We start from the raw sequence: 42,708 nt of genomic DNA on the forward strand, positions 1-42,708 counted from the left end.
TTTTAAAGAACAAAAAATGGTCGGCGAGATAGGATTTGAACCTACGACCCACTGGTCCCAAACCAGTTGCGCTACCAAACTGCGCTACTCGCCGATTTATATTAATGGGGTGGCTAATGAGACTCGAACTCACGACAACCGGAATCACAATCCGGGGCTCTACCAACTGAGCTATAGCCACCATAGATTTTAGATATTGCATTTACCTAATCCAACCGAGCTGGCGCGCTCGACAGGATTCGAACCTGAGACCTTTGGCTCCGGAGGCCAACGCTCTATCCAACTGAGCTACGAGCGCTCATCGCGTCGTTGCGGGGCGTATATTAATGGCTTTCAGATAGCCTGTCTAGCTTTTTTTTTAATTTTTTTTTGTTTGATGATATTTTACTCTTTATTGATATTTTTTAGTCATTTCCTTAATAATAAATGCTCAGAACATTCTTATTTTTATCATTTTAATGAATTAAATCGAACATAACGGCACAAACAGAAAAGAAAGTTTTCTATTTTTCTGGATGAATAAGGGAAATATTAGATAAGAAAAAGGTGATGTTTTCTGTTTTTCATACTCACATCACCTTAGCTCTTCTATTTTTTACTTACCAAACCTTTCGCTTTTCTCCATCTACGCTGTATTCTTCTGATAAAACGTGTAACTCGCCAAGCTCGAGTAATTGAATAGCCGTATAAAAATATTAATACAATAAATCCGAAAAACATTAGCCATTCATTAATATAGTAAATTTCCCCTAAAATACCAAATCCTGCACACACTGCCGCCATCAATGTAATAACGGCAAATGCTTGTCGAGAAGTTAAACCCGCTCTTACCATTAAATGGTGTACATGCAAACGATCAGGACGGAAAGGGCTTTTCTTTTTCTTTAATCTTCTGATGACCACACAAATCATATCAATCAGAGGAATTGCAATCAGCCAAAGTGCAGTAATTGGTTTAATTGGATGCCCATGTCCTTGTGTACTCAATAACAAAATCCAAATCATAGTAAAACCGATTAGAGTACTTCCCGAGTCTCCCATAAACACTTTATTTTTGATACCAAACACTGACATATTAAATAAAATATAAGGGATTAAGCATAAAATAAGTGCAAAACACCACGCTGCCAAATCCATCTGTCCATCCAATACCAATAAAATACCAATTGCTGCAAATGAAACGCTGGATAAGCCCCCAAGCAGACCATCTATGCCATCAATCATATTAAAGGCATTCACAATGGCAATAGTTGCAAACACGGTAATTACAACCCCAGCAGTTCCTAATGTGATCTGAAACGGGCCGATAATTTCTCCAAGGTTATTTAACGACAGATCTCCGATATAGATCATCGACAAAGCTAATATTGCTTGCACAATAGCTCGCAAAAAAGGACTTAAATCAAAACGATCATCAAGTACGCCAACAATTAATAACACAGTGACACAACTCAAATAGAGATAAGGCAAACGCATTTCGTTCCACTCGAGGAGATAGTAGCAAGTGTTACTGATGAATAAGGCTATTCCTCCGATAAGAGGAATTAATCCTTGATGACGTTTTCGATAATTCGGTTTATCTACTAACCCAATTTTCACTGCTAATGGACGCATAATAATTAATGCTAGAAATGAGCTTAAGAACGTTAACACAAAACTCAGCCACATATTTTAAAGACCCCTTAACATACGAGTTGTAATGCTGAATGATGGTTGAAAATGGTTGATGAGAATAGCATAAAGTCACTTTTTAATACATTTGTTTTTTTCATTATCTTTTGATTTCAAGTACAATATTGCTCACATTTAACTACAATGAGAAAAACAATGACATCTTCAGTAACTTTATTTGAAAAAGCACAACAATTTATTCCTGGTGGAGTCAATTCGCCTGTTCGTGCATTCAATGGTGTATCAGGTACACCTGTCTTTATCCAACGCGCTCAAGGCGCTTATCTTTATGATAGTGAAGGTAAACAGTATATTGATTATGTTGGTTCTTGGGGACCAATGGTCTTGGGGCATAATCATCCTTCAATCCTTAATGCAGTCATTGAAACAGCTAAAAACGGTTTAAGTTTCGGTGCGCCAACCGAATTAGAAATTGAATTGGCTGAATTAGTGTGCCGCTTAGTACCCTCAATCGAAATGGTTCGTATGGTAAACTCTGGTACTGAAGCAACAATGTCCGCTATTCGCCTGGCCAGAGGCTACACTAAACGGGATAAAATTATCAAATTTGAAGGATGCTATCATGGACACGCAGATTCTTTATTAGTTAAAGCTGGTTCTGGTGCGTTAACCCTAGGTCAACCAAGCTCGCCAGGTGTACCCTCTGATTTTGCAAAACATACTTTAACTTGCACATATAATGATCTTAGCTCCGTCGAGGAAATGTTTAAACAATATCCAAATGAAATCGCCTGTATTATTGTTGAGCCAGTAGCTGGAAATATGAATTGTGTTCCTCCGAAACCAGGTTTTTTGCAAGGATTACGCCAACTTTGCGATCAATACGGCGCATTATTAATTATTGATGAAGTAATGACCGGATTCCGAGTTTCGCTTGCCGGCGCACAATCTTACTATGATGTAAAACCTGATTTAACAACACTTGGTAAGATCATCGGTGGAGGAATGCCGGTGGGTGCATTCGGTGGTAAAAAAGAAATTATGCAGTATATCGCTCCAACCGGACCTGTTTACCAAGCTGGTACATTATCAGGGAATCCAATCGCGATGGCGGCAGGTATTGCCTGTTTAACAGAATTAGCAAAACCAGAAAATGAGAAATTGCTTGCAGAAAAAACAAAAACATTAGCCGAAGGTTTAAGAACACTCGCCAAAAAACATCAAATTCCTTTCGTTGTCAATTATGTTGGTGGAATGTTTGGGCTATTTTTTACTGATCAAGACAAAGTAGAATGTTATCAAGAAGTAATGAAATGTGATGTAGAACGATTCAAAAAATTCTTTCACTTAATGTTAGAACAGGGAATTTATTTGGCTCCTTCTGCCTTTGAAGCCGGATTTATGTCACTTGCTCATAGCACACAAGATATTCAAGCAACTTTAGCTGCTACAGATAAGGCGTTCTCAATCTTAAAAGATTAACATTCTTTTCTTAACGGTATAATAGTTAATCATTATACCGTTTCTTTACCTCTAAACAGTTATTTTATCTATTTTTGATTAATTTTTCAGCTTTTGGGGAACATTTCCTTTTAATGATTGTCTTAATGGCGCGAATAACAATTCGTATAAAGTTATTTTTTAAGGAGATATTTTTAAATGAAAATTAATAAGAAAAAATTCGTTTTAACCAGTATTGCATTAGGATTAAGCATCTTCTGTGCTTCATTGCCAACACAGGCTAATATTCCAACTTCTGTGTTAGAAAATACCTCAACACCAAGTTTAGCTCCGGTATTGGAGCAGGTTCTTCCGGCTGTTGTCACTATTTCGGTGGAAGGAACCGCTGGAAACAGTCCAAGTAATAATCTCTTACCTGAATTGCCACCAGAATTTCAATTTTTCTTTGGAGATCAATTCAAGAATCGCTCACCTCGTCAATTTAAAGGGCTTGGATCAGGTGTGATTATTAATGCCGATAAAGGCTATGTTTTGACTAACAATCACGTTGTTGATGGTGCTGATAAAATTACTGTTACGCTCAGCGACGGTAGAGAATATAAAGCAAAATTACTTGGTAATGACTCTATGTCAGATGTAGCTTTAATTCAATTAGAAAATGCCAAAGATCTCACCCAAATAAAAATGGCTGATTCAGATAAAGCAAAAGTCGGCGACTTTGTAATTGCCGTTGGTAATCCTTTCGGTTTAGGTCAAACCGTCACTTCAGGTATTATTTCTGCTTTAGGGCGTGTAGCTGATGATGATACCAACAGCTATCAGAATTACATTCAAACTGATGCTGCGGTCAATCGTGGTAATTCCGGCGGACCGTTACTTAACTTAAAAGGTGAATTGGTCGGTATTAATACTGCTATTATCGCCCCAAGTGGTGGTAATGTTGGTATTGCATTTGCGATTCCAAGCAATATGGCAAACAGTTTGGCTCAACAGATTATCGAATTCGGTCAAGTCAAACGCGGTGTTTTAGGCATTAAAGGTGGTGAATTGAATGCAGATCTTGCCAAAGCATTCGATGTTAAAGCACAAAAAGGTGCTTTTATTAGTGAAGTGCTTCCGGATTCTGCTGCTGCAAAAGCTGGATTAAAAGCAGGTGATATTATCACTGGATTAAATGGACAAAATATCAATAGTTTCTCTGAATTACGCGCTAAAATTGCAACGACCGGTGCCGGCAAAGAGATGGAAATCACCTATCTACGTGACGGTAAATCCAATACTGTCAAAGTGAAATTGCAAGCGGATAATGAATCTTTAGCCAGTGGTAACAGCGTCATTTCTAATTTAGATGGTGCTGACTTAAAGAATTACCACGAGAAAGATCAAAAAGGTGTGGTAATTGCTGAAGTGAAACCTAATTCAAAAGCGGATCAATTAGGATTGAAGAAGGGAGATATTATTATTGGAATAAACCGTCATCAAATTAATAATATTGGAGAATTACGCAAAATTTTAGATGGCAAACCAGCCGCTATTGCACTCAATATTATTCGTGGCAACAATAATTTCTACCTCTTTATTCGCTAAATTCTCCTTAATCCAAGCTCACCGTTACGGTGAGCTTTTTTATTAAAGAGTTCCAATATTATGGTTTTAAATCAATCTGATAGATTGCAAAACCATTTTCATCCTGACCAACATTTTTCATCGGATATTGCACTTGTTTTTGAATAAACTCCGCTGCTTTTTCTGATGGAGATGTTTCAAATACAATTTCCGCTTTATTATTTGGAATAGATTTTAATCGCCAATTATTGTCTGCTGTTGATTTAACTTCTCCCTGTTCTTTGCTGACACGACGAATATAATCCGCCAAAATTGAACGGTTTTCATCAGGAGATGCGAACGCTGTTTGGCTGCCGTCAGTACCAGGGAATTTATTACCAAATGCACGATAATTATTGGTCGCTAACAAGAATTGCTGTTGCGGATCAATCGGTTTGCCGTTAAAAGTAAGATCAGTAATACGATGTGCTTGTGGATTAATCAATTTACAATCACCATCATAACGAGCCGGTTGGGTTACATCAATTTGATAATTAACACCATCAATTACATCAAAATTATATGTACGGAAACCATCCCAATTTAATAATGGCTGTTTTTCTGCTTTATTCGGATCGATCTGATTAAACTGCCCCGCAGAACATTCCAACCATTCACGCACCTGCTCACCATTCACTTTTACGGCTACCAAAGTATTCGGATACAAATAAAGATCCGCCGCATTGCGGAAACTTAACTGTCCTGCTTCCACTTCAGTAAAGTTTGTCGGATCGTTTTTACGTCCACCCACTTTAAACGGTGCTGCAGCAGATAAAACCGGTAATTTTGCTAAATCAGGATCACCTTGCACAAAACGTTTGACATAGTCCTGTTGCGCCTGATTAACAATCTGAATTGTCGGATCATCCTGTACTAAGGCGAGATAACTATACATTTTACCATCCGCTTTACCGATCGGTTGATTCACATAATCACGCGTATTTCTATGATCTGTTGCCAACGCTTTTACAATCGGTTGATACTCTTCAGCCAATGCTTTCTTATTTTTTCCATCATAAATCGGTCTTGCTTCCGCTTTTGCTTGTTGCACAACCCATTTACCACTATTGTTACTTAACGTTAAATCAATCACACCAACGTGACTGCCCCAACGACCTGGCATTACTGCCGGAATGCCATTGATAGTTCCGGTAACAATATCCGCACCCGGAATACCAGCAAATTCTTTACTTGGGAAGACTGCGTGAGAATGACCAAAAGCAATCGCATCAATACCTTTCACTTGAGATAAATAATAAACAGAATTTTCTGCTAACGCTTGATAAGGTTCACTAGAAACACCAGAATGTGCTACTGCAACAATAACATCCGCACCTTTTGATTTCATTTCCGGCACAAGCATTTTTGCTGTTTCGGTAATATCCTTGACAATAACTTTACCTTCAAGATTCTTTTTATCCCAAGTCATAATTTGCGGCGGTACAAATCCAATATAACCGATTTTAACTTTTTGTTGCTTACCATCCGAATCAGTGAATTGATAATCCTTAATCACATACTGCTTAAAATATGGTTTGCCGGTTTTCGCATCAAATACATTGGCATTAACATAAGGATATTTAGCGCCTGCCAACGCTTTTTTCAAGAAATCTAAACCATAATTAAACTCGTGATTTCCAATATTACCGACATCATATTTCAATAAATTCATTGCTTTAAAAACTGGATGAATATCACCTTTTTTTAAGCCTTCTGCCGCAGCATAATCCCCCATCGGACTACCTTGAATAAGATCTCCGTTATCCACCAATACACTATTTTTCACCTGTTGGCGAGCTTTCATCACTAAATCGGCAGCTCTAACCAATCCTAATGCACTGGAAGGCGCATCTTTATAATAATCATAGTCCATCATATTGGCGTGCAAATCTGTGGTTTCAATCACACGCAAATTTAATTCTGCAGCTGTTGCATAAGCACTCATCAATGCGCTGCCAAACATTGCCCAAAAAACGGGTTTCAATGAAAATTTCATCCTTTTTCTCTCTAAAAAAACAAATTAAAAAGCGTGTTGATTTTATGCCAAAGGCAACGCAGAATAAACAAAGTTCAATAATTAAAATGACTTAGCACAAGGAAACTGTATGACAAAATATAAATTACTAGCAACAGATATGGATGGCACACTGCTCGATAAACAAAAGAAAATCAGTGAGCGTAACCAACAAGCTATTCAATCCGCAAAAAAAGCGGGCGTAAAAATTGTGTTGGCTTCCGGTCGTCCTTTAGAAGGCTTACAACCTTATCTGCAACAACTTGGCTTATTAGATGAAGAAGATTATGTTCTCTGTTTCAATGGAGCTTTAGTGCAACGTAGCGATGGCAAAATTATTACCCGTCAGGAAATGAGCGGAAAAGATTGCAAAATGCTAACCAATTATGCACAAAAATTTGGTGTTTTCTGTCACACCTTTTCTGAATCACGTGGTCTTATCACGCCTCAAGAAAATCAATACAGCCGACACGATGCGGAAATTAATCATATCCCCTTACATATTATTGATTTTTCAAAAATTCCTGATGAAGAACCGATCATTAAAACGATGTGGGTAGATACACCGGAAAAGTTAGACGCTGCATTAGCCAAACTTCCTGAAAATATTGCCGAACAATATACCATTGTTCGCAGTACGCCATTTTTCTTAGAGTTCTTACCTTTAACTGCCAATAAAGGAAGTGGCATTGAAAAATTAGCGCAACATCTTGGATTTACTGCCGATGAAATTATTTGTATCGGTGATGCCGGCAATGATTTTCATATGATCGAATATGCAGGTTTAGGGGTGGCAATGGGTAACGCAACCGATGAGATAAAGGCAATTGCTGATTATATTACTGCCGACAACCTTAATTCCGGCGTTGCTGAAGTTATTGAAAAATTTATTTTAAATCAAAAAGGTGAATAAAATGAAACCAATTTGTGCCGTATTAAGCGGAGCTGGAATCAGTGCTGAAAGTGGATTACCTACTTTCCGAGCTGAAGACGGTTTATGGGCAGGTCACAGAGTGGAAGAAGTTTGTACTCCTGAAGCGCTGGAACGAAACCCACAAAAAGTACTCGACTTTTACAACGAACGCCGTCGCAATGCTGCGGCAGCACAGCCCAATGCCGCACATCTCGCCCTGGTGGAATTAGAACAGAAATATGATGTCAGAATTATTACGCAAAACGTTGACGATCTGCACGAACGTGCTGGCAGCAAAAATGTGCTTCATTTACACGGTGAGTTAAATAAAGCGCAAAGTAGTTTTGATCCAGACTATATTGTTCCGTGTTATAAAGATCAATTGATTACCGACAAAGATCCTAATGGACACTTAATGCGCCCATTCATTGTCTTTTTTGGCGAAAGTGTACCAATGTTAGAACCGGCGATAGATACTGTTGCCAATGCAGATATTCTGTTGGTGATCGGCACTTCATTACAAGTTTACCCTGCCAATGGGTTAGTACACGAAGCGAAACGAAGTGCAAAGATCTATCTTATCGACCCAAATCCAAACATCGGCTTTCTCCAACGTCCAGTAAATATCATTACCCAAAAAGCAACCGAAGGTGTCGTTCAGGTTGTAAGAGAATTGTTAATGACTAAATTATAATCCATTTTCTGTAAACAAATCCGCTGATTGTCTACAACACTGAATGAGTGAGTCCAATAATAAATCCGGCTGGACTTGCTCATTTTAATAATTGAGATAGTGAGGTGAAAATCAGTACTATTTCAAAAATAGACAGTTATATTGCAATCAATCTACTGCTGTACAAATGCAAAATTCCAAAATCAATACAGTATTTCATTAAAAATAGAAGTACAAATCTAACTAGTAGCAGGATCAGTTAATGCAAACGCCACTGATACTATAAATGGAACTCAACTACACGCTACTGACATATGTATGGCAGAAAACAGCAATCATATTCAGAATATCCAATAATAAATTTGATAATGTAGATAAAGGTTCTCATCGTTATATCGCAGTTGCAAGAGCAATAGAAATATATCTTAGGAAAAAAGATATAATGGTTGGTGCTGCCTACGGCTTTGAATGGTAATTATTTCTTTAATTAGGGAAAGTTCGCAAAAAGCGGAACTCTTTAGAAATTCCGCTTTTTGTTATTTAACTGATGCGTTTATTTCTTCTGCGCTTGGACTGCTGCAACTGCCACCATATTGATAATACGGCGTACTGAAGACACCGGAGTAAGGATATGAGCAGATTTCTTCAATCCCATCAACATTGGCCCAACAGTGATTGCAGTAGTAGTAGCACGAAGCAGATTATAACTAATACGTGCTGATTCCATACTTGGCATAATTAACAAGTTGGCTGCACCTTTTAACGGACTATCCGGCATAATATCTTTGCGAAGCTGCTCTGATAAAGCAATATCGCCGTGCATTTCACCATCAATAATAATATCCGGGCGGCGTTCTTGAACCAATTCAAGCACTTTACGCATTTTAATAGCATTCGGGCTACTAGATGAGCCGTAATTTGAATTAGATAATAACGCCACTTGTGGTTCAATACCGAAAGATTTCACTTCTTCCGCCGCCATAATAGTGATTTCCGCCAATTCTTCCGCAGTAGGATTTTCGTTTACAAAAGTATCTGCAATGAAAACGTTACCTGTCGGCAATACTAAACTGCTTACCGCTCCAAGGGTATGCACGCCATCCGCCACGCCAAGCACATCACGTAACGTATGAAGATGTTCACGATAAGAGCCAACTAGCCCACAAATCATCGCATCTGCTTCACCAAGTTGCAATAAGGTTGCTGCAATCGCAGTACGGTCAGAAATCAAACGTTGACGAGCCAAGGCAGGTGTAACGCCTTTGCGTTTCATAATGTCATAATAGGTTTGCCAACCTTGTGTATAGCGGTGATCCTGATCATTATTGACAATATCAAAGTCTCTACCGGCAACAATTTTCAAGCCTAAACGCTTAATTCTTTGCTCAATCACCGCCGGTCTACCAATTAGGATTGGATAAGCAATTTCTGAACTACTTATTTCTTGCACAGCGTGCAACACTCTAGGCTCTTCACCATCAGCTAAAATAACACGTTTTTTATTGTTTTTAGCCTGAGCAAATACCGGCTTCATAAATAAATTGGTTTTGTAAACAAATTGAGTAAGCTCATCAACATAAGCATCAAAATCAGTAATCGGTTTTTGTGCTACTCCACTATCCATTGCTGCTTTTGCAACAGCCGGAGCTATCTTAACAATCAAACGTGGATCGAATGGTTTTGGAATTAAGTATTCAGGCCCGAATGAGACTTCATTTTCTGCATAAGCAGAAGAAACAACATCACTCTGTTCCGCCAATGCTAGGTCTGCAATTGCTCGAACTGCCGCCAATTTCATCTCTTCATTGATGGTGGTGGCGTGTACATCTAATGCACCACGGAAAATAAATGGAAAACAGAGAACATTATTCACTTGATTAGGAAAATCAGAACGACCGGTACAGATAATCGCATCTGCACGAGCTGCTTTAGCAACTGGTGGAAGAATTTCCGGAACAGGATTTGCTAAAGCTAAAATCAATGGATTAGACGCCATAGTTTTCAACATTTCCGGAGTCAATACACCCGCTTTTGAACAGCCTAAGAAAATATCCGCATTTGGCAACGCATCCGCCAATGTACGCGCACCGTTATCTTCAACTGCATAAGCCTGTTTGGTTTCATCCATATGGTCTCCACGACCTTTATAAACTACACCTTTTGAATCGCAAATTGTAATATTTTTTCTCTCAATGCCTAAAGCAACCATTAAATTCAAACAAGCAATTGCCGATGCCCCAGCACCGGAAGCCACTACTTTTACCTGTTTAATATCTTTATTCACTACACGTAGCCCATTAAGCACAGCAGCTGCACAAATAATAGCTGTACCGTGCTGATCATCGTGGAAGACCGGAATTTTCATTCTTTCGCGTAATTTCTTTTCAATATAGAAACATTCCGGTGCTTTAATATCTTCAAGATTAATACCGCCAAAAGTAGGTTCTAATGCTGCAATAATGTCAATTAATTTATCTGGATCAGTTTCATTAACCTCAATATCAAACACATCAATTCCAGCAAACTTTTTGAAGAGTACTCCTTTGCCCTCCATTACTGGTTTACCTGCCAACGCTCCGATATTACCTAATCCTAATACTGCAGTTCCGTTGGAAATCACTGCAACTAGGTTACCCCTTGCGGTATATTTATACGCATTTGCCGGATCTTTCTCAATTTCTAAACAAGGCTCAGCAACACCAGGCGAATAAGCTAATGCAAGATCTTGCTGCGTCGCTAATGATTTAGTTGGTGTCACTTCTATTTTTCCCGGAATTGGAAATTGGTGAAAGTCTAATGCCGCCTGGCGTAGTTTTTCGTCCATAATCTATCCTTATTAATATGTTATTTTTCGCAAGAGATTTACCACTTTACTTACTGCGAATGGCAATTTGAAGTTGAGAGGCAATCCACTGTGCTGTCATAATGACAGGCTTTAATAGAACATCAAAGTCTATCGCTATACCTTTATCTATTTTGTTGATTGTTGACCGCCTTTGGAGATTACAGCGGAGATTGGATTATTATTGGTTACCCTAAAAATAGAACTCACTCACTAAAAAATCCATTTGTTATTATAAATCTATTTCTTAAGAATGCTGTGAGCTATGCCACATTTTTAACAAACAGTGTTAAAATACCGCTTTCTTTGTATGTATAAAATGAGCGATTTTGCTTTTGAAATCCATTACAACCTAAATAAGATCACAAAGTCATATTTAAAACAAACTTTTCTAACTCATTTTATTCCTATTAAAGGGGTAATACCAATCAATAAGGTTAATTAAATGAAACAACGTTTAGATAAATTTCTCTCTGAATACACAGGATTATCCCGTTCACAGGCGACAAAAGCATTACGCCAAAATTTAGTTAAAGTAAATCAACAGGTTATTAAAGACGGTGCATTAAAAATTTCACCAGAAGATCAAGTAGAATTTGATGGAACCTTACTGGAGTGGACAATTGGTAATCAATACTTTTTATTGTTTAAACCTGAAGGTTATATTTGCTCTCACGATGATGGTGAGTACCCTACTGTTTATCAATTTTTTGATTATCCTCTTTCAACTCGACTACACACTGCCGGACGTCTGGATGTTGATACCACAGGATTAGTACTACTCACAGATGATGGACAGTGGTCTCATCGTATTACATCTCCTAAATATCATTGTGAAAAAACTTATTTGGTAACATTATCAGACCCTATTGAAGATTTTTATGTTGAACAATGTATGCAAGGTATTCTTTTACGAGGAGAAAAACAACCAACTAAGCCGGCACAAATTGAAATAATTGATGATTACAATTTGAATTTAACTATTATTGAAGGTAAATACCACCAAGTAAAACGAATGTTCGCTGCTCTTGGAAATAAAGTAATCAAATTACATCGTTGGAAAATTGGTCAAATCATCTTGGATTCGCAATTAGAAGAAGGTCAATATCGTGCATTGACTGATGCGGAGGTTCAATTTTTCTTAAAATAAAAAACAAGATAAATAAAAGGAGGTTTATGTGAGAAATAAAAAAGTAAAAATTAATTTTGCATTTGTTTTAATTTTGGGGCTATTATCAATGATGCCTCCGCTGGGGATTGATATGTATCTTCCAGCATTTCTTAATATTTCACGCGACTTAAATGTTCCCTCCAGTCAAGTACAATATACATTAACTATGTTTACCTTAGGAATGGGAATTGGACAGTTAATTTGGGGACCGATCGCAGATAGCATCGGACGTAAGCCAGTTATTTTATTTGGTTTAAGTATTACTACCATTGCTGCATTCGGGCTCACACAAATTAATAATATTCATCATTTTATTGGTTTACGCTTAATACAAGGATTTTTTGGTGCTGCACCGGTTGTTGTACTGGGAGCATTACTACGAGATCTATTCAGTAAAAATGATTTTTCCAAAATGATGTCATTAATCACTTTAGTATTAATGATAGCCCCGTTACTTGCGCCAATTCTAGGTGGTTATTTAGTGCAATATTTCCATTGGCACTCCATTTTCTATCTTTTAGTTATTGTAGGCATCATCAGTGGTTTACTGTTTTGGTGGAGAATTCCAGAAACATTGCAAGTTGAAAAACGACAACATTTCTCTTTACGCAATATCCTACGCCAATTCTGGAGTGTATTAAGACACAAAGAAGTACTAGGTTATTTGATCGTTTCCACTTTCTCATTCGGCGGTTTATTTGCCTTTTTAACATCAGGTTCTCTTGTCTATATCGATATTTATGGCGTAAAAGTCGAAAATTTCGGTTATTTCTTTATGCTAAATATTGCAATTATGGCTTGTTTCACTGTTATTAACGGTAAAATTGTTAGCAAAGTAGGTGCAGAAAAAATGTTACAATTCGGTTTAGCAATGCAAGCTGCTGCCGGTTTGTGGTTATTTATTGTGGCAATTTTTGATCTCGGTTTTTGGTCTATGGCACTTGGTATTGCTTGGTTTATTGGAATGAACTCGACTATCGGTGCTAATGCTGCCGCTTTAATTCTGGAACATTTTGGACGTATTGCCGGCACAGCAAATTCTGTATTAGGCACACTCCGTTTCGGTGGCGGTGCAATAATCGGTTCTGTATTGGCTCTAGTTCCTGTAACCAGCGCCACTCCGATGTTGGCAACAATGATCGTATGTATTACTATTGCAGTTCTCGGTTATTGGCTATTAACCTATCGAAACTTACAGAAATGACAAGACTCACTATCAAAGATATTGCACGTTTGAGCGGTGTAGGAAAATCCACCGTTTCACGTGTATTGAATCAAGATCCGAAAGTCAGCGATAAAACTCGAGCTAAAGTGGAAAAGATAATTGCTGAACAAGGATTTTTGCCATCCAATTCCGCACGTGCAATGCGAGGACAAGGCAATAGGATTATTGGCATTATTGTTTCTCGCCTGACATCAAGCGCAGAAAATCAGGTGTTATCCGCAATACTGCCACTACTTTATGCTGCACATTGTGAGCCTATCATCGTTGAGAGTCGTTTTGATGAAAAATTAGTGCTGGATCATTTAACGCTTTTTCGACAAAAAGCAGTTGACGGCGTTATCTTATTCAGCTTTTCCAGTATTGAACAACTCGATCTAAGCAGCTGGCAACAAAATTTGGTGATTATCGCTCGTAATCATCCGGGAATCACCTCCATTTATTATGATGATCACAGTGCAGTGCAACAATTAATGCAGACATTATTACAAAAAAATCATCAGGCTATCGCTTATATTGGTGTTGACGACAATGACACTACCACTGGTTTTCTGCGTCATCACGCTTATTTATCGTTTTGTCATCAACATCAATTTCCAATTCTTGATTTGCAAGGAGATCTAAGTTTTGAAAGCGGTTATCAACTTGCACAACAAATCGATTTTCACAAATATAGCGCCTTAGTCTGTGCCACTAATAACCTTGCATTAGGTGCAATCAAATATTTACAACAACAACAGCTAACACATATTTATGTTGCCAGTGTCGGCAATAATCCACTCTTGAGCTTTCTATTTCCACAAACTTTAATGATCGATTTAGGTTTTCAACAAGCAGGTGAAAAAGCAGTTTCTCAGCTTCTTTATTTGTTAGATGGCGGTAAAGAGATAAAATCCTTCTGCTTACCCTGTCATTTACTTGAAAATTAACCTGTTCTTTCAACTTTATCGGAATCATTTTCTATCCACACAACCTGTAGATAACTTTGTGGAATACTTTTAGAAAAAAACGCTTAACCCTTAGTTTATAAGGAGTTTTATTAACTGAAACAAATTTGATTGCAAAATAACATTTATTTATAAATCAATAAGTTAATAAAAATCCAGAAAAGATTATATTTTTTAGAAAAAAATAAAACAAAAAAAACTTGACAAAAATAAGTCTGTGCAAAACTTATTATTTTTTAGTTATATTCCTGAAAAAAAAGCTAAAAAGAATAGAGCGTTTCCGCTCCATTCCTGTTCACTAAAACTTAACTTAATTAAAAATACTTTCACTGACAAGGTTAACTACAAAACCGCCGATACATAACCAGAAAAATATAATTAAACCTAAAATAAGCGGTTTTGCGCCCGCTTTTTTAATCGCATCAATATGTGTTGTTAATCCTAATGCTGACATTGCCATCATCAACAATAAAGTATCCAATTCAACCAACCAATGTGTAATCACTTCGGGAATAATTGGGAATGAATTTAAAACGGCAACTAAAACAAACCAAACCGCAAACCAAGGAATATTAATTTTTCTTGATTCACTTGATACTTGATTACGACTTAATGAAAATGATAATGCTAATAAGAATGGCGCTAACATCATTACACGAATCATTTTGGTAATCACAGCACTATCCGCCACTTGGTTACTGATATTCTGTCCTGCAGCATAAACCTGTGCTACTTCGTGTACGGTCGAACCAATATAAATCCCAAATTGATATTCACTGATATAGTGGCTTAACAACGGATATAACATTGGGTAGGCAAACATTGCCAACGTACCGAAAATCACAACTGTAGCGATAGCTACCGATACTTTATGCGATTGTGCTTTGACCACAGGTTCCGCCGCCATCACCGCAGCAGCCCCACAAATACTGGCGCCAGTCGCACATAAATAAGTGATTTCTTTATCAATTTTTAGCCACTTTCGCCCCAACCAGCAAGTAATAAAGAAAGTAGAAATCAACATAATTGCGTCTGTTACAATGGCATTAATCCCCACTGAACCAATTTGTTGAAATGTGATGCGGAAACCATACAGAATAATACCCGCTCTCAGTAAAATACCTTTAGAAAAATTAACGCCTTCGTGTGATACTTGGGCAATATTAGGGTAAATCGTATTTCCAACAAGCATCCCTATCAAAATGGCAAAAGTTAATGCACTAATACCAATTGAACTACCGATGCCGAAATAATTAAGAGTAAATGCTACTGCGGTCACTGCTCCAGAAAGCAATAAACCAGGAATTAAAGACATAATTTTCATATTATGAATCCAAAAGGAAAATGTAATAAATACACTAAATTAAGGGGGTTGTTATTTTAGCAAGCTACTCCCCAAAAGGGATCTACTTTTTTGAAAAAATGTGGTGATTACGTATTAATTCAGCTCAATCGTGATATATGTTAAAATCCGCTCACAACTTTTATTGTTAAATTGATTATGAAAAAGAACAGTAAGCCTTTTATTTTACATTCAGACTTCAAACCTTCCGGCGATCAACCCACAGCCATCGCTAAACTGGTGGAAAATTTAAATGACGGTCTAGCACACCAAACACTGCTTGGTGTAACTGGTTCTGGTAAAACCTTTACTATTGCTAATGTCATTGCACAATTAAATCGTCCAGCAATGATTTTTGCTCCAAATAAAACATTAGCCGCCCAGCTCTATGCTGAAATGAAAGCTTTCTTCCCAGAAAATGCAGTTGAATATTTCGTTTCCTACTATGATTACTATCAACCGGAAGCCTATGTACCTGCAAGCGACACTTTTATTGAAAAAGATGCCTCGATTAATGATCAAATTGAACAAATGCGACTTTCTGCAACAAAATCTTTTTTGGAAAGACGGGATACCATCGTGGTAACCTCTGTTTCTGCTATTTACGGTTTGGGTGATCCAGACTCTTATCTAAAAATGATGTTACATCTACAAACTGGCGCAATTATTGATCAACGAGAAATCCTCTCTCATCTTGCCTCCTTACAATATACTCGCAATGATCACGCCTTTCAGCGCGGTACATTCCGCGTTCACGGTGAAGTGATTGATATATTCCCAGCGGAATCAGATGATATAGCCTTACGCGTAGAACTTTTTGATGATGAAATTGAACGATTAAGTCTATTCGATCCACTGACCAATCGCTCTTTCGGTGCTGTGCCACGTTATACTGTTTATCCAAAAACACACTATGTCACACCTAGAGAACGTATTTTAGAGGCTATTGAACAAATCAAACTGGAGTTGGCTCAACGCAGAGAATATTTCATCAAAGAGAATAAATTGCTTGAAGAACAACGCATTACTCAACGAACACAATTCGATATTGAAATGATGAACGAATTAGGTTACTGCTCCGGAATAGAAAACTACTCACGTTACCTTTCTGGGCGTAAAGAGGGTGAGCCACCACCGACACTGTTCGATTACATTCCGAATGATGGCTTATTAATTATCGATGAATCACACGTTACTGTTCCACAAATCGGTGGTATGTATAGAGGTGATCGCTCAAGAAAAGAAACTTTAGTTGAATACGGTTTTCGTCTGCCTTCAGCATTAGACAACCGCCCATTACGTTTTGAAGAGTTTGAACGCCTCGCCCCACAAACCATCTATGTTTCAGCAACCCCCGGACCTTATGAGCTAGAAAAATCCGGTGATGAAATTATAGATCAAGTCGTTCGTCCAACCGGCTTATTAGATCCTGAAATTGAAGTTCGTCCGGTAGGAACTCAAGTTGACGATTTACTTTCTGAAATTCGCTTACGCGTTGAAAAAAATGAACGTGTACTAGTAACGACTTTAACGAAAAAAATGGCGGAAGACTTAACCGATTATCTGGCAGAACACGGAGTATTAGTTCGCTATTTACATTCAGATATTGATACAGTTGAACGAGTTGAAATTATCCGAGATCTTCGTGCCGGTGAGTTTGATGTCTTAGTAGGAATCAACTTGTTACGGGAGGGCTTAGATATGCCGGAAGTTTCTTTGGTTGCTATTTTGGATGCAGATAAAGAGGGCTTTTTACGTTCCGAACGCTCGTTGATTCAGACAATCGGTCGTGCAGCGCGTAACTTAAACGGTAAAGCCATTCTTTATGCCGATCGCATCACACCATCAATGCAAAAAGCCATTGATGAAACCGAGCGCCGCCGTCAAAAACAGCAGGCTTATAATGAGCAACACGGTATCGTACCGAAAGCACTGAATAAAAAAATCGGTGAAATTTTGGATATTGGTCAAAGTGCCAATCAGAAAGCCAAAAAGCAACGTTTACCAAAAGCTGCTGAACCGGTGGCAAGTTATGAAATGCTTGATAATGCTAAAGATCTACAAAAACAGATTAAACACCTTGAACAACAGATGTATAAATTTGCTCAGGATTTAGAATTTGAAAAAGCTGCTCAAACAAGAGATCAACTTCACGCTCTGCGTGATCGTTTTATAACGCTACAAGGCGATTAATTAATAAAAAACCCGTAAGTTTTCCAACCTACGGGTTTCAATTTCTAATAATAAAATTATTTACCTAAATTATCGAAGAAACGTTTTACACCATCTAAAAAGCCTTTTTCCTTGGGGCGATGCTGATTGCGTCCTTCTAAACTCTTCTCAAATTTTTGTAGCAATTCCTTCTGTTCTTTATTTAACTTAACCGGTGTTTCTACAATCACACGACAAATTAAATCACCTTGATAGTGAGAACGTGTCGAAGTGACACCTTTACCACGTAAACGGAATAATTTACCTGTTTGAGTTTCTTCCGGAATTTTTAATTTTACTTTGCCATCTAATGTCGGAACTTCAATTTCACCACCTAATGCAGCTAAAGTAAAACTGATCGGCACTTCACAATAAAGATTATTACCGTCACGTTGAAAAATATCGTGTTCTTTTACGTGAATTACCACATAAAGATCACCTGCCGGTGCGCCATTCTCACCTGCTGCACCTTCACCGCTTAAGCGAAGCTGACTTCCAGTATCCACTCCTGCCGGCACTTTAACAGAAAGATTTTTATATTTATGCACTCGTCCGTCACCATGACAAGTATCACAAGGTTGTTCAATTATTTTACCTGTACCGTGACAATGAGGGCAGGTCTGTTCCTGCACGAAGAAACCACTTTGACGGCGAATACGACCGGAACCGTGACAATAACTACAGGTATCCACTTTTGAACCGGCTTTAGCACCAGAACCGTGACAACTATCACAAGTTGCCAAAGTTGCAATTCTAATATCTTTAGTAACACCTTTTACAGCTTCTTCAAGCGTAAGTTCCAAGTCGTAACGTAAATCCTCACCTCTCACGACTCGTTGACGGCTTCTACCACCACCGAACATATCACTGAAAATATCACCAAAAATATCCCCGAAATCCGCACCTCCAAATCCGCCAGCACCAGCACCACCTTGTTCAAAAGCGGCGTGTCCATATTGATCATAGGCAGCACGTTTTTCTTTGTCGCCTAATACTTCATAAGCTTCTTGAACTTCTTTAAATTTCGCTTCTGCTTCTTTATCGCCGGGATTACGGTCTGGGTGAAATTTCATTGCCAAGCGTTTATAAGCTTTCTTAATTGCTTTTTCATCATCCGATTTTGAAACGCCTAACACTTCATAATAATCACGCTTTGCCATTCGTTATCCTACTTTTAGTTGATTATTAACCTTTGAATACAGTAAAAGGGCGAGGTGTTTAGCCGTCGCCCATGGGGTAAATTGTAGCAGCTCAAAAAACTCAAACCGCTACATCAGGAGGATAGATTATTTATTATCCTTAACCTCTTCAAACTCAGCATCTACGACATCATCGCCGTTATTTTTCGCACCGCTTTGTGCTTGTTGTTGCTGAGCCTGACCGGCTTGTGCTTGCTGTTGAGCAGCTTGCATTAATTTTTCTGCTGCTTGAATCAAAGCTTGAGTTTTTGCTTCAATTTCTGCTTTATCTTCGCCTTTCGCCGCAGTTTCAAGTTCATTTACTGCTTTTTCAATCGCTGCTTTATCGTCTGCTGCAAGATTTGCACCTACTTCACCCAACTGTTTACGAGTAGTGTGAACCAAGTGATCTGCTTGGTTACGAGCTTGAACTAACTCTTCAAATTTACGGTCAGCTTCAGCATTTGCTTCTGCATCACGCACCATTTGTTGAATTTCTTCATCACTTAAACCGGAAGAGGCTTTAATAGTGATTTGTTGTTCTTTACCTGTACCTTTATCTTTCGCAGAAACGTGGATAATACCGTCCGCATCAATGTCAAAAGTCACTTCGATCTGTGGCATACCACGAGGTGCCGGGTTAATACCTTCCAAATTAAACTGACCAAGTGATTTGTTGTCTGCCGCACGTTTACGTTCACCTTGCAACACATGAATAGTTACTGCACTTTGGTTATCTTCAGCGGTTGAGAACACTTGTGATTTCTTAGTTGGAATTGTTGTATTTTTCTCAATTAAGGTAGTCATCACACCACCCATTGTTTCGATACCTAATGAAAGCGGGGTTACATCTAATAACAACACATCTTTCACATCACCTGCCAAAACACCACCTTGTACTGCTGCACCAATAGCCACCGCTTCATCTGGGTTCACATCTTTACGAGGTTCTTTACCGAAGAATTCAGCCACTTTTTGTTGAACTAATGGCATACGAGTTTGCCCACCGACTAAGATCACGTCATCAATGTCTGATACGCTTAAACCAGCATCTTTCAAAGCAACACGGATTGGATCCATTGATTTTGCAACTAGGTCTTCAACTAAAGATTCCAATTTTGCACGTGTTAATTTGATATTTAAATGTTTTGGTCCTGTCGCATCCGCTGTGATATACGGTAAATTCACGTCTGTTTGTTGTGCTGAAGAAAGTTCGATCTTCGCTTTTTCACCAGCCTCTTTCAAACGTTGCATTGCTAACGGATCATTGCGTAAATCAATACCCTGTTCTTTTTTGAACTCATCAACTAAGTAATTAATTACTCGGTTATCAAAGTCTTCACCACCCAAGTGAGTATCACCATTGGTTGCTAATACTTCAAACGTTTTTTCACCATCTACTTCATCAATTTCGATAATAGATAAGTCAAATGTACCACCACCTAAGTCATATACTGCAATAGTATGGTTACCTTTACCTTTATCTAAGCCATAAGCTAATGCTGCTGCTGTTGGTTCGTTAATAATACGTTTAACATCTAAGCCTGCAATTCGACCTGCATCTTTAGTTGCTTGACGTTGAGCATCATTAAAGTAAGCAGGTACAGTAATTACTGCTTCAGTAACCGGTTCGCCTAAAAAATCTTCTGCTGTTTTCTTCATTTTTTTCAATACTTCAGCAGAAATTTGAGGAGGCGCCATTTTTTCACCTTTCACTTCTACCCACGCATCACCATTATCTGCTTTAACAATATCAAACGGCATAATGCTGACATCACGTTGGACTTCATCATCAGTAAAACGACGACCAATCAAACGTTTAATTGCGAATAGTGTATTTTTCGGATTAGTTACCGCTTGGCGTTTAGCTGGTTGACCAACTAATGTTTCGCCGTCTTGAGTATAAGCAATGATAGAAGGAGTTGTACGATCGCCTTCCGCATTTTCAATAACACGCGGTTTATCGCCATCCATCACTGCCACACATGAATTTGTTGTACCTAAGTCAATACCAATAATTTTTCCCATAATCTTTATTCTCCTGATTTTAAATTCGTTTTTAACATCGACTAAATAGGGTTCATTCTAAAATTTACAAGGGATAATTTTTTATTAATCCTCAGTCTTTCATAGAACCCACATCATTCGTGCCACAATAAATTGAACTTAAAATCCAATTTTCAAGGGCAACTTTAAAAATTTTTTTAATTTTTTTTCATCAATACCATTTTTCTTGATGTTAAATTGTAGTTAGGGCTTAGCAGCTGCTTGATTAACGTGTATATTTATCAACGAAATTATCTGATCGACAATAACACCATCACATTTAATGAGGATTTTATGGATTCACACTTACAACCGTTTGAACACACTCTTATTCAAATCGTTAAGCAAGATGTTGTACCAGCACTTGGTTGTACCGAACCGATCTCATTGGCGTTAGCATCCGCTACTGCAGCAAAATATCTAGGACACAACAACATTGAAAGAATCGAAGCAAAAGTATCGCCGAACTTAATGAAAAATGGATTAGGGGTTTCTGTTCCCGGCACCGGAATGGTGGGCTTACCAATTGCTGCCGCTATTGGTGCCATTGGAGGCAATGCTGATAGCGGTTTAGAAGTGCTAAAAAATATTACATCTCAACAGGTTGAAAAGGCAAAACAGTTGCTACAAACCGGTGTCGTTGCTGTTACCATTAAGCAAACTGATCATATTTTATATGCAGAATCAACACTTTATAGCGGAAACGACTGGGTTCGCGTCATCATTGAAGAACAACACACTCGCATTACTTCCATTGAAAAAAATGGTCAGATATTGTATCAAAACCCAATTCAAACAATAGATGACGCTTCGCAGCATCACATTTTTAATCAACTTAATGCAAAAGATATTTTCGACTTCTCAATGCAGGTCGACTTAGAAAAAATCACTTTTATTAATCAGGCAGAAATACTTAACGCCGCCTTATCTCAAGAAGGTTTACGACAAGATTACGGTTTACATATTGGTCGTACCTTACAAAAACATATCGGCGATGGCTTGCTTTCTGATGATCTGCTCTCCCGTATAATGATTCAAACAACCGCTGCATCTGATGCACGTATGGGTGGTGCAACGTTACCGGCAATGAGCAATTCAGGTTCCGGGAATCAAGGAATAACCGCCACTATGCCGGTTGTTGTTGTCGCCAATCATCTCAATATTGACGGTGAACAGCGTACGCGCGCACTGTTTTTATCACATTTAATCGCGATTTTTATTCACAGCAAATTACCTAAGCTATCCGCTCTTTGTGCGGTAACGACTGCGGCAATGGGAAGCTGTGCCGGCATATCTTATCTACTCACCAATAAATTTGATACTGCCGCAATGGCAATTAGCAGTATGATTGGAGATATCAGCGGAATGTTGTGTGATGGTGCTGCCAACAGCTGTGCGATGAAAGTATCAACTAGTGTCACCTCTGCCTATAAAGCAGTTCTAATGGCAATTAATAGAACTGGCGTAACAGGTGATGAAGGGATTGTTGAACATACTATTGATCGCAGCATTGATAATTTATGCGCTATTGCTTGTAAAAGTATGCAGCATACTGATTTTCAAATCATTGAAATTATGGCGAATAAACCGCAAAATCAATGCAAATAAACCACTCGTTTACAAGGAAAAATTATGCAAAAAAAATCACTCACTATTACTGTTGTCGCCTTAGCTGCGATAAGTGCCGTCTGGCTTGGCGGCACTTGGTATACGGGCTCAAAAATTGAAGAACAATATCTCAAACAAATTGACGACATCAACCAACAAGGTTGGATCAAAATTGATGATGTACAGCTAGAACGCCACTTTTTTTTCAGTGATCTTCAATATCAACTTAATATTGATGAATATAGTTATCCGATTCAAACTAAAATTTATCACGGCCCATTGCCGCTTAATAAATTAAGTCAGTTCAAACTGCTGCCAGTGATGGCTTCCAGTGAATCAACGTTGCAAACCGATAATCAAAACAAAAACTTGCCTTTCTACTTGAAAAACGGCGAAAAAAATTACGTCGCTGCCAACCCTTTTACATTAAAAATTGATATAGATTATCAACAAGCTATGGATCTGAATTTTCATTTTTCACCGGGTGAATACCAATCCGATGAAAATAAAATTGTTTGGTCCGGCGGTGAATACAAACTTAAATTGGATCAGGCGAAAAATATTCACTATTCAATTAACTTAGATGATTTCCGTTTTATTTTACAATCGGAACAAAAAAATATTGATAGCAACATTTTAATACAAGGCTTAACTTCCGAAGGAAAATTAAAATTAACCAATTTACGCTATTTGCCGATCGGTGACATCAAAACCACAATAAAACGTGCCGAGTTTAACTTTAGATCTCAGGCAAACTCCGCCTATGTCAGCAATATCTCAAAAGATCAAAGCAGCACCGTGAAATTAACACAAGATGGAAACTTTTATGCTATTGATATAGACGGTGATATTGCAGATGTATTAATGAATGAACAATCACTTTATTCACAAACCCTAAAATTACAATTCAAACATTTAAGCGGTGCCGATTTAGATAATTTGTTCGATGCCAGTTTAAAGGAAGATCAAACTCGACTTCATAATTCACTCACTAATTTATTTAATCAACAACCACAATTAGTGATTGCACCATTATCATTGAAAAATAGTGATGGAGAAGCAACATTGAAGGCTAATATTCAGACAGCACCACAAGCCGTGGCCAATCTAACACAAGGCTTACCGGATCAATTTTTTGATTCATTGAATATTCATTTAAATCTCGAAAAACCGTTCTTAAATGGGGTTATTAATAATTATGCGACCGCAATGAACAAAATATTTGAGAACAATAAACAAGTTGAACCAATTAATCCGGAAAGACTGCAACAGATCCTGCAAACAAAACTGCAACAACAGGTGACACAAGGCATTTTGCTTGAAACAAAAAATGCATATCAGCTCAATTTAGAACAAAAAGAGGGAGAACTTTATCTTAACCAACAGCAAATACCAAAAGAAGCTTTAGCATTTTTATTAATCTCATTATTTTGATATAACACTGTCTTCCTTTTAAAAAAGGAAGACATACATCATTTATATTTTCAACCGAGCTACTATAGCCCTTCATTAACTAACCTTTTCTTTGCTAGTAAAGCTAAACAAATTGAGCTCGTTAATACTATCAATAATGTTAATGTAACAAATGAAAAAATAATACTGAATATAGCAATTACACCTGACAATAAGGAGGATAATGCCTCCGAAGTATTAGCTAATGTTGAGAAAATACCAAAATTTTTTCCTATATTATTTTTTTCAGAATAGGTTTGTATTACGGTAACCAATGTTATATCCACAAAAGCTCCACATACCCCCAATATAAAAGAAAAAGGTAAAAAGATATCAAATGAAAAGAATGAAAAAACAGCTAAACAAAAAAGAATAACACCATAAACAACCCAGAAAAACATTAATTTATTAGGCGTTACTATATTTACACACTTATTATAAATTAATCCTCCAATAATAGTTCCAAATGCCATTAAAGAAAAAATATAGCTAGTAAAAATCTCACCTTTACCCAAAAAAACCGTCACCGCTGGAATAATAAAACGTAATACTGAACCAGTAAACAGGATACAAATTCCAGATCCTATAATCACAATGAATAATTTATTATTAACACGATATAAATAATCAAGACTTAAACACGTATCTTTGTATATTTTTGAAACATTAAACACTTCTTTTTTTCGCGCATCTAACTTACTTAAATTAAAAATAATAAGAATAGATAAAAAGTAAGTTATTGCATTAAACATCAACACCCACGATTTATTTACAGCTATTGATAAAATAAAAGAACAAATTAATGGACCAAGTACCATTGCCATTTCCTCAGCAATTTGAGAAATACTATTTGCATACCCTAGATTTTTATTAGAAACAATTTTTGGAATTGCAGTTCTAAAACTTGGCTGAAAAATACTTCTTCCGATAGTAGTCAGAACAGAAGATAGTATTAATATATAAATATTAATATTCTCATAAAAATATGAAATAAAAAGCAAACAGGTCACTATCAATCTAACTATTTCACTAAATAGTAAAGTATTCTTAATATCTTTATTATCAGCCAACCATCCACCTATAGGACCAAAAAATAAGAATGGAATGAACCTAAAAAAATACACAACTCCAGTAAGAATATAGTTACTACCTGTAATTTCTAGAACAATAAAAACAAATACAACCTCATAAGAGTAATCTCCTAGCTTTGAAATAAATAAAGACGATAATAGTGATGGGAAATTTCTAATTGTTAATAATGCCCGCATTATCCCACCTCAATACTAAATCGAAAAGCACCTAAAGAAGAAACACCTTTTATCAACTCAAATACACTTACATTTTTTATTGAATAATTAGAACATATAAAATCAACACACTTACTAGAAAAACTAAGAGATATTCCCATACCAATACACATATGTACCCCTGAACCAAATGATAATGGCTTTTCATATCTATTTAAAGAAAATTCAAATGGATTTTTAAAAACATTAGGATCAAAATTAGCCATTCCAGTATAAAACATAATCCTATCCCCTTTTTTAAAAATAAAATCTTTATAATTAATATTTTGAGTAACTATTCTTCCCATACATAAAATAGGACTACACAATCGAGATGACTCAGTGATAATATCCCTAACATTTTCTCTTGTCACTGATAAATTAAATTTATAAATATTATAAAGAGAAGCAACAATAAGTTGCATAGTAGTTTGATGAGCTGCAATATATGTAACAACTATATCAGAGGTATTTATATCAGTAGTATTATAGAACCTTTTAAATACATCAAAAATTATTAAAAAAGATTTTACTATAGAAATAAAATGTTCCTTATCCCTTACTCTTCCATCGAAAAGCATTCCAACATTCTCTGCATGTTTAGTTAAGGATATGTCACTTTCAAATCCTACTAACAAACTTGCAAGGTAATTATTTAATTTAGATAGATTTTGTTCATCAATTATTTTTTCTTTCCCTAAAAGTCTTTCTATAATATATAAAATATCTATTTTTTTATAATTATCATGAATCAACCTTACAACACCACTTTTCTTATCATCTCTAAATATAATAGATTTATTAATTAGATGTAAGAACCTTTCCACTAAATCCCTTTCCTTATCAAATAATTCTAGTGGAATTAACATTCTTTTCTTAGAAACATAAGCATTACTCAATAAGTTTGAACAATCTTCATATCCATACACAACCCAATATTTTCTATCTTTATTAAAATAAAATCCTTTTGCTTTGGTATCATAAGAAATAAGTTTCTCATAAAATTCTTTATAAGAGCTAATCAAATCAATATATGTATTACACATAAATTAACTCCTTCTTAGCTATAAATTTTCCCTCAGTATTAAGATGTTTTGCAACAAAATGTTTCATCGCTATTTGTTCAGACTCTGGCATAAGCCAAAACATAATATTTGTATACCAATACCACCCCAATTTTGTTAGATAAAATCGTTCTTTATCCTCAGTAATCAACTTATGACTTTTAAGCTGTGATATTTTTTCTTGTAATGATAATGGGATATTTATCATGTCTATTTTAGATTTTTCCACTTCACCATGATAGGGAAGCCGCATAATCAAAGCTTTCATTTCATCTAAAATCTTTGAATGTTTATTAATAGTCATAGGAATTTTTCCATTCATCATAGAATTTATATAGTTTTGTCTACTAGATGTATTAGTAATAGTATGCTCTCGTATTGATGATACTGCATTCACACCAAACCCATGTAAATCATGATCTGAATATCCATAAACATGTTCATGATAAATAAAACTATATTTATTTGTTACTACAGATTGATCTACTTCATCCACCCTAACATATCCATGCCCATTATGAGGCATAAATCCTTTACTTCTCATATATGAATCAATCAACATACTCATAGAAAATTTTCTAGTAGCTGTTGTTAAAGGTAATCCTCTATCTCGAATAGCTTTATGAAGTTTTGCTTGAGTCATAACATTATCAATTGGATAAATATCAATATTAGATGTTCCTAGTGCAATAGCTTTTTCTAAATCCCTTATTAATTCCTCCTCATCTTGACCATTCATTCCATACAATATATCAAATAATACTGTTTTAAAATTTTTATTTAATAAATCAGCAGCAAAATTAATTTGTTCATATGTCGATGTAAGATTAAATAATTTTCTCCAATTAGGATCAAATGTTTGCAGCCCAAACCTAGGATGAGTAACCCCCATTTCTTTCATGGCAAAAACTTTATCAGACGAAAGGCTTTTTATTTCTATCTCAAATGAAAACTCACAATCTTTAGATAATAGAAAATATTTTTTTATCGCTTCTCCAATTTTAATCATATTATCTGGAGATAGAAGTGATGGTGTCCCTCCACCAAAAAATATAGCTTTTACCGGTATACTAAAATAATCATTTATTTTTGATTTAATCTCTATTTCTTTTATAAGAGCATTAACATATTTATCAACAATATCATGATCTCTATATGCACCTCTAGTAAAAGGACAAAAACTACAAATAGTTTCACAGAATGGAATATGAAAATATAAAGCTCTAGAATTTATGCGAAAGTTACTTCTACCAAGAATGTCGTTTATATTTTCATCAAAAACTCTTTTTCCTTGTGTTGGAAAGAAAAAATTATATACAGGAAATTGGTAATCAAACTTAAATAAACCGTTATCTCGTAAATTCATACTACTCTCCTTATAGTCATGATTTTTTTGTTTTCTCTATTTCTGGAATATGACACCCTCGTTCAATATAGCGATGAGATATTTTTTGTACCTTTGGTAATTTAGCTTCTATCTCTTCTACAGCAGAAAAGCATTTATCTCCACAAGTATAAATATCTATGCTCAAATAGTTTTTTTCCGGATAAGTATGATAAGAAAGATGTGATTCACTAAGCAAAAAGATACCTGTTACACCTTCTCCTTTTGTAGTAAATTTATGCGATAAAAAACCAATAGTATTAAATTTCGTTTTACTTAACACTTTCAAAAAAAATGTTTCTAATAGCTTATCATTTTTGAGAAAATTTATATCACTAAGAATTACATCTAAAATATAATGGTAACCTTTATCTTCCATAAAACCTCTCCTATATATACAAAAAAGGACAGCATACTCTGTCCTTTAATCTTAAATTACCAAGCTACATCATTGAAATCATAATGTTCAGTAGGTAATTCTGTAGCAAAAAGATCGATTGCACTCTCCATAAAAATCTCCTTAATAGATTACTTAACAATGATAATGACACTTACAACTTAAAAGTGTCGAATATGATTTATAAATATAAAAGAACTTTTTATCAACAAAAATTTAACAAAAAGTTATTTTTTTAACAATTAGTATTTCATATCAAAATAGGATTTGCTGATATGTTTCTTCATGCAGTTTTAGGTAGAGGTATAGAGAATGAAATAACACGTTTTGTCATAGCTTGCTTTGCTATAATCCAAGTTATCTAATACCAAAACTTGATACAAAATAAATAAACGTGTTTTAAAAAAAAGCGGAACATTGCCTATAAGATCAAGAAAGAGTAAGATTTTATATTGTTATTAATTAATTAAGAATATTTATGAAATTAAGTACTTTTACTGATTACAATTTGCGTGTTCTGCTTTATCTCGCAGCACACCAAGATAGGCTTTCCACCATTCAGGAAATTGCGCTCGCTTACAATATTTCTGAAAATCATCTAATGAAAGTAATTCATCATCTTGCGAAAAATGATCTCATTTTATCCATTCGTGGTAAGGGTGGTGGTATTCGTTTACATCGAGCGCCGAGCGAATTGAATTTAGGGAAAATTGTTCGTTTAGCGGAGCAAAAAGGGCCTATCGTTGAATGCTTGGGAGATAAAAATAAGTGTTGTATCGCACCGAGCTGTCGTCTGCCATTGGCATTAAATGATGCATTCAACTCTTTTTATGAAACGTTATCTAAATATACGTTAGCCGATGTGATGATAGATGGCGCGACAATGCAGCCTTTGTTGGCTAACAATGAGAAAGGTGCTGCCTAAAAGCAACACCTTTCTATGTGCTGCCTATCTTAATAAATAGATAGCCTGATAAGGTTTTAACTTGATCGTTTCCGTCTGACAGCAAATTTCATCATAATTATTCAGCAAGATTTGGTACTGTGTAATATCCATTTCTCTATCTAAATTGAACAGCAGTTCTTTGTCAGTTAAATTTGCCAACACAAATAAACAGCTATCCTCACTTTCCCGTCGATAACACCACAAAGAATCAGATTCCGGCAATAAATCCTGATAATTACCTTCCGTAAAAATCGGGTACTGTTTTCGTAATGCAATTAAGCGTTGATAACAATAAAATACAGAGTTTCTGTCTGCCAAGGCTTGTTGTACGTTCAGCTGTTGATAATTTCCGGCAACTTCAATCCAGCTTTCTCCCTCACTAAAACCGGCGTTTTTATCTTGATTCCATTGCATTGGAGTGCGACTGTTGTCACGCGATTTCTGCGCTAAAATTTTCAGCAACAATGCTTCAGGTACACCTTTGTTCTGTAATTCCTGATACATATTTAGGCTTTCTACATCACGATACTGATTTAGTGAAGTGAAATTCGGATTGGTCATCCCGATTTCCTCACCTTGATAAATATAAGGCGTACCTTGAAGACCGTGTAAAATCATTGCCCATAATTTTGCAGAAACTATCCGTAATGTCCCCTCATCTCCAAAACGTGAAACAATGCGAGGTTGATCGTGATTACACCAAAACAATGCATTCCACGCTTTACCATACATTCCTGTCTGCCAATAATGGAAAATACGTTTTAATTCAATAAAATCTGGTTTAGCATAGTTCCATTTTTCACCATTTGGATAATCCACTTTTAGATGATGGAAATTAAAGGTCATTGAAAGTTCCGTACCGTGCAAATTGGCATATTGTTGACAATGTTGCAAACTAGTTGAAGACATTTCACCAACCGTCATTAAGCCCCTTTCTTGAAAAACATCTCGACTTAGTTCCTGCATAAATTCGTGAATACGCGGTCCATCGGTATAAAAGCGACGACCATCTCCTTGATCATCATTCGGAAAACGCTGATCTTTAGAAACCAGATTAATCACATCCAATCTTAAACCGTCAACGCCCTTATCTGCCCAAAAATGGCAAATTTTTTTTAATTCAGCACGCACTTTCGGATTTTCCCAATTTAAATCTGCCTGTTCTGTTGCAAAAAGATGCAAATAATGCTTGCCTACTTTTTCACTCCATTGCCACGCATTACCGCCAAATTTAGAGCGCCAATTATTCGGCAATCTATCTTTATGTCCACCTCGCCAAATATAAAAATCGTGATATTTACTGTTAATATCTTGTGCCTGTTTAAACCATTGATGTGCTGTTGACGTGTGATTGAACACCATATCCATAATAATTCTAATATTTCGTTGATGTGCCTGCTCAACCAAATTTTCAAAGTCTGCCATTGAGCCATAACTTGGATCAATCGCACAATAATCAGCAACGTCATAACCATTATCAACCTGTGGTGAAACATAGATTGGTGTAATCCAAATAGCATCTACGCCCAAGTTTTTTAAATAATCCAATCGCTGCGTAATGCCATTAATATCACCTGTACCAGAACCGGTTGTATCCTGAAAACTTTTTGGGTAAATTTGGTAAATAACCCCTGTTTTCCACCATTGTTGTTGAGAAGCCTGCCGCATAATTATCTCCTTATAAAGTGCCGCTTGCGGCTTTTCGTTTATAAACAATAGTAGTCAAAGCCAAAGGAACAATAACCGCAATCAGCATTGCTAATGCATAAACCAACCAGAATTGTGGTTTAATTGATAAAATTCCCGGCAAACCACCAACACCGATACCATTAGCCAACACTCCACTGAAACCGCAAAGCAATGCGGCGAATGCAGAACCTATCATTGCACATAACATTGGGAAACGATATTTTAAATTGATTCCGTACATTGCCGGTTCTGTTACTCCCAAATAAGCGGAAATTGCCGCAGGTACTGAAATTTCACGTTCGTTAGCTTTTTTACTAACTAATACAATCGCTAACACTGCTGAAGCTTGTGCAATGTTTGATAATGCAATCAGTGGCCAAACCGGTGTTCCGCCCATACTTTGAATCATCTGCATATCAATCGCCAATGTGGTTTGATGCACACCCGTAATAACTAATGGTGCATAGAGGAAACCGAATAATGCTGCACCGATTGGAGCAAAACTACCTGTCATTGCGGCACGAACAACATAAGCCACGCCGTTGCCGATTTCACGTCCGATAGGTCCGATAATTGAATGAGCTAAAAAGACAGCGATAATGAGTGAAACAACAGGTACAATCACAAGATTTAATGAGTCCGGTATAATCTTTCTTAAACGAGTTTCCAACCAACCTAAGGCTATACCTGCCATAATGGAAGGAATAACTTGTGCTTGATAACCAACTTTATCAATCGTAAATAAACCAAAATCCCAAACATCCGGTATTTGTGTTCCTAAACCATAGGAATTCATTAATTGCGGAGAAACCAAGGTAACACCTAATACAATACCTAATATCGGTGAACCTCCCATTTTTTTCACTGTAGACCAACAGATACCGACCGGTAAATAGAAGAAAATTGCTTCACCAATTAACCACAAGAAATCATAAATGGTTTGCCACATTGGGCTTGTCTGTACCAACGTTTTGCCATCCGATAACGGAATATCGCCGATAACATTACGGAAACCTAGAATCAAACCTCCACTAATCAATGCTGGTAATAACGGAATAAAAATTTCAGCAAAATGAGAAATTAAGCGTTCGTGCCATTTCATATTTTGCCTAGCAGCTGTTTTAACATCATCTTTACTAACTTCACTAATTGAAGTCTGTTTCACTAATTCTTTGTAATACAAATCTACTTCGGGTCCAATTACCACCTGAAATTGTCCAGCATTAGTAAAACAACCTTTTACCATTGGTAAATCTTCTATTGCTTTAACATCTGCTTTCGCCGTATCGTTCAGTACAAAACGTAACCTTGTAATACAATGTGTCGCCGACGCAATGTTATCTTTACCGCCTATTAATGTAATCAACTTGGTGATATTTTGCGGATCAATTTTTTTTGCCATAGTGTCCTCAAGATCTAATCTAATCAACTAAATTAACCAGTAACAGCATAACCAATGATGAAGTTTTACACAATGGGAACGTTCCCAAATTGAGATCAAGATCACAAAATAAACCTATCTTTAATGCTGTTCGTGCTAAAAATAAGAAAAGGAATAATATAATTAAACTGATTTTGTTGATAATCAGTATAAGTGAGGCAAAATAATTTTGTGCTATCGCAAAAATTAGATAATGGCAAACTGTTGACAAAGACGAGCAAAATCAATAAAATCTCGCCCGCATTGCCCAATGGGGCTATTCCTCCTTAGTTCAGTCGGTAGAACGGTGGACTGTTAATCCATATGTCGCTGGTTCAAGTCCAGCAGGAGGAGCCAAATTTTTTCTTTTGGTACTATGTTTTATTTGTCTCCTTTTATGAAATTTAGTCTTTATGCCAAAAGAATTTCGCCCATAGTAAAACTATGGGCTTTCTTTTTTATGTTTCTTTTATACTTCCATACTCTTCCGGCAATCCTAAATTCAAAAAATAGCCTGCTTTATCTTTTTCAACCACAAAAACTGATAATTCATCACGCCAATCACCCAAAACAATCCGTTTCCTGCCATTTTCTAAATAATGAATTGCTTGACGATGCGTGTGTCCGTGAATAATTTGTTCTACTTGAAACTTATCAAATATTTCCGTTACAGTTTGCGCATTTACATCCATAATCTGCAATGATTTTTCCTTTTTATCATACTGACTATGACGGCGAATGCGTTGTGCTAAATTAATCCGCCATTGCAATGGCAAACAGAGAAACAATTTTTGTAACCAACGCTGATGAACTCTCTTGCGGAATTTTTGATAGGCTATATCATCGGTACAAAGCGTATCACCGTGACAGACCAATGTTGCCACACCAAACAACACCAATTTTTGATATTCCGGCAGTAACTGTACGCCGGTTTCTTGTGCGAATTTCTTTCCAATCAGAAAATCACGATTACCGTGACAAAAATAACAAGCGATCCCCTTTGATGTCAGATCGAGCAATAATTGTTTAATTTCATCAATCTGCTTCGAATGCTCATCATCGCCCACCCAAAAGTCAAACAAATCACCTAAAATATATAACGCTTGCGCCTCAGGTGCCTTTTCAGTCATAAAATAACGAAACAATGCAAGTAAATGCGGTGATTGTTCACTCAAATGTAAATCAGCAATAAAATAAATCGGTTTATCCATCTTCATTTATCATTAATCAAGAAAGGAAATACTATAAAGCATTTTCCACATAAACGCTTTGTTCTTTTGTACTTGTTCCCCTAATTTCGCTATACTTGCGCTAATTTATGTGAGGGATAAGCTATGCTTAAAGTAATTCGTATTATTGTAGTCGCTATTTGTTGTATTTTAATCTGTATTATTGGTTCTCTTTATTCATTAATTAATTTTAAAAATCCGAACAATGTGGCGGTATTTGCACACTGGTTTGCTCGTCTCCACCCACTTTTCGGGCTGAAAGTCGAATATCGTTATCCTCAAGGTGCAGACAAATTTGAACGTTGTATTTATGTCGGTAACCACCAAAATAATTATGATATGGTTACTATTTCTCATATGGTAATGCCTCGTACTGTCAGTGTTGGGAAAAAAAGCCTAATTTGGATCCCATTTTTCGGCGTACTTTACTGGATTACCGGTAATATTTTTATTGATCGAGAAAATCGCAGTAAAGCCCACAACACAATGACAACCCTGGCTAAACGCATTCATAAAGATAATCTTTCAATCTGGATGTTTCCTGAAGGCACTCGCAGTCGTGGGCGCGGCTTATTGCCATTTAAAACTGGGGCATTTTATGCCGCTATTGAAGCTGGTGTGCCAGTCGTGCCTGTTGTCTGTTCATCAACACATAATAAAATTGATCTTAATCGCTGGCATAACGGCACCGTAATTTGCGAAATGTTACCGCCAATCGACAGTAAGGCGTACAATAGAGAAACCGTACGCAATTTTGCGCAAAATTGTCACGATCTAATGGCTAAGCGTATTGCTGAACTTGATGCCGAAATCGCACAAAAACAACAAAAATCCTAGTCAAAAAGAGGAGGAAATTATGGGAAATTATTCACGTCGCCGCTTTTTACAAGGTTCTTTAGCAATTGTTGCCGGCAATGTTTTGCCTTGTACCGTTAGGGCTGATAGCAATCCTCCTCTCTGGATTCCTCCTTTAACTTCTGTCGGTCGTGGTTCGCCGATTTTACTGAATGCTCGTAATGTCAAAAAAGCCTTTAATAACAATAAAGTAGATGCTTGGGGCTTTAACGGTTTTTACTTAGGGCCGACCATTAAAATGAAACAGAATGACTTCCTACGTCTTACTTACCGTAATAATTTAACAGAATCTATTGCCATCAATATCCAAGGTTTACAAGCTAACGGCGAGATTTCAGGCAGCATTAACCGCAATTTAGCCCCTAACAGTTCTTGGTCGCCGATAATTCAGATCAAACAATCTGCTTCAACCTGCTGGTATCACAGTGATACTATTGGTCGTTCCGCTTATCAAACCTATAGAGGTTTAGTCGGAATGTGGATTATTGAAGATGAAGAAAGCAAAAAAAACTTATTACCAAACAAATATGGAGAAAATGATATTCCATTGATTTTACAGGATATTTCTTTAAATTATAGTGGTCAGCAAGTCTTTAATCTGGAAAAAAACGCTTTTTTAGGTAAACAACTTTTTGTTAATGGACAATGTAACCCGTTTATCAATGTCGCACGTGGCTTTATTCGTCTTCGTTTATTAAATGCTTCGGTTTCACGCTCATATTATCTGCATTTTGATAACCAACAACCTTTCTTCAAAATTGCCTCTGGATTGGGATTTCTCTCTCAGCCACAAGAACAAAAAGCATTGTTATTGGTGCCCGGTGAACGGGTTGAAATTTTAGTCGATGCAAATCAGAACAAACCGTTACGCCTACTTGCCGGAAATTCAGCAAATATTATTGATAAAGTGAGAGGTTGGCTAGGAATATCTGATCATCTAGAAAATAATCTTGTTGTCGAATTACGTCCTCAAGGTTTAGCTTCCGCTTTCGCACAACAAAAGCCGACTTTACCCGATGCGAAACTGGGGCTACCACTCTCACCACAAAAAGAGCGACATATTCACTTAAGCACTCAGGATGCAATGATCAACCAACGACGCTTTGATCCTCGTCGTATTGATATTTTTGCACAATTAAACAGTGTTGAACGTTGGGTACTCACTGCCGATCAAGCCACCGGCTTCCAATTACAAGGGGCGAAATTCCTGATCGAACAGCAAAACGGCGAACGCAGTAAAAAAGAGATGTTGGCTTGGACAGATACCGTTTGGGTAGAAGGCGAAACACGCATTTTAGTGCAATTTGATAACCCTTCTTCCAACTCCTACCCATTTATTTTTGGGGCATCTAATCTCTTACTCTCAGATAAAGGCTGTATGGGATTACTGGTTGTTCAATAATCAAGTTTTATGGCAACAATATTGTCCGCTTAAGGAATTGATAATCGGACAATTCTCACTATCATCTCCCGGACATTGAGAAGCTAATGTTGTCAATTTGGTACGCATTTGTTGTAGTTTAGCAATCTGAGCATCAATTTCGTCAATCTTCGCTAAAGTTTGCGCCTTAACATCTGCACTTCGTCGGTGAGGATTGCGATACAATGCCAATAATTGTTCACATTCTGGCAAAGAAAAGCCGATTTCTCTTGCTTCACGAATCAAATTTAATGCTTCGATATGCTGCATATTATATTGACGATAACCGTTAACGCTCCGATCCGGTGCGGTAATTAAACCTTTCTGTTCATAAAACCTGATTGCCTTTGCACTCAGATTAGTCAATTTAGCTACTTCATTAATATACATCTTTTCTCCTTGACTTTAACCTTGCTGGAAGGTTTATTGTAGCACCGTTTGATGAGTTCGTTATACAGTCTGAACTCAATCCTAAAAAATATGAAAAATGGAGAATAAAAATGACACTATTAAAACTTAATGATCTTTCCTGCCAACATTGTGTAAAAAGTGTAACTAATGCGCTTTCCGCCGTGGCCGGTGTCGAAAACGTAAAAGTTTCTCTGCATTATGCCTATGTCGAAGGGAATGCCGACAGTGAAGCCTTAATCAAAGCTGTGGTTGATGCCGGTTATCAAGCTGAAGTTGCTACCGAACCAGCTCAAACCTTATCTTTATCGGGTCTTAATTGCCAACATTGCGTTAACAGCGTAAAAAATGCACTTGAAAAATTGCCTGATGTGGTGTTTGCCGATGTAGAAAAAACTTCAGCGAAAATTTATGGCGATGCCGCTTTAGAAACCTTAATCCATTGCGTGGAGCAAGCCGGTTATTCGGCAAAGTAGCCTCTCAACGTGTTGAATCCAGTCAGCCGCAACACGTTGAGTCTGAAACAACAACGGCTGACGTACAATCACCCGCCACGCCGCAACAAGATGAACAGCTGTTTCTGATTAGTGGGATGTCCTGTGCTGCCTGTGTTGCCAAAGTGGAAAAAGCAATCCGAAATGTCGCCCAAGTTGAACAGGTTAGGGTAAATTTGGCTGACAACACTGCTGCCGTGGTTGGTGGAGATAGCGATCAAATCTCGCAAGCGGTTACCGCAGCCGGTTATCAAGCGGAACTGCTGGAAGATGAAATCACTCGTGCGCAAAAAATTGAGCAAAAATATCAACAAGATATTCAGCACAAAATCAGACAAGCCTCAGTGGCATTGGTTGTCGGTTTCGGCTTAATGATTGCTATGTGGTTAAAGCTACTGCCGTCATATGAACAGTTTGGTCAAGCGCATCCTGTTGGTTATCAAGCGTTCTATTTGCTGCTAAGTTTATTGGTAATTGCTGCTATTTATTATTCAGGTAAACACTTTTTCGTGCGTGCTTGGACGAATTTATTGCACAAGACAACATCAATGGATACTTTAGTGGCACTGGGTACATTAACAAGCCTACTGCTTTCATTGCTAATTATTCTATTTCCGCATCAGTTTACGCAGCATCATCTTTACCTAGACTCCGGTTTAATGGTGATTGGTTTCGTCAACATTGGCAAGATTTTAGAAAGTCGTGGTAAAAAATCCGCAAGTACAGCCTTATCTGCTTTAATGGATCTTTTGCCGCAACAAAGCACGGTTATTGAGAATGGTCAGGTAAAAACTATCCCAACCAAACAGGTACAGCCGCAGATGCTATTGCAATTACAAACCGGCGATAAAATTCCGGTTGATGGCAAGCTCAATTCGGGCGAACTTTGGGTAAATGAATCAATTCTGACCGGTGAATCTCAGCCGATAAAGAAAAAAATTGGTGATGTTGTTACTGCGGGTACATTAGTAACTAATGGTGGTGGACGAATGCAAGCAACTCAGACAGGACGTAACACGACATTAGCTCAAATGATCCGGACTATCGATCAAGCTCAAACTTCTAAACCGCAGTTAGCGACACTGGTTGATAAAATTGCTGCCATTTTTGTGCCAACCGTTTTACTTATCGCCACCTTGACTTTCTGTTTATGGTTATTCAACGGTGCAGATATTAGTGCCGCCACTTTGGCAGCTATTTCCGTTTTGGTTATCTCTTGCCCTTGTGCATTAGGGTTGGCGATTCCAATGTCGATTATTGTCGGAACAGGACAAGCGGCTAAATTGGGCATTTTGGTAAAAGAGGCAAACGGATTACAGCATCTTAGCCAAGTCAAACATATTTTCTTTGACAAAACCGGCACGCTCACTAGCGGCAATACACAAGTAACCGCTGTTTGGCAACAGAACAGCGAAAGTGTCGCTATTGCTGCTGCAATCGAACAAAATATGGTACATCCTTTGGCTCAAGCAATTATCCAATTTGCACAACAGCAATCTGCCGTTTTGCCGACGATTAAACAAGTCAATGCGATTGCCGGAAAAGGATTGCAAGCAACCATTGAACAACAGCAATGGCTTTTGGGCAGTTCAAGTTTTATGCAGGAACAACAGGTAGATCTGCAACCTTGCCAAACTTTTATTCAGCAACAATTACAACTTGCCGCCAGCTTAGTCTTTTTAGCCAACGGCAAAAAGGTAATTAATGTGTTTGCGATCAGCGATCAGATCAAACAGGATGCCTCAATCGCATTACAACAACTTAAACAACAGCAGATTGATTGCACAATGTTGACCGGTGACAATCGCCAAACTGCAGAGGCTTTTGCCAAACAGCTCGGCATTACACAGGTGATTGCGCAAGCCACGCCGCAACAGAAAGCAGAACAAATTAGTCAAAGTCGTCAAAACGGCATTACCGCAATGGTCGGCGATGGCGTGAATGATGCACAGGCATTTGTGATGGCGGATGTTTCAATTGCAATGGGCAACGGTGCCAAAGTTTCAATGGAAACAGCGGATTTAACTTTGCTCAATGCTAATTTGATGACATTAGTCAATGCGATTCGTATCGCCAAAGCTATCTTTAACAATATTAAATTAAGTCTATTTTTTGCCTTTATTTATAACGTTATTTTGATTCCGGTTGCTGCATTCGGTTTGTTAAACCCAATGTGGGCAGCGTTGGCGATGGCGTGCAGTTCAATTACGGTTGTAATTAATGCCAATCGACTTCGTTATTGGAAATAGTAGAAAATCAAGGAACAATAGAAATATCGAGGAACAGTAGGTTCGCCCCAATCGGCGAACCTACTTTTTTAAACATTTTATTTCTGTGCTACCAGCTGTAAAAACAGCTGCATAACACGTTCATCTGCGCTTAATTCCGGATGAAAAGAGCAAGCCAATAAATTGCCCTGCTTTACTAAAACGGGACGTTTACCAATTTCAGCCAAGACTTCCACCTCTGGCGATAACAATGTTTCCACATAAGGCGCGCGGATAAAAATTGCCGGAAACGGTGATGATAAACCGTTAACATCTAAATAGGTTTGAAAACTGTCCACTTGTCTGCCAAATGCATTACGACGCACCGAAATATCCAACAACGATAAATAAGGCTTTTCACCGCCGACAATCTCTTTCGCCAATAAAATCATTCCGGCGCAAGTGGCAAAAACCGCTTTGCCCTGTTTCACAAATTTCCGGATCGCCTTGATAAAGCCATAATCACGCATCAATTTGCCGATTACCGTGCTTTCACCGCCGGGTAACACTAATCCGTCTAAACCGTCCAATTCTGCCGGCTGTTTAATCGCTATCGCATCAACGCCCAACTTTTGCAACTGCGCAATATGCTCACTTACCGCGCCTTGCAAGGCTAATACACCGATCCGATAACCTTGATTGCCACTCATATTACCATCCTCGTTCCTGCATCCGTTCTTCTAAACTTAATTTAGCAATATCAATGCCCTTCATTGCTTCGCCTAAATCTTCTGATAAACGCGCAATCAAATCATAATCTTGGTAATAAGTGGTCGCTTGCACAATCGCTTTAGCAAATTTTTCCGGATTTTCCGATTTAAAAATACCTGAACCAACAAACACGCCGTCTGCGCCCAACGCCATCATTAGCGCCGCATCCACCGGCGTTGCCACACCACCCGCCGCAAAATTCACTACCGGCAAACGTCCTTGTTGTTTAATTTGTAATAACAACTGATAAGGCGCGCCCAAATTTTTAGCTTCTGTCATTAACTCATCTTCACTCATCGTCACCACTTTACGCACTTGAGCATTCACTTTGCGCATATGACGCACCGCTTCCACGATATTGCCGGTTCCCGGTTCACCTTTAGTACGCAACATTGCCGCACCCTCGCCGATACGGCGCAATGCTTCGCCAAGGTCACGACAACCGCAAACAAACGGCACAGTATACTCACTTTTTAACAAATGAAACTCCTCATCCGCCGGCGTTAATACTTCACTTTCATCAATATAATCAACGCCCATTGCCTCTAACACTCTTGCCTCTGTAATATGACCGATTCTGACTTTTGCCATTACCGGAATTGAAACCGCATTCATTACCTCTTTTACTATTCTAGGATTCGCCATTCGTGCTACGCCTCCAGCAGCGCGGATATCAGAAGGTACACGTTCCAATGCCATTACAGCGACCGCACCTGCCGCCTCAGCAATCCTAGCCTGTTCCGCATTAACAACATCCATAATCACACCGCCTTTTTGCATCTGTGCCATACCACGTTTTACCACATCACTTCCAATAATCTTATTCATTTTTTTCTCCTTGCTTCGATAATTGAATTGTTATGCGGTTGTTATTTTTCGCTATTCAGATATGATTAAAAGTATCAGTTTTAATAAATTTAACCAGATCAGATTTAAAAATTAAATGAACGAAATCCATTTAAAACTTAATAAAAACAGTGATACGCCGCTCTATTTACAACTTTATCAACAACTTAAAAAAGATATTAGTGCCGGCATCTTGGCATTGGGCGAAAAGCTACCGTCAAAACGCCACTTAGCAAAATCCTTATTGGTTAGCCTTAGCACGATTGAAGCAGCTTATGCACAATTACAGGCTGAAGGCTATATTGAAGCGCAACCACGTGCGAGGTTTAAAGTCTGTTTTGATCATCAACAACTATTTCATAACGATCTGCCGCTTAAAACCGATCAAGCATCAAAAACAGACAAAATATATCGCTTTGATTTCAATCCCAACGCTATCGATACCCAAACCTTTCCGCTTAATCTCTGGAAAAAACAGCTACGCCGCTTAAGCAATCACCAGTTACAACAACTGCTCTGTCTTGGCGAAAAACAGGGCGACCGTTATTTACGCGAACAGCTCAAACATTACCTTTATGCTGCTCGAGGTGTGCGTTGTCAAATTGAACAGATTATTATCATTGCCGGTGCGGAAACCGCAATGACACAATTATGCTGGCTATTTGATTATTTACAGGAAGCACAACCGTTTAAATACGCAATGGAACAATACGGTTATGCCGCAGTAGAAAAGCTCTTAACCATTATTCATAAAGAGATCATTAAATTACCCATTATTAATGATTCACAAAAAATTAATCTCGAATTGCTTGAAAAACACAATATCAATATTCTGTATGCAACCCCTTCGCATCAATATCCTTATGCCAATGTGCTGTCCATTAATGAACGCCACCGGCTGCTTGAATGGGCTGCGCAGCAAAAAAATCGCTACATCATAGAGGATGATTATGACAGTGAATTCCGCTATCAAGGGCGACCGATTCCGGCATTACAAAGTCTGGATCACGCCGAAAAAGTGATCTATCTCGGCTCATTTTCCAAACTGTTAATGCCCTCATTACGCCTAAGTTTTATGGTATTACCCCCACATTTGCTCAAATATTATCAACAATTATGCGGACAATTTAACTGCACAGTTCCTCGTATAAATCAACATCTGGTGGCAAATTTAATGCAAAGCGGTGATTTTGAACGCCATATCCAACGTATGCGCACACATTACCGTAAACGTATGGAATTATTATGCCAATTACTACAACCCTATCGGCGAAACATCCATTATTACGGCACCCAATCCGGTTTTTACTTATTAATTGAGCTTTTCAATGACCACAGAACACTAGATGAACTGACAACCTTAGCGGAACAGGCTGCAATCAAACTTTACCCTATTCATAACGAACAACAGAAACGCTTGTTTTCGCTCGGTTTTGGCAATCTAAATAGCACTGAATTAAAACAAGCTATCCCATTATTAATGCAAACTTGGCATTATTCTCCTGACAATATTTCCACTTAAAATAACTAAAACAACTTGCTTTATCGGATAAAAAAGCATAGTGTATTTTCCCCATTTAATCATCAAGAGGAAATAGTATGCGTAAGTTATTAAAAAATCTAAATAAATATACCATTGCCCTTTCGGCTCTCTCCGCCGCTGCTCTGACAAACGCCGACATTCTCACTTCGGTACGGCCGCTCGGTTTTATTGCCTCATCAATTGCTGACGGCATAACAGAAACGCAAGTATTAATTCCTGCCGGTGCTTCACCACACGATTACAGTATGAAGCCTTCTGATGCAAAACGAGTTCGTGATGCTGAATTTGTACTTTGGATCGGCAAAGATATTGATGCTTTTTTAGAAAAATCTATTGCACAACGTGATGCAACCAGCGTATTAACTATCAGTAAATTAGCCGGTATTGAATCGTTATTAGGCGAAACTTCAGCTCACGACCACGACCACGACC

At 37.5% G+C, this 42,708-nt stretch carries 33 protein-coding genes and 4 tRNA genes; 18 read left to right on the forward strand and 19 right to left on the reverse strand.

The window, feature by feature from the left end:
• Nucleotides 1-17: 17 nt before the first annotated feature.
• The 4 genes from JP36_RS10100 to wecA all read right to left on the reverse strand — a co-directional run bounded on the left by JP36_RS10100 (nucleotide 18) and on the right by wecA (nucleotide 1,668).
• Nucleotides 18-94 (reverse strand) — tRNA-Pro (locus tag JP36_RS10100).
• 11 nt (nucleotides 95-105) lie between these two features.
• Nucleotides 106-181, reverse strand: a tRNA-His gene (locus JP36_RS10105).
• A gap of 40 nt (nucleotides 182-221) precedes the next feature.
• A tRNA-Arg gene (locus JP36_RS10110) sits at nucleotides 222-298 on the reverse strand.
• Between the two features lie 290 nt (nucleotides 299-588).
• A complete protein-coding gene (gene wecA, locus JP36_RS10115; RefSeq protein WP_039135719.1) occupies nucleotides 589-1,668 on the reverse strand; it encodes a UDP-N-acetylglucosamine--undecaprenyl-phosphate N-acetylglucosaminephosphotransferase in 1,080 nt (359 codons plus the stop codon).
• A 159-nt stretch (nucleotides 1,669-1,827) separates the two neighbouring features.
• On the opposite strand from wecA, the gene hemL reads away from it, so the two are divergent.
• Both hemL and JP36_RS10125 read left to right on the forward strand, forming a co-directional pair.
• The gene (gene hemL / locus JP36_RS10120) at nucleotides 1,828-3,114 is read left to right on the forward strand and encodes a glutamate-1-semialdehyde 2,1-aminomutase (protein WP_039174373.1); all 1,287 of its coding nucleotides are present in this window, start codon (nucleotides 1,828-1,830) and stop codon (nucleotides 3,112-3,114) included.
• 183 nt (nucleotides 3,115-3,297) lie between these two features.
• Nucleotides 3,298-4,680 (forward strand): Do family serine endopeptidase, encoded by a 1,383-nt coding sequence (locus JP36_RS10125; protein WP_209434491.1) that lies wholly within the window; start codon nucleotides 3,298-3,300, stop codon nucleotides 4,678-4,680.
• 58 nt (nucleotides 4,681-4,738) lie between these two features.
• On the opposite strand, the gene cpdB is transcribed toward JP36_RS10125, so the two are convergent.
• Nucleotides 4,739-6,661: a 2',3'-cyclic-nucleotide 2'-phosphodiesterase gene (cpdB, locus tag JP36_RS10130; protein WP_039174420.1), complete on the reverse strand. Its 1,923-nt coding sequence runs from the start codon at nucleotides 6,659-6,661 to the stop codon at nucleotides 4,739-4,741.
• A 142-nt stretch (nucleotides 6,662-6,803) separates the two neighbouring features.
• Between cpdB and JP36_RS10135 the strand changes: the two genes are divergently transcribed.
• On the forward strand, nucleotides 6,804-7,625 hold the full coding sequence (locus JP36_RS10135) for a Cof-type HAD-IIB family hydrolase (protein ID WP_039174378.1): 822 nt from the start codon (nucleotides 6,804-6,806) through the stop codon (nucleotides 7,623-7,625).
• Nucleotide 7,626: 1 nt separating this feature from the next.
• Nucleotides 7,627-8,319 (forward strand): Sir2 family NAD-dependent protein deacetylase, encoded by a 693-nt coding sequence (locus tag JP36_RS10140; RefSeq protein ID WP_039174380.1) that lies wholly within the window; start codon nucleotides 7,627-7,629, stop codon nucleotides 8,317-8,319.
• 532 nt (nucleotides 8,320-8,851) lie between these two features.
• On the opposite strand, the gene JP36_RS10150 is transcribed toward JP36_RS10140, so the two are convergent.
• Entirely contained in the window at nucleotides 8,852-11,122 is a 2,271-nt protein-coding gene (locus JP36_RS10150; protein WP_039174383.1) for an NADP-dependent malic enzyme, read from the reverse strand.
• Nucleotides 11,123-11,585: 463 nt separating this feature from the next.
• Between JP36_RS10150 and rsuA the strand changes: the two genes are divergently transcribed.
• From rsuA to treR, 3 genes are read left to right on the forward strand one after another with little or no spacing between them, the layout of a single operon-like run.
• Nucleotides 11,586-12,290 (forward strand): 16S rRNA pseudouridine(516) synthase RsuA, encoded by a 705-nt coding sequence (gene rsuA, locus JP36_RS10155; RefSeq protein WP_039174384.1) that lies wholly within the window; start codon nucleotides 11,586-11,588, stop codon nucleotides 12,288-12,290.
• Between the two features lie 28 nt (nucleotides 12,291-12,318).
• Entirely contained in the window at nucleotides 12,319-13,515 is a 1,197-nt protein-coding gene (locus tag JP36_RS10160; protein WP_039174385.1) for a Bcr/CflA family multidrug efflux MFS transporter, read from the forward strand.
• Nucleotides 13,512-14,462 (forward strand): trehalose operon repressor TreR, encoded by a 951-nt coding sequence (gene treR, locus JP36_RS10165; RefSeq protein ID WP_039174386.1) that lies wholly within the window; start codon nucleotides 13,512-13,514, stop codon nucleotides 14,460-14,462. The genes JP36_RS10160 and treR overlap by 4 nt, the downstream gene beginning before the upstream one ends.
• Before the next feature lie 328 nt (nucleotides 14,463-14,790).
• Here the strand turns inward: treR and JP36_RS10170 are convergent, their stop codons facing one another.
• Nucleotides 14,791-15,804, reverse strand: coding sequence for a YeiH family protein (locus tag JP36_RS10170; protein WP_039141536.1), 1,014 nt, complete (start codon nucleotides 15,802-15,804; stop codon nucleotides 14,791-14,793).
• Nucleotides 15,805-15,975: 171 nt separating this feature from the next.
• Here JP36_RS10170 and uvrB point away from each other — a divergent pair, with 171 nt between their 5' ends.
• A complete protein-coding gene (gene uvrB, locus JP36_RS10175; protein ID WP_156106942.1) occupies nucleotides 15,976-18,015 on the forward strand; it encodes an excinuclease ABC subunit UvrB in 2,040 nt (679 codons plus the stop codon).
• A gap of 56 nt (nucleotides 18,016-18,071) precedes the next feature.
• Here the strand turns inward: uvrB and dnaJ are convergent, their stop codons facing one another.
• A complete protein-coding gene (gene dnaJ / locus JP36_RS10180) occupies nucleotides 18,072-19,193 on the reverse strand; it encodes a molecular chaperone DnaJ (RefSeq protein ID WP_039174390.1) in 1,122 nt (373 codons plus the stop codon).
• A gap of 126 nt (nucleotides 19,194-19,319) precedes the next feature.
• Nucleotides 19,320-21,239, reverse strand: coding sequence for a molecular chaperone DnaK (dnaK, locus tag JP36_RS10185; protein WP_013745419.1), 1,920 nt, complete (start codon nucleotides 21,237-21,239; stop codon nucleotides 19,320-19,322).
• A 312-nt stretch (nucleotides 21,240-21,551) separates the two neighbouring features.
• Here dnaK and JP36_RS10190 point away from each other — a divergent pair, with 312 nt between their 5' ends.
• Nucleotides 21,552-22,865 carry a serine dehydratase subunit alpha family protein gene (locus JP36_RS10190; RefSeq protein ID WP_039174393.1) on the forward strand — a complete coding sequence of 438 codons (1,314 nt, stop codon included), beginning with the start codon at nucleotides 21,552-21,554 and terminating at the stop codon, nucleotides 22,863-22,865.
• A 24-nt stretch (nucleotides 22,866-22,889) separates the two neighbouring features.
• On the forward strand, nucleotides 22,890-24,299 hold the full coding sequence (locus tag JP36_RS10195) for a YdgA family protein (protein WP_039174395.1): 1,410 nt from the start codon (nucleotides 22,890-22,892) through the stop codon (nucleotides 24,297-24,299).
• A gap of 62 nt (nucleotides 24,300-24,361) precedes the next feature.
• Here JP36_RS10195 and JP36_RS10200 read toward each other — a convergent pair whose 3' ends face one another.
• Genes JP36_RS10200 through speD form a run of 4 tightly spaced genes read right to left on the reverse strand, consistent with a single transcriptional unit; the run spans nucleotide 24,362 to nucleotide 28,430 of the window.
• Nucleotides 24,362-25,585, reverse strand: coding sequence for an MFS transporter (locus tag JP36_RS10200; protein WP_013745422.1), 1,224 nt, complete (start codon nucleotides 25,583-25,585; stop codon nucleotides 24,362-24,364).
• A complete protein-coding gene (locus tag JP36_RS11425; RefSeq protein WP_209434490.1) occupies nucleotides 25,585-26,649 on the reverse strand; it encodes a cytochrome P450 in 1,065 nt (354 codons plus the stop codon). The genes JP36_RS10200 and JP36_RS11425 overlap by 1 nt, the downstream gene beginning before the upstream one ends.
• A complete protein-coding gene (locus JP36_RS10210; RefSeq protein ID WP_039135735.1) occupies nucleotides 26,642-28,033 on the reverse strand; it encodes a coproporphyrinogen-III oxidase family protein in 1,392 nt (463 codons plus the stop codon). The genes JP36_RS11425 and JP36_RS10210 overlap by 8 nt, the downstream gene beginning before the upstream one ends.
• Nucleotides 28,034-28,049: 16 nt before the next feature.
• Nucleotides 28,050-28,430 (reverse strand): adenosylmethionine decarboxylase, encoded by a 381-nt coding sequence (speD, locus tag JP36_RS10215; protein WP_039135736.1) that lies wholly within the window; start codon nucleotides 28,428-28,430, stop codon nucleotides 28,050-28,052.
• A gap of 496 nt (nucleotides 28,431-28,926) precedes the next feature.
• Between speD and JP36_RS10220 the strand changes: the two genes are divergently transcribed.
• A complete protein-coding gene (locus JP36_RS10220) occupies nucleotides 28,927-29,373 on the forward strand; it encodes an RrF2 family transcriptional regulator (protein ID WP_039081450.1) in 447 nt (148 codons plus the stop codon).
• Nucleotides 29,374-29,397: 24 nt separating this feature from the next.
• Here the strand turns inward: JP36_RS10220 and treC are convergent, their stop codons facing one another.
• Nucleotides 29,398-31,062, reverse strand: coding sequence for an alpha,alpha-phosphotrehalase (treC, locus tag JP36_RS10225; protein ID WP_039174398.1), 1,665 nt, complete (start codon nucleotides 31,060-31,062; stop codon nucleotides 29,398-29,400).
• Nucleotides 31,063-31,072: 10 nt separating this feature from the next.
• Nucleotides 31,073-32,485 carry a PTS trehalose transporter subunit IIBC gene (gene treB, locus JP36_RS10230; protein WP_039174400.1) on the reverse strand — a complete coding sequence of 471 codons (1,413 nt, stop codon included), beginning with the start codon at nucleotides 32,483-32,485 and terminating at the stop codon, nucleotides 31,073-31,075.
• A 299-nt stretch (nucleotides 32,486-32,784) separates the two neighbouring features.
• Between treB and JP36_RS10240 the strand changes: the two genes are divergently transcribed.
• A tRNA-Asn gene (locus JP36_RS10240) sits at nucleotides 32,785-32,860 on the forward strand.
• Between the two features lie 101 nt (nucleotides 32,861-32,961).
• On the opposite strand, the gene lpxH is transcribed toward JP36_RS10240, so the two are convergent.
• Entirely contained in the window at nucleotides 32,962-33,714 is a 753-nt protein-coding gene (gene lpxH / locus JP36_RS10245) for a UDP-2,3-diacylglucosamine diphosphatase (RefSeq protein ID WP_039174404.1), read from the reverse strand.
• Between the two features lie 123 nt (nucleotides 33,715-33,837).
• Between lpxH and JP36_RS10250 the strand changes: the two genes are divergently transcribed.
• Together JP36_RS10250 and JP36_RS10255 are read left to right on the forward strand one after the other, a co-directional pair.
• A complete protein-coding gene (locus JP36_RS10250; RefSeq protein ID WP_039174406.1) occupies nucleotides 33,838-34,569 on the forward strand; it encodes a 1-acylglycerol-3-phosphate O-acyltransferase in 732 nt (243 codons plus the stop codon).
• Nucleotides 34,570-34,588: 19 nt separating this feature from the next.
• The gene (locus JP36_RS10255; RefSeq protein WP_039174409.1) at nucleotides 34,589-35,989 is read left to right on the forward strand and encodes a multicopper oxidase domain-containing protein; all 1,401 of its coding nucleotides are present in this window, start codon (nucleotides 34,589-34,591) and stop codon (nucleotides 35,987-35,989) included.
• Here the strand turns inward: JP36_RS10255 and cueR are convergent, their stop codons facing one another.
• On the reverse strand, nucleotides 35,990-36,397 hold the full coding sequence (gene cueR / locus JP36_RS10260) for a Cu(I)-responsive transcriptional regulator (protein ID WP_039174412.1): 408 nt from the start codon (nucleotides 36,395-36,397) through the stop codon (nucleotides 35,990-35,992).
• A gap of 110 nt (nucleotides 36,398-36,507) precedes the next feature.
• On the opposite strand from cueR, the gene JP36_RS10265 reads away from it, so the two are divergent.
• Together JP36_RS10265 and JP36_RS10270 are read left to right on the forward strand one after the other, a co-directional pair.
• Nucleotides 36,508-36,891, forward strand: a complete 384-nt coding sequence (locus JP36_RS10265; protein WP_039090223.1) for a copper ion binding protein — start codon at nucleotides 36,508-36,510, stop codon at nucleotides 36,889-36,891.
• A complete protein-coding gene (locus JP36_RS10270; RefSeq protein ID WP_039174414.1) occupies nucleotides 36,858-39,158 on the forward strand; it encodes a heavy metal translocating P-type ATPase in 2,301 nt (766 codons plus the stop codon). The genes JP36_RS10265 and JP36_RS10270 overlap by 34 nt, the downstream gene beginning before the upstream one ends.
• Nucleotides 39,159-39,235: 77 nt before the next feature.
• On the opposite strand, the gene pdxT is transcribed toward JP36_RS10270, so the two are convergent.
• Both pdxT and pdxS read right to left on the reverse strand, forming a co-directional pair.
• The gene (gene pdxT, locus JP36_RS10275; RefSeq protein WP_018346655.1) at nucleotides 39,236-39,826 is read right to left on the reverse strand and encodes a pyridoxal 5'-phosphate synthase glutaminase subunit PdxT; all 591 of its coding nucleotides are present in this window, start codon (nucleotides 39,824-39,826) and stop codon (nucleotides 39,236-39,238) included.
• A 1-nt stretch (nucleotide 39,827) separates the two neighbouring features.
• Entirely contained in the window at nucleotides 39,828-40,715 is an 888-nt protein-coding gene (gene pdxS / locus JP36_RS10280; RefSeq protein ID WP_039174416.1) for a pyridoxal 5'-phosphate synthase lyase subunit PdxS, read from the reverse strand.
• A 115-nt stretch (nucleotides 40,716-40,830) separates the two neighbouring features.
• Here pdxS and JP36_RS10285 point away from each other — a divergent pair, with 115 nt between their 5' ends.
• Entirely contained in the window at nucleotides 40,831-42,255 is a 1,425-nt protein-coding gene (locus JP36_RS10285) for a PLP-dependent aminotransferase family protein (protein WP_039174418.1), read from the forward strand.
• Nucleotides 42,256-42,332: 77 nt separating this feature from the next.
• Nucleotides 42,333-42,708, forward strand: a 376-nt coding sequence (locus JP36_RS10290; RefSeq protein ID WP_039093319.1) for a metal ABC transporter solute-binding protein, Zn/Mn family, incomplete at its 3' end; no start/stop codon positions are given.

This window comes from Gallibacterium genomosp. 1, assembly GCF_000771875.1.
GTDB lineage: Bacteria > Pseudomonadota > Gammaproteobacteria > Enterobacterales > Pasteurellaceae > Gallibacterium.

Bases quoted from the DNA above. Each gene is read 5' to 3' on its own strand.
- wecA (WP_039135719.1), bottom strand. From the start codon at position 1,668: ATGTGGCTGAGTTTTGTGTTAACGTTCTTAAGCTCATTTCTAGCATTA.
- hemL (WP_039174373.1), top strand. From the start codon at position 1,828: ATGACATCTTCAGTAACTTTATTTGAAAAAGCACAACAATTTATTCCT.
- cpdB (WP_039174420.1), bottom strand. From the start codon at position 6,661: ATGTTTGGCAGCGCATTGATGAGTGCTTATGCAACAGCTGCAGAATTA.
- JP36_RS10135 (WP_039174378.1), top strand. From the start codon at position 6,804: ATGACAAAATATAAATTACTAGCAACAGATATGGATGGCACACTGCTC.
- JP36_RS10140 (WP_039174380.1), top strand. From the start codon at position 7,627: ATGAAACCAATTTGTGCCGTATTAAGCGGAGCTGGAATCAGTGCTGAA.
- JP36_RS10150 (WP_039174383.1), bottom strand. From the start codon at position 11,122: ATGGACGAAAAACTACGCCAGGCGGCATTAGACTTTCACCAATTTCCA.
- rsuA (WP_039174384.1), top strand. From the start codon at position 11,586: ATGAAACAACGTTTAGATAAATTTCTCTCTGAATACACAGGATTATCC.
- treR (WP_039174386.1), top strand. From the start codon at position 13,512: ATGACAAGACTCACTATCAAAGATATTGCACGTTTGAGCGGTGTAGGA.
- JP36_RS10170 (WP_039141536.1), bottom strand. From the start codon at position 15,804: ATGAAAATTATGTCTTTAATTCCTGGTTTATTGCTTTCTGGAGCAGTG.
- dnaJ (WP_039174390.1), bottom strand. From the start codon at position 19,193: ATGGCAAAGCGTGATTATTATGAAGTGTTAGGCGTTTCAAAATCGGAT.
- dnaK (WP_013745419.1), bottom strand. From the start codon at position 21,239: ATGGGAAAAATTATTGGTATTGACTTAGGTACAACAAATTCATGTGTG.
- JP36_RS10190 (WP_039174393.1), top strand. From the start codon at position 21,552: ATGGATTCACACTTACAACCGTTTGAACACACTCTTATTCAAATCGTT.
- JP36_RS10195 (WP_039174395.1), top strand. From the start codon at position 22,890: ATGCAAAAAAAATCACTCACTATTACTGTTGTCGCCTTAGCTGCGATA.
- JP36_RS10200 (WP_013745422.1), bottom strand. From the start codon at position 25,585: ATGCGGGCATTATTAACAATTAGAAATTTCCCATCACTATTATCGTCT.
- JP36_RS11425 (WP_209434490.1), bottom strand. From the start codon at position 26,649: ATGTGTAATACATATATTGATTTGATTAGCTCTTATAAAGAATTTTAT.
- JP36_RS10210 (WP_039135735.1), bottom strand. From the start codon at position 28,033: ATGAATTTACGAGATAACGGTTTATTTAAGTTTGATTACCAATTTCCT.
- speD (WP_039135736.1), bottom strand. From the start codon at position 28,430: ATGGAAGATAAAGGTTACCATTATATTTTAGATGTAATTCTTAGTGAT.
- JP36_RS10220 (WP_039081450.1), top strand. From the start codon at position 28,927: ATGAAATTAAGTACTTTTACTGATTACAATTTGCGTGTTCTGCTTTAT.
- treC (WP_039174398.1), bottom strand. From the start codon at position 31,062: ATGCGGCAGGCTTCTCAACAACAATGGTGGAAAACAGGGGTTATTTAC.
- treB (WP_039174400.1), bottom strand. From the start codon at position 32,485: ATGGCAAAAAAAATTGATCCGCAAAATATCACCAAGTTGATTACATTA.
- lpxH (WP_039174404.1), bottom strand. From the start codon at position 33,714: ATGGATAAACCGATTTATTTTATTGCTGATTTACATTTGAGTGAACAA.
- JP36_RS10250 (WP_039174406.1), top strand. From the start codon at position 33,838: ATGCTTAAAGTAATTCGTATTATTGTAGTCGCTATTTGTTGTATTTTA.
- JP36_RS10255 (WP_039174409.1), top strand. From the start codon at position 34,589: ATGGGAAATTATTCACGTCGCCGCTTTTTACAAGGTTCTTTAGCAATT.
- cueR (WP_039174412.1), bottom strand. From the start codon at position 36,397: ATGTATATTAATGAAGTAGCTAAATTGACTAATCTGAGTGCAAAGGCA.
- JP36_RS10265 (WP_039090223.1), top strand. From the start codon at position 36,508: ATGACACTATTAAAACTTAATGATCTTTCCTGCCAACATTGTGTAAAA.
- pdxT (WP_018346655.1), bottom strand. From the start codon at position 39,826: ATGAGTGGCAATCAAGGTTATCGGATCGGTGTATTAGCCTTGCAAGGC.
- pdxS (WP_039174416.1), bottom strand. From the start codon at position 40,715: ATGAATAAGATTATTGGAAGTGATGTGGTAAAACGTGGTATGGCACAG.
- JP36_RS10285 (WP_039174418.1), top strand. From the start codon at position 40,831: ATGAACGAAATCCATTTAAAACTTAATAAAAACAGTGATACGCCGCTC.